The 57,041-nt window shown below is 64.4% G+C and carries 49 protein-coding genes and 2 pseudogenes (2 of these 51 only partly in view); 21 read left to right on the forward strand and 30 right to left on the reverse strand.

The features are described 5' to 3' along the window. The 4 genes from UN84_RS17010 to feaR all read left to right on the forward strand — a co-directional run. Window positions 1-745: the 3' portion of an NAD(P)/FAD-dependent oxidoreductase gene (locus UN84_RS17010; RefSeq protein ID WP_052719335.1), read on the forward strand. The gene continues 692 nt to the left of window position 1, outside the view; the window shows 745 of its 1,437 coding nt (coding positions 693-1,437); its start codon lies off the left edge, out of view; the stop codon is at window positions 743-745. A gap of 7 nt (window positions 746-752) precedes the next feature. Then, window positions 753-1,559, forward strand: a complete 807-nt coding sequence (locus UN84_RS17015; RefSeq protein ID WP_046078992.1) for an aldo/keto reductase — start codon at window positions 753-755, stop codon at window positions 1,557-1,559. Window positions 1,560-1,627: 68 nt separating this feature from the next. After that, window positions 1,628-2,149 carry a cytochrome b gene (locus tag UN84_RS17020; RefSeq protein WP_173835033.1) on the forward strand — a complete coding sequence of 174 codons (522 nt, stop codon included), beginning with the start codon at window positions 1,628-1,630 and terminating at the stop codon, window positions 2,147-2,149. Window positions 2,150-2,309: 160 nt separating this feature from the next. Beyond that, on the forward strand, window positions 2,310-3,254 hold the full coding sequence (feaR, locus tag UN84_RS17025) for a transcriptional regulator FeaR (RefSeq protein ID WP_046078993.1): 945 nt from the start codon (window positions 2,310-2,312) through the stop codon (window positions 3,252-3,254). Between the two features lie 124 nt (window positions 3,255-3,378). Here feaR and UN84_RS17030 read toward each other — a convergent pair whose 3' ends face one another. After that, a complete protein-coding gene (locus tag UN84_RS17030) occupies window positions 3,379-4,875 on the reverse strand; it encodes an aldehyde dehydrogenase family protein (RefSeq protein ID WP_046078994.1) in 1,497 nt (498 codons plus the stop codon). A 449-nt stretch (window positions 4,876-5,324) separates the two neighbouring features. Between UN84_RS17030 and UN84_RS17035 the strand changes: the two genes are divergently transcribed. After that, window positions 5,325-6,122 (forward strand): IclR family transcriptional regulator domain-containing protein, encoded by a 798-nt coding sequence (locus UN84_RS17035; RefSeq protein WP_082090868.1) that lies wholly within the window; start codon window positions 5,325-5,327, stop codon window positions 6,120-6,122. Window positions 6,123-6,296: 174 nt separating this feature from the next. On the opposite strand, the gene UN84_RS17040 is transcribed toward UN84_RS17035, so the two are convergent. After that, window positions 6,297-7,985, reverse strand: coding sequence for an arylsulfatase (locus UN84_RS17040; RefSeq protein WP_052719336.1), 1,689 nt, complete (start codon window positions 7,983-7,985; stop codon window positions 6,297-6,299). Between the two features lie 285 nt (window positions 7,986-8,270). On the opposite strand from UN84_RS17040, the gene UN84_RS17045 reads away from it, so the two are divergent. Further along, window positions 8,271-9,476, forward strand: coding sequence for an OprD family outer membrane porin (locus UN84_RS17045; protein ID WP_082090869.1), 1,206 nt, complete (start codon window positions 8,271-8,273; stop codon window positions 9,474-9,476). Between the two features lie 368 nt (window positions 9,477-9,844). Here UN84_RS17045 and UN84_RS17050 read toward each other — a convergent pair whose 3' ends face one another. The 11 genes from UN84_RS17050 to UN84_RS17100 form a co-directional block, all read right to left on the reverse strand. Further along, on the reverse strand, window positions 9,845-11,200 hold the full coding sequence (locus UN84_RS17050; protein WP_046078997.1) for a pyridoxal phosphate-dependent decarboxylase family protein: 1,356 nt from the start codon (window positions 11,198-11,200) through the stop codon (window positions 9,845-9,847). 22 nt (window positions 11,201-11,222) lie between these two features. After that, window positions 11,223-12,668, reverse strand: coding sequence for a sodium-dependent transporter (locus UN84_RS17055; RefSeq protein WP_202020704.1), 1,446 nt, complete (start codon window positions 12,666-12,668; stop codon window positions 11,223-11,225). 153 nt (window positions 12,669-12,821) lie between these two features. Continuing rightward, the gene (locus UN84_RS17060) at window positions 12,822-13,745 is read right to left on the reverse strand and encodes a LysR family transcriptional regulator (RefSeq protein WP_152662853.1); all 924 of its coding nucleotides are present in this window, start codon (window positions 13,743-13,745) and stop codon (window positions 12,822-12,824) included. A gap of 361 nt (window positions 13,746-14,106) precedes the next feature. Next, window positions 14,107-14,541 (reverse strand): homoprotocatechuate degradation operon regulator HpaR, encoded by a 435-nt coding sequence (gene hpaR, locus UN84_RS17065; protein WP_046078998.1) that lies wholly within the window; start codon window positions 14,539-14,541, stop codon window positions 14,107-14,109. 68 nt (window positions 14,542-14,609) lie between these two features. Beyond that, entirely contained in the window at window positions 14,610-16,061 is a 1,452-nt protein-coding gene (gabD, locus tag UN84_RS17070; RefSeq protein WP_046078999.1) for an NADP-dependent succinate-semialdehyde dehydrogenase, read from the reverse strand. 13 nt (window positions 16,062-16,074) lie between these two features. Further along, on the reverse strand, window positions 16,075-16,881 hold the full coding sequence (gene hpaI / locus UN84_RS17075; RefSeq protein ID WP_046079000.1) for a 4-hydroxy-2-oxoheptanedioate aldolase: 807 nt from the start codon (window positions 16,879-16,881) through the stop codon (window positions 16,075-16,077). A 66-nt stretch (window positions 16,882-16,947) separates the two neighbouring features. Beyond that, window positions 16,948-17,811, reverse strand: coding sequence for a 3,4-dihydroxyphenylacetate 2,3-dioxygenase (gene hpaD, locus UN84_RS17080; protein WP_046079001.1), 864 nt, complete (start codon window positions 17,809-17,811; stop codon window positions 16,948-16,950). Window positions 17,812-17,847: 36 nt separating this feature from the next. Further along, window positions 17,848-18,654, reverse strand: a complete 807-nt coding sequence (gene hpaH, locus UN84_RS17085) for a 2-oxo-hept-4-ene-1,7-dioate hydratase (protein ID WP_237022338.1) — start codon at window positions 18,652-18,654, stop codon at window positions 17,848-17,850. Further along, window positions 18,651-19,526, reverse strand: a complete 876-nt coding sequence (locus tag UN84_RS17090; protein ID WP_046079002.1) for a fumarylacetoacetate hydrolase family protein — start codon at window positions 19,524-19,526, stop codon at window positions 18,651-18,653. Before UN84_RS17090 ends, hpaH begins: the two co-directional genes overlap by 4 nt. A gap of 130 nt (window positions 19,527-19,656) precedes the next feature. After that, the gene (gene hpaE / locus UN84_RS17095; protein WP_046079003.1) at window positions 19,657-21,165 is read right to left on the reverse strand and encodes a 5-carboxymethyl-2-hydroxymuconate semialdehyde dehydrogenase; all 1,509 of its coding nucleotides are present in this window, start codon (window positions 21,163-21,165) and stop codon (window positions 19,657-19,659) included. 13 nt (window positions 21,166-21,178) lie between these two features. Then, complete coding sequence (locus UN84_RS17100) at window positions 21,179-21,568, reverse strand: 5-carboxymethyl-2-hydroxymuconate Delta-isomerase (RefSeq protein ID WP_046079004.1); 390 nt, start codon at window positions 21,566-21,568, stop codon at window positions 21,179-21,181. Window positions 21,569-21,733: 165 nt separating this feature from the next. On the opposite strand from UN84_RS17100, the gene hpaA reads away from it, so the two are divergent. From hpaA to UN84_RS17115, 3 genes are all read left to right on the forward strand, one after another. Further along, window positions 21,734-22,630, forward strand: coding sequence for a 4-hydroxyphenylacetate catabolism regulatory protein HpaA (gene hpaA, locus UN84_RS17105; RefSeq protein ID WP_046079005.1), 897 nt, complete (start codon window positions 21,734-21,736; stop codon window positions 22,628-22,630). An 84-nt stretch (window positions 22,631-22,714) separates the two neighbouring features. Further along, window positions 22,715-23,944 carry a Bcr/CflA family multidrug efflux MFS transporter gene (locus UN84_RS17110; RefSeq protein WP_046079006.1) on the forward strand — a complete coding sequence of 410 codons (1,230 nt, stop codon included), beginning with the start codon at window positions 22,715-22,717 and terminating at the stop codon, window positions 23,942-23,944. Window positions 23,945-24,152: 208 nt separating this feature from the next. Further along, window positions 24,153-24,938 (forward strand): helix-turn-helix transcriptional regulator, encoded by a 786-nt coding sequence (locus tag UN84_RS17115; protein ID WP_046079007.1) that lies wholly within the window; start codon window positions 24,153-24,155, stop codon window positions 24,936-24,938. 142 nt (window positions 24,939-25,080) lie between these two features. Here the strand turns inward: UN84_RS17115 and UN84_RS17120 are convergent, their stop codons facing one another. The 5 genes and pseudogenes from UN84_RS17120 to UN84_RS17135 all read right to left on the reverse strand — a co-directional run bounded on the left by UN84_RS17120 (window position 25,081) and on the right by UN84_RS17135 (window position 30,772). Further along, window positions 25,081-26,301: a DcaP family trimeric outer membrane transporter gene (locus tag UN84_RS17120; RefSeq protein WP_046079008.1), complete on the reverse strand. Its 1,221-nt coding sequence runs from the start codon at window positions 26,299-26,301 to the stop codon at window positions 25,081-25,083. Between the two features lie 100 nt (window positions 26,302-26,401). Next, a pseudogene (locus UN84_RS17555) lies at window positions 26,402-26,995 on the reverse strand (aromatic ring-hydroxylating dioxygenase subunit alpha); the annotation flags it as partial. A 189-nt stretch (window positions 26,996-27,184) separates the two neighbouring features. Beyond that, a pseudogene (locus UN84_RS17560) lies at window positions 27,185-27,505 on the reverse strand (Rieske 2Fe-2S domain-containing protein); the annotation flags it as partial. Window positions 27,506-27,530: 25 nt separating this feature from the next. Beyond that, window positions 27,531-28,520 (reverse strand): PDR/VanB family oxidoreductase, encoded by a 990-nt coding sequence (locus tag UN84_RS17130; protein ID WP_046080354.1) that lies wholly within the window; start codon window positions 28,518-28,520, stop codon window positions 27,531-27,533. A gap of 356 nt (window positions 28,521-28,876) precedes the next feature. After that, window positions 28,877-30,772 carry an FAD-binding monooxygenase gene (locus tag UN84_RS17135; RefSeq protein WP_046079010.1) on the reverse strand — a complete coding sequence of 632 codons (1,896 nt, stop codon included), beginning with the start codon at window positions 30,770-30,772 and terminating at the stop codon, window positions 28,877-28,879. Between the two features lie 491 nt (window positions 30,773-31,263). On the opposite strand from UN84_RS17135, the gene UN84_RS17140 reads away from it, so the two are divergent. The 4 genes from UN84_RS17140 to UN84_RS17155 all read left to right on the forward strand — a co-directional run bounded on the left by UN84_RS17140 (window position 31,264) and on the right by UN84_RS17155 (window position 34,988). Next, entirely contained in the window at window positions 31,264-32,340 is a 1,077-nt protein-coding gene (locus tag UN84_RS17140; RefSeq protein ID WP_237022339.1) for a TRAP transporter substrate-binding protein, read from the forward strand. 44 nt (window positions 32,341-32,384) lie between these two features. Continuing rightward, on the forward strand, window positions 32,385-32,885 hold the full coding sequence (locus UN84_RS17145; RefSeq protein ID WP_082090872.1) for a TRAP transporter small permease: 501 nt from the start codon (window positions 32,385-32,387) through the stop codon (window positions 32,883-32,885). Continuing rightward, a complete protein-coding gene (locus UN84_RS17150) occupies window positions 32,882-34,198 on the forward strand; it encodes a TRAP transporter large permease (protein WP_046079012.1) in 1,317 nt (438 codons plus the stop codon). Before UN84_RS17145 ends, UN84_RS17150 begins: the two co-directional genes overlap by 4 nt. 76 nt (window positions 34,199-34,274) lie before the next feature. Beyond that, window positions 34,275-34,988: a helix-turn-helix transcriptional regulator gene (locus UN84_RS17155; protein WP_046079013.1), complete on the forward strand. Its 714-nt coding sequence runs from the start codon at window positions 34,275-34,277 to the stop codon at window positions 34,986-34,988. A 54-nt stretch (window positions 34,989-35,042) separates the two neighbouring features. Here the strand turns inward: UN84_RS17155 and UN84_RS17160 are convergent, their stop codons facing one another. The 6 genes from UN84_RS17160 to hmgA form a co-directional block, all read right to left on the reverse strand. Then, entirely contained in the window at window positions 35,043-35,402 is a 360-nt protein-coding gene (locus tag UN84_RS17160; RefSeq protein WP_046079014.1) for a cupin domain-containing protein, read from the reverse strand. Between the two features lie 73 nt (window positions 35,403-35,475). After that, on the reverse strand, window positions 35,476-36,825 hold the full coding sequence (locus UN84_RS17165) for an NAD(P)/FAD-dependent oxidoreductase (RefSeq protein ID WP_161796807.1): 1,350 nt from the start codon (window positions 36,823-36,825) through the stop codon (window positions 35,476-35,478). A 180-nt stretch (window positions 36,826-37,005) separates the two neighbouring features. Then, a complete protein-coding gene (locus tag UN84_RS17170; RefSeq protein WP_046079016.1) occupies window positions 37,006-38,652 on the reverse strand; it encodes a GMC family oxidoreductase in 1,647 nt (548 codons plus the stop codon). Between the two features lie 318 nt (window positions 38,653-38,970). Further along, the gene (gene maiA / locus UN84_RS17175; RefSeq protein ID WP_046079017.1) at window positions 38,971-39,615 is read right to left on the reverse strand and encodes a maleylacetoacetate isomerase; all 645 of its coding nucleotides are present in this window, start codon (window positions 39,613-39,615) and stop codon (window positions 38,971-38,973) included. Window positions 39,616-39,626: 11 nt separating this feature from the next. Further along, on the reverse strand, window positions 39,627-40,646 hold the full coding sequence (locus UN84_RS17180; RefSeq protein WP_046079018.1) for a fumarylacetoacetate hydrolase family protein: 1,020 nt from the start codon (window positions 40,644-40,646) through the stop codon (window positions 39,627-39,629). A gap of 62 nt (window positions 40,647-40,708) precedes the next feature. Then, on the reverse strand, window positions 40,709-42,016 hold the full coding sequence (gene hmgA / locus UN84_RS17185) for a homogentisate 1,2-dioxygenase (protein ID WP_046079019.1): 1,308 nt from the start codon (window positions 42,014-42,016) through the stop codon (window positions 40,709-40,711). 124 nt (window positions 42,017-42,140) lie between these two features. On the opposite strand from hmgA, the gene UN84_RS17190 reads away from it, so the two are divergent. Beyond that, complete coding sequence (locus UN84_RS17190; protein WP_046079020.1) at window positions 42,141-42,605, forward strand: MarR family winged helix-turn-helix transcriptional regulator; 465 nt, start codon at window positions 42,141-42,143, stop codon at window positions 42,603-42,605. 173 nt (window positions 42,606-42,778) lie between these two features. Here UN84_RS17190 and UN84_RS17195 read toward each other — a convergent pair whose 3' ends face one another. From UN84_RS17195 to serA, 5 genes are all read right to left on the reverse strand, one after another. Beyond that, window positions 42,779-43,615, reverse strand: coding sequence for an IclR family transcriptional regulator (locus tag UN84_RS17195; protein ID WP_046079021.1), 837 nt, complete (start codon window positions 43,613-43,615; stop codon window positions 42,779-42,781). 188 nt (window positions 43,616-43,803) lie between these two features. Continuing rightward, on the reverse strand, window positions 43,804-45,150 hold the full coding sequence (locus UN84_RS17200; RefSeq protein ID WP_052719338.1) for a uracil-xanthine permease family protein: 1,347 nt from the start codon (window positions 45,148-45,150) through the stop codon (window positions 43,804-43,806). Between the two features lie 74 nt (window positions 45,151-45,224). Beyond that, entirely contained in the window at window positions 45,225-46,574 is a 1,350-nt protein-coding gene (locus UN84_RS17205) for an 8-oxoguanine deaminase (protein ID WP_046079022.1), read from the reverse strand. 286 nt (window positions 46,575-46,860) lie between these two features. Further along, window positions 46,861-47,841: an oxygen-dependent tRNA uridine(34) hydroxylase TrhO gene (gene trhO, locus UN84_RS17210; RefSeq protein ID WP_046079023.1), complete on the reverse strand. Its 981-nt coding sequence runs from the start codon at window positions 47,839-47,841 to the stop codon at window positions 46,861-46,863. A gap of 154 nt (window positions 47,842-47,995) precedes the next feature. After that, complete coding sequence (gene serA, locus UN84_RS17215; RefSeq protein ID WP_046079024.1) at window positions 47,996-49,246, reverse strand: phosphoglycerate dehydrogenase; 1,251 nt, start codon at window positions 49,244-49,246, stop codon at window positions 47,996-47,998. Window positions 49,247-49,528: 282 nt separating this feature from the next. Between serA and UN84_RS17220 the strand changes: the two genes are divergently transcribed. The 5 genes from UN84_RS17220 to UN84_RS17240 all read left to right on the forward strand — a co-directional run bounded on the left by UN84_RS17220 (window position 49,529) and on the right by UN84_RS17240 (window position 55,198). Then, window positions 49,529-49,831: an exodeoxyribonuclease VII small subunit gene (locus UN84_RS17220; RefSeq protein ID WP_035599268.1), complete on the forward strand. Its 303-nt coding sequence runs from the start codon at window positions 49,529-49,531 to the stop codon at window positions 49,829-49,831. Further along, complete coding sequence (gene ispA, locus UN84_RS17225; RefSeq protein WP_046079025.1) at window positions 49,818-50,705, forward strand: (2E,6E)-farnesyl diphosphate synthase; 888 nt, start codon at window positions 49,818-49,820, stop codon at window positions 50,703-50,705. Before UN84_RS17220 ends, ispA begins: the two co-directional genes overlap by 14 nt. 35 nt (window positions 50,706-50,740) lie before the next feature. Further along, window positions 50,741-52,717: a 1-deoxy-D-xylulose-5-phosphate synthase gene (gene dxs, locus UN84_RS17230; RefSeq protein ID WP_046079026.1), complete on the forward strand. Its 1,977-nt coding sequence runs from the start codon at window positions 50,741-50,743 to the stop codon at window positions 52,715-52,717. Further along, window positions 52,714-53,481 (forward strand): co-chaperone DjlA, encoded by a 768-nt coding sequence (gene djlA / locus UN84_RS17235; RefSeq protein WP_046079027.1) that lies wholly within the window; start codon window positions 52,714-52,716, stop codon window positions 53,479-53,481. The genes dxs and djlA overlap by 4 nt, the downstream gene beginning before the upstream one ends. A gap of 172 nt (window positions 53,482-53,653) precedes the next feature. Beyond that, window positions 53,654-55,198 carry a Na+/H+ antiporter NhaC family protein gene (locus tag UN84_RS17240; protein WP_046079028.1) on the forward strand — a complete coding sequence of 515 codons (1,545 nt, stop codon included), beginning with the start codon at window positions 53,654-53,656 and terminating at the stop codon, window positions 55,196-55,198. Window positions 55,199-55,280: 82 nt separating this feature from the next. Here the strand turns inward: UN84_RS17240 and uraH are convergent, their stop codons facing one another. Then, window positions 55,281-55,688 carry a hydroxyisourate hydrolase gene (gene uraH, locus UN84_RS17245; protein ID WP_046079029.1) on the reverse strand — a complete coding sequence of 136 codons (408 nt, stop codon included), beginning with the start codon at window positions 55,686-55,688 and terminating at the stop codon, window positions 55,281-55,283. A gap of 141 nt (window positions 55,689-55,829) precedes the next feature. Here uraH and UN84_RS17250 point away from each other — a divergent pair, with 141 nt between their 5' ends. Both UN84_RS17250 and UN84_RS17255 read left to right on the forward strand, forming a co-directional pair. Beyond that, window positions 55,830-56,501, forward strand: a complete 672-nt coding sequence (locus UN84_RS17250; RefSeq protein WP_046079030.1) for a heavy metal response regulator transcription factor — start codon at window positions 55,830-55,832, stop codon at window positions 56,499-56,501. Beyond that, a protein-coding gene (locus UN84_RS17255; RefSeq protein WP_046079031.1) for a heavy metal sensor histidine kinase crosses the window boundary here: on the forward strand, window positions 56,501-57,041 show its 5' end (the start). 839 nt of this gene lie beyond the right edge of the window; 541 of the gene's 1,380 nt are visible here — the first part of the coding sequence; it begins with the start codon at window positions 56,501-56,503; the stop codon falls past the right edge of the window. Before UN84_RS17250 ends, UN84_RS17255 begins: the two co-directional genes overlap by 1 nt.

Consider the following 57,041-nt stretch of genomic DNA (forward strand, 5'->3'; position numbering starts at 1 on the left):
GGGCGGCGCGATCCGTCATGTGGTCACCGAGCAGGGCGTGGTGCGGACCTCGAACGTGGTCGTGGCCGGCGGCGCCTGGAGCCGGCTGTTCCTGGGCAACCTGGGCGTGCCCTTCCCCCAGCTGGGCATCGCCTCGCCGCTGATGCGCGTCACCGGGGCGCAGGGCCCCGACGGTGCGGGCTATGCGCCCGATTTCACCTGGCGGCGCCAGATCGATGGCAATTACGTGGTGGGCGCGCTGCGCAACGTGGCGCCGGTGACGCGGGCCAGCTTCACCGAGCTGCTGAGCTTCCTGCCCACGCTGCGTCATGCGTCGGGCCTGGTCACCATGCGCTTCGGGCAGGACTTCTTCGAGTCGCTGCGGATGCCGACCCACTGGTCGAGCGACGAGGTCACGCCCTTCGAGCGCAACCGCTTTCTCTCGGCCAAGCCGTACCAGGACGAGCTGGATCGCCGCTTCGAGGCCCTGCGCGAGGCCTTCCCGGATTTCCGGGCGTCCGCGCCCATCGAGTCCTGGGGTGGCGTCATCGATGCCACGCCGGATTCGACGCCGATCATCTCCGCCGTCGACCGCCTGCCGGGACTGTCGCTGATCAGCGGCTTCTCGGGCAACGGCCTGACCGTCGGCCCTGCGGCGGGCGAGATGATGGCCCAGATCATCGCCGGCGAAACACCCACCGTCGATCCGGCGATCTACCGCTACGACCGCTTCTTCGACGGCTCCGACCTGACCTTCCGACACTGAGGTGCTGATGGATTCCTTGCTTCCCCCGATCGGCTTCGGCCTCGACGAGCTGGACGACCGGCAGGTCGCCCGGCTGATCCCCGCCGCCTGGCAGGCGGGTTTTCGCGCCTTCGACACGGCCCAGCTGTACGGCAACGAGGCGGCACTGGGCCGTGCCCTGAGCGACATCGGCATGGCGCGCGACGCGGTCTTCGTCACCACCAAGGTGATGAACCGCTATTTTTCGGAGACGCACTTCCTGGCCTCGGTCGAGCAAAGCCTCGACCGGCTGGCGCTGGATCACGTCGATCTGCTGCTGGTGCACTGGCCCGGCCACGGCATGCCCATCGAGCGCCAGATCGAGCTGCTGAACGAGGCGCGCGCACGGGGCTGGACGCGTCATATCGGCGTCAGCAACTACAATGCGACCCAGCTGGCCCGCGCGGTCGAGGTCAGCGAGGCGCCGATCGCGACCAACCAGGTCGAGATCCATCCCTATCTGGATCAGTCGACGCTGCGCCAGCGGGCGCACGCGCTCGGCGTGCCGCTGACCGGTTTCTTCGTGATGGCCATGGGCGCGGTGCCCCGCGACCCGCTGCTGGCCCGCATCGGCGCGGCCCACGGCAAGAACGCGGCCCAGGTGGTCCTGCGCTGGGTGCATCAGAAGGGGGACGTGCCCCTGACCCGCACCACCCGCCCCGAGCGGGTCGCGGAGAATGCCGCCATCTTCGATTTCGCCCTGTCGGACGAGGAAATGGCCATGATCGACGGCCTGGCGCGCCCGCAGGGGCGCATCCTCAGCCCGGCCAATCTGGCCCCGACCTGGGATCGATAAGGGCCTTCTCCAGGGCCGCCCGATGGCATCGGCGGCCACGATGACCCAACCGACCCTTAGAGGTACCCATGATTCACGATTCCAAGCAACGCTATGGCAGCGTCAGCAAGACGTTTCACTGGTCGATGACGGCGCTGATCGCCTGGCAGCTGCTCAAGTTCGGCGACCGCATCGCCGAGGGAGAGCACTGGATCGGCCAGACGCTGGTGCCCTGGCACGTCTCCATCGGGACCCTGCTGCTCGGCCTGATCGTGCTGCGTCTTTTCTGGGTCATCGGCCAGCGCCGCCATCGCCCGCGCCAGCATCCGGCTACCGCCCGGCTGGTGAAGGCCGGGCATGGCCTGCTCTTCGCGGGCATGCTGCTGATGCCGCTGTCCGGCGTGCTGATCATGCTGGGCGGTGGCTACGGTCTGAGCGCCTTCGGCTGGGAGATCGTGCCGGAGGGTGAAGAGATCGCCTGGGCGGCCGGCCTCGGCAGCCTCCATTCGCCGCTGGCCTGGATGCTGTCCGTGCTGATCCTCGGGCATGTCGGCATCGCCCTGTTCCACCATTTCGGCCGGCGTGACGACACCCTCGAGCGGATGCTGTAGGGCGAGCGCCGGCCGTGCCTGTTCTGCTGTCTCTCCGCCGGGGCCGGTGTGCCCCGGGGCTCGACGAAAGGGGCGATTGACCCCCGAGTCCGGTGGCGCTATGTTTTAATAACATGTTAATAAAAAATGATACCGACGCGGCCACCTGACAGGAGGTCCTGTGATCTCTGCCCATCCCCATCAAGATTCGTTTTCCGCCTGGCTCGCCGAGCTGCAACGTACCTGCGGCCAGTTCGAGTCATGCCCTCTGCCCGATGACATGCCCTTCCACGGCTCGGTCGGCACACGGCTCGCCGGCAGCCTCGAGGTTGCCGAGATCACCACCAACGCGCAGCGCATCGTTCGCGAGCGGCCGTGCAGTGACCGTGAGGAGGACCGCTACTGCTTCCTGATCGTGCAGCGTCAGGGGCGTGCCCGCCTCATCCAGCAGGGGCGCACCATCGACATGCTGCCGGGCGAGATGGCCCTGCTGGACTCGGCGCGTGACTGCGAGATCCTGCCCCAAGGCTTCATCGAGCACAGCTCCTTCCACCTGCCTCGCGATGCCGTCATCGAGCGTTTCGCCGATCGCCGGGTGCCGTTCGGCAAGCTCAACACCGGCAATGCCAGCGGTCAGATCCTGCAGCTGATCGTCAATCGCGTGGTATCCCGGCAGCTGAGCGAGCCGTTGACCGAAGAAGATGGCATCGGCCTGCGTGATTCGCTGCTGTCCCTGCTGGCGCCGACCTGTCGGGACGACGCCGACGCGGTCACCGAGGCGCCGGCGGAGGGGGAGGAGCTCTATCGCTGTGCCCAGCAGCTGATCGAGCAGCGCCTGCAGGACGAGCGTCTCACGCCGTCCTTCCTGGCCGAGCAGCTGCACATCTCCGTTCGTCGGCTGTATCGGCTGTTCGAGCACCACGGCGACAGCGTCTGCCGCTACGTCCAGCGGCAGCGCCTGGCGCGCTGTGCCGAGGCGCTGTCGGACCCGAGCCGAGCGCGGCACTCGATCACCGAGATCGCCTACCACTGGGGCTTCACCGATTCGGCCCACTTCAGCCGCGCCTTCAAGAAGTCTCACGGCATGTCGCCGCGGGACTACCGCCGTCACCATAGCCTGCATTGACGCGCGGATCGCCCGGCGTGCCCGGGAGGATGCGTCGATGCCGGCCGGCGACAAAAAAGCGCCCGATGCCACAGGGCACATCGGGCGCAAGGTGACGCGAAGCCGAGTCACGTCCAATCGATGATCAGTAGGCGATACACACCGACTTGAGTTCGGTGAAGGATTCGACCGCCTCGCGGCCGAACTCGCGGCCCATGCCGGACTGCTTGACACCGCCGAAGGGCATGTTCGGGTCCAGGGTGACGTGGGTGTTGACCCATACCGTGCCGGCCTCGATCTCCGGGGTCAGGCGCATGGCCTGCGACAGGTCGTTGGTCCACAGGCTGGCGGCCAGGCCAAGGTCGCTGTCGTTGACCATGGCCAGCGCCTCGTCGACGTCGTCGAAGGGGATCACCGACAGCACCGGGCCGAAGACCTCCTCGCGGGCCAGGGTCATCTGCTGGGTGACGTCGGCCAGCACCACGGGCGAGACGTAGTAGCCGGTGTCATCCGGCGCTGCGGCGCCGCGCAGCACGCGGGCGCCCTCGCGCTCGGCGATCTCGAGATAGCTCAGGATGCTCTGCTGGTGGCGCTGGGAGACCACCGGGTTGAGCTGTGCCGTGGGATCCAGGCCCGGCCCCAGCGACATGCCGCTGATCGCCTGGTGCAGGCGTTCGCAGAAGGCCTCGTACTGGCGGCGATGCACGTAGAAGCGCGAGGCCGCGGCGCATACCTGGCCCTGGTTGAGCAGCCCGGCCATCAGGGCCCCTTCCACCGCCTTGTCCAGATCGGCGTCCTCGAGCACCAGCATGGGGTTCTTGCCGCCCAGTTCGAGCGAGAAGTGGGCCATGTGGTCGACGGCGGCGTGACCGATGCGTTTGCCGATATCGGTGCTGCCGGTGAAGGTCACCTTGCGCACGTCGGGGTGCTCCGCCAGGCGCTGACCGGCGGTGGAGCCGCCACCCACGACGACGTTGACGACCCCGCTGGGAATGCCGGCTTCCAGCGCCAGTTCGGCCAGGCGCAGGGCGCTCAGCGGCGTTTCCGTGGACGGCTTGACGACGATCGTGCAGCCCGCCGCCAGCGCCGGGATGATCTTCCACAGCGCGATCATCAGCGGGAAGTTCCAGGGCACGATGCCGGCGACCACGCCGATCGGCTGGCGCAGGGTGTAGGCGTGGAACTCGGCGCCTTCCGGCATGCCGATGGAGACGTCGGTGGTCTTGCCTTCGAGCTTGGTGGCCCAGCCGGCCATGTAGCGGATGAAATCCACCGAGAAGCCGACGTCGACCGCGCGGGTCAGATTGATCGACTTGCCCTGGTTGAGGGTCTCGAGCTGTGCCAGCTCCTCGGTGTGCTGCTCGACCAGATCGGCGAAGCGCAGCAGGATGCGCTCCCGCTCGGCCGGCTTCTTGCCGCGCCAGGTCTTGTCGTCGAAGCGGGCCTTGGCGACCGCCACGGCACGGTCGACGTCGGCGGTCGACGCCAGGGCCAGGCTGGCCAGTGGTTCACCGGTGGCGGGGTTGACCGGTTGAGCCTGACGTTCGCCCTCGGTCAGGTAATCTCCGTCGATGAAGGAGCCGGTGGCCCGGGAGAGGAAAGCATCGACCTCGGGGAGCGGTGCGATCGGGAAGTCGGTCATGGTGGATGCCTCTTGCAGAGAACGACGGCTCGGAGCCGTGGGTCGGTCATGTCCGAGCCAACGCTAGCACTGGCCGGCGCCACGGGCTTGTACTTGACTGCCAGGCACATGTCCCTGTCTGCCAGGCAGCAGGCGCGATGCCGGGGAGGTGGCTCCCACGGCCGGAGGCACTCTGGGTCAAGCATGATGGCAGCAGCGTTCAATGCCATATCTTGATGACCATTATCATTATGGGGTGAAGGGATTTTTCGAGAGCCGCTGCGATAAAACCGCCGTCAGGGAATGGGGGCGCGGCCAGTCATTGTTGGCTGGCTTATTGGTTATAAATGGCGATGAACATGCTGGGTGTCATGGATGGCGATTGGATGCTGTTGCGCCAGTGACATCAGGATGGCGGCGGCCTCCCCAGGTTGCATCCCGCTGTCGCCATACTTTAGAGCGCTTTTTCAATGCCAAAAAAAATTCGTTCCATATCTCGGGCCATCAGGGTCATCGAAGCATTCAACCAGCATGGCGGTGCACTGAGTCTCAATCAGTTGCACTGCATGACGCAGCTGGATCGCGCGACCATTTTACGTATTCTGGTGACGCTGATGGAGGAGGGATGGGTATATCGTGGATTAGGAGATCAACGATATCGCCTCACCTATCAGATGCATGAGCTAGGGGGGCATGTCCAACCCCAGAATGAGCTGGCGTACGTGACTTCCCCCATCCTGGACGCCTTTCAAAAGGAGGTGATATGGCCTTCGGATCTGGCGATTTACAATGGCAAGAGCATGGAGATCATCGAAACCACACGGCGTCAGTCCCCCCTGTTTATCAACAAGGGGTTCATGGGATATCGGCCCAACATGCTGCAGTCCGCCGTGGGGCGTGCTTACCTGGCCTGGAGCCATCCTGCCGATCAGGCCGCTATTCTCAAGCGTTTGCGCCAGAGTGAAAGCCCCGAGGATAGGCTGGCAATCGATGAGCCATGGGTGCAGAGGATACTGCAGGAAACGCGCGAGAGAGGCTATGGCGTTCGCGACGAGCGGTATCGGGGAGGTCCTGACGACAGCAAGACCTATCAGGTAAGGGCCGCCGCCGTTCCGGTCATGGTCATGGAAGAGGTGCAGGCCTGTATCAGCCTGATCTGGTTTGAAGCCCTTGTCGCCCCCGAACATCTGGAAAAGGAGCTTCTACCCAAACTCAGAGCCGTTGCCGATCAGGTTGCTGATAAGATCCTGCAGCATGAACTTTACTGAGAATGTGCAGGCCATGACATCATGAGGTCGCCTGAAGTGCCCGAGTGTGTCTGAATCCCATCAGGCTGCGGGTGGCAGGAAGAACAGAAAACAGCCCTGGCCAAGGGTGGTCAGGGCTGAGGTGGGTGGTATCAGCGTCAAGAACGCGGAGATGGTGTGGCTCGGCCTGATGGATCAGTAGCCGCTGACCCAGTTCGGGATGATGACGTCGTTCTCCTCGGCATATTGCTCCCACAGAGCGCGCATCTCGGCCAGCTTTTCCGGATGTTCCTGGCTCAGGTCATGCCGTTCACCAAGGTCCTCGCCGAGATTGAACAGCTGGACCTCGTCGTCACCATACGGCTTGGGCATCATGACCAGCTTCCAGTCTCCCTGGCGAATATAATATTTGCCGAAGAGCTCGCCGCCCAGCACGCGATCCTCGACCTCGGCATTGCCCGACAGCACCGGCAGCAACGAGGTGCCGGTGATCGGCGCGATCTCGCGGCCCTTGTATTCGGTGCCGGGATGCTCGATACCTGCCAGCTCCAGCAGTGTCGGTGCTATGTCCTTGACCGAGGTGAGGCTGTCGTTGATTTCTCCGCCTTCCAGACCGGGCGTTTTGAGGATGGCGATGGAGCGGGTGCCGCCTTCGGTCGGAAAGCCCTTGTGCAGGTTGAATACCGGTGAGCCGGCCCAGGCCCAGTTCGGGCCGTAAAAGGTGTAGGAACCGACACGACCCATCTGCTCATAGCTGAAATCGTTGGTTTCGTCGATCACCCTGCGAATTTCCGGGAACAGGTCGGCCGGCCAGGTCTCGTCCAGGTCGTGCCCTTCGGCACCATTGTCAGACATGAAAATGACGATGGTATTGTCGTATAGATCGTTCTGTTTCAGGTAATCGAAAACGCGCCCGGTATGCGCGTCAAGCTCATCCACCATGGCCGCGTATATTTCCATCGCCCGAGATTCGACTTTCTGCTCTTCGCTGCTCAGGCTTTCCCATGGGCGTCCCTTGGGAGGACGCGGGGCCCCTTCGGCATCGGCCGGTATCAGCCCCATCGATTTCTGTGCTTCCAGCCGTTCGTTGAATATTTGATCGTAACCGGCATCGTATCGGCCACGATATTTTTCCATGGCATCTTCCGGTGCCTGAAGTGGCCAGTGGGGGGCCGTATAACTGAGCATGCCGAAGAAGGGCGCATTGCTGTCTTTATCGGCGTCGATGTACTCGATCATTCTGTCGGCGTAGAACTGTGACGAGTATTCGAAGTCGTCGGGAAGCTCATCCAATAGCACCCCGTCTTCGGCATAGGGTGCCTTGATGTCAGGAGACGGTGCATAAGACGGCTTCATGTCAGAGAAGTGGCTGGCACCGCCCACCAGAAGTGAAAACGAGTGATCGAAGCCACGATCAGTCGGTCGGCTTCCCTCTTCCTTGCCCAGATGCCATTTGCCGGTTAGATAGGTGTTGTAGCCGGCATCCCTGAACAGGGCTGGAAGAGCGGCGACCCGGTCGTTCAGGTGCCCTTCGTAACCGGGCTGGCCTTCCTGGTTGGGGGCAAGCTCTTCGGCCATGTTACCAAGCCCTGCCTTGTGCGGATCAACGCCGGTCAGCAGCGAGGCCCGGGTCGGCGAGCAGGCTGGTGTGGTGTGAAAGTTGGTCATGCGTATGCCGGAACTGGCCAGAGAATCGAGATTGGGTGTCTCGATTTCACTGCCATAGCTTCCAAGGTCAGCAAACCCCATGTCATCGGCTACCACGAGCAGGATATTGGGGTGGTCAGGGTCAGTTGAAGCGGCGAAAGACTGACTGAACATCATCGTGGCGGACAGGGCAAAAGAGGTGGTCAGCGCAAGTTTGGAACGTGTTGTCTTTCTCATTTAGCAACTCCTGCCAGAACCAATATTGTTGGATTTGTCACGTGCAAACAGGCTCGTGAGAAGGGGGTAGTGGAATATATAGCAGCAGGAATGGCGTTGTAAAACAGGACTTTTCACAATGTGCAAGATGCTCTCGAGGAGCGGCATGAGGGGCGTGAGAAGATGTTTTTCACAATGTGCAATCGGTGTTTGCCGGTTTCGGGTTTTGTCATCATGATGCTCGCGATGGGCGCATTTTCAATTGAATGCGTCATTTAATTACAATAAACCTGTCGGAGCTTTTTGATGAAACGGCCTGGTTCTTTTGGTTGTTCCGTTCTTTTTGCCTTTGGAAGCCTTGCCGGTTCTCCGGCATATTCCGAGAGTGGCGATCTCGCATTGACCTTCCGGACCCACTATGGACAAGTGGACAGGCATTTTGGTCCGGAAGATAGCGAGGAGGCGAGTTTCACGACAAAAGTCGATTATACGTCGGCTTATTATGGAGGCTTTCTCGGCTTTGATGCGTCCGTGTATTCCGTTTCAAAACTCTACGCCGACAAGAATACGGCCGGACTGCCTTTGCTGGACGATGACGGAAACGGTTTCAGCAAGATAGGGCAGGCCAATATCAAGATAAGGCCGGTAGACGATCTCGAATTTCGTCTGGGGCGTATGCGCGTGATATCGCCCTTGTTGATCGATACCGCCGGCCGCTCCGAGCCCAGCACTCGTGAAGCCTTCAAGATGGATGCTCAGCTCGGCAGTGCCAGCCTGTACGGGATCTACAGCACGGCTGTGTCCAGGGCCGGGAATGATAGCTTTGAAAGCTATACCGAGGATGATGATGGCGTTGCCATTGTGGGCGGGACGTATCGCTTCGATGATGCACTGAGCGTTCACCTGGCGCATGGTCAGTTGAAGGATGCCAAGCGCCAGACGTACTTCAATGCATCCTATGGTATTCCTCTCGGAGAAGACCGCCTGTCATTCGATCTGCATCACTACATGGCCAAGGGAATCGGCGATCAGTCGAACCTGGCAGACGCGACCGGCCCTGATGGGCAGCTGGATACCTATTTGAGCAGCCTGGCGGTCAGCTATGCGCATGAGGATGTGACCTACTCGGTGTCTTATCAGGGGGTCGGGGATGATCTCTACGAGCCTAGCTGGGATGGGTTCGAGAATGACAGGTCGGTTCTTTGGACTAATAATTCCGTGCAGATCCTCGACTTTTACAACCCGCAGCAGGAGTCGTTGCAGTTTCGAGTGGATTATGCGCCTTCTCGGGTCCCGGGCCTGAGCCTGATGACGCGCTACACCGAAGGTGACTACTCCTCCGCGGGGGAGACGCTGGAGGACAAGGAGTTCAACCTCGAAGCGATGTATGAGGTACAGCAAGGATGGGCGAAAGGGCTGTCGTTTCAGCTGAGGTATGCCGATGTGACCATTGGCGGGGTGGGCGAGCTGGAGGATGTTCGTTTGATTGCCCAGTATGCACTGGATTTCTGACGCACCACGAAGCTGAGCCTGCTCGGTGGCTCAGCTGTTGTCGTTGCCAGTGCTTGTCACTCGAGCATCCCTGGTGCGAGGCGAGCGGCAAGTGCCAGGTTGGCCGCTGCCCCTCCGGGACTAAACACCTAGCTGATAGGGATTTCCGACGCACGAAGCTAACCGGGCAGGACGTCTAGCTTTTTTGTCTGCCGAGTAGTTGTGTCTGTTTAACTATGAGGATAGCGCGCCGGGGACCAGGTACGGGTGAGATAATGAGGAGGGCGAACAACGATTCTTCAGACGGGCCCGTTCTCTATGATTTGGTACACTTTTCCGGCGGGATTTTGTGCAGGGGAGCTGACAGCTCCCCTGTCGTTCCCGATAACTTAGGTGATGGAGATTTCGTTCTGGACCTGGTCCAGTATGCTCCAGATAGGCTCAACCCATTCCAAGTGATCGGGTTTCATGAGACAGGACCGCATACAGATGGTATGCTCCGTATCGGCCTCCACCTCAGGAAATGCTTTCTTGATCAGATGGGATGGATAGCTGAAAGTCGCCAAGTGCAGCTCTTTTTCTTCTGCCCGCTCGAACGCAAGTTTAGACAAGCGCGACATTTCGCTTGTTGTCACTGCTTTCGGTGCCCAGATGACGATGTCTAGATCTGGTACGAGGGGGGTGACGAAGCGATCATCATTTGCCAGGCGATCGTATAGTACTAACGCAGCCTGTCGACACTTCTCTAAGCCTGTGGCGAACTCACCTCCCCTCTCCAAAGGATACATCTCTAGCGTCGCCCAAAGGGCGACTGCCGCGGCACCTGCCCTGGAGCACTCCAGGCTGATTTCGCCCAAGTGTAACTCATTTGAGCTGAAATAAGTATATGGCGAGTCGTGTTTGTAGAACTTGCCAACCTCCGTATCCTGAAAGAGTACACAGCCGCACCCATAAGGCTGTAGGCCATGCTTGTGAGGGTCAATGACGATGGAGTCTACCTTGTGAAGGAGTGAATATGCCTCCGTCGCTGATTCGCCAAGGTTGTTGGCTAAACAGTAGTAGCCCCCGTAAGCAGCATCAATATGGATTCGGAATCCATATTTCTCTTGCAGGGTCAGTATCTCGGGTAGGGGGTCCACGGATCCCACGCCAGTGGTGCCGAGTGTCACGACGACGGTGCCGATGTCGCCTTGTTGCAACATCTCTTCGAGCGCTTGCTTATCCATGCGGGCATCGTCATCGACAGGCACGGACTTGAACGGTATTTGTAGCACACCGCAGATCCGATTGTGCGTGTAATGTGCCTGTGACGATGCAACGATGGTTTTTCCGGGGTGGATGTTGTTTGCAACCCAGAGAGCTTCCAGGTTGGCAAGAGTGCCACCTCCTGTCAGGTGGCCGAGATGCTGCCTCCAACCAAACATTCCGGCTATTTTGGCTACCGACTCCTTTTCCATCGCAGAACTGGCCTTTCCGCCATCCAGGGCATGGTTATTCGGATTTATCCAAGTGGCCAGCATGTACGCCATGCGCGCAACGGGATGAGGCGGTTTCAGCATTTGACCGGCATATTGCGGGTGGGGATATGGATAGTTGTCCCACATTTTCTCAGCCACCTTCAGAAGCGTTTCTTCTGCACGCTTCTTGTCATACTCCATCTGGTAGGGTGGTAAGCCTTGAAAACCATCGCTCAGTTTTGTGACGGCTTTTTCAAGTATGTTGATGCTGTGCTTTTCAATAGGCATTTTTTTCTCCTGTCTGACGAGGTTAAATAGAGGCTAGTGTTAGTGTGGCGACAAATAGCGGGGCCAGATACCGCATGGTAAATTTGAATGAGGGTATGGCAAGGCTACCTTTTCCAAACATGACTTCCAGTTGCTCTTGTTTTAGGCAAAAACCACAGAAAATGGCGGTGGCCAGGGCTCCTGCCGTCATGAAGACGTTAGCCGTAAGATAATCAAGCGCATCGAAAAGTGTTTTGCCGAAAAATATCGGCGAATCCCATTCGTTCAATGAGAGAACCGTGCCAAGGCTGACAACCCATAGGCTTAAGGTGGTCAATGCTGCAGACTTGTTTCGTGTCCAATTAAAACGTTGTTCCAGCCATGCCACTGTTGGCTCCATCAGTGAAATAGCTGAGGTGAGTGCAGCAATGAACATCATGAAGAAGAAGGCGGAGCCAAATAGTTGGCCGTATGGCATGTCGTTGAAAATCAGCGGGAGAGAAATGAACATCAATCCAGGACCTGCGCCCGGCTCAAGTCCATATTTGAAAACCAGAGGGAAGATTGCGAGCCCAGCTGTCAATGCTACAAGAATATCGACACCTGCAACTGCGAAGGCTGTTTTTGGTATAGAGTTATCGGTCGGCATATAGGATCCATACGTAATCATGGCAGCCGAAGCGAGACTCAAGGTGAAGAAGGAATGGCCTAAAGCTATGATAATTGAATCGAGTGTTAGCTTGCTGAAATCAGGCATAAAAAGAAATTCGACTGCCGCGTCAAAATCTCCTACCGCCGCAGAGTAGCCGATCAGTACCGTTAGCATCAGCATCATAGAAGGCATCAGCCAGTTTATGGTTTTCTCGATGCCCTTTACAACGCCTGAGGTAACGATGGCGTAGGTCATGCCAAGAAAGATGGTGCTGAAGATGATCAAGGAAATCGGGGACGCTAATAATGCTTCGAAGATGCCGCTCGTGAAGCTTTTGTCAAAGGATTGAGCTGGGTCGTTGAAGCGTCCCGTTGCGCTAATGTAGAAGTAGTAGAGGCACCATCCTGCAACAACGGTGTAGAATGAAAGAATCAGATAGCTGGTAGATATGGCCAAGCCGCCAACTTTCTTCCAGTGCTTGTTAGCGCCTGTTTTCTCCGCTAGTGAGTCAAAGGCGGAATAGGCATTCTTTCGCGTAGAGCGACCGATACCTATTTCCGCAGCCAGAAGTGGTATCCCAAAGCATAGTATGAATGCCAGGTAGACCAGTACGAAGGCACCACCTCCGTTCTCTCCGGCGATGTAGGGAAATTTCCATAAGTTCCCCAGTCCGACTGCTGAGCCGGCCGCCGCCATGATGAAAGTCAGTTTTCCTTTCCAGATTTTTGGAGATCGGTCTCCAGCTTTCCACCCTGAAGTGGTCGCGTTTTTTGTACTCATAGACGAACTCATGCCCTTGTTATTAAATATGAAGGCGGTGGCATCTTGAAACACCACGTTGCCTCCAAGTCACAGGCAGCTTTATCAGATGTTTGAGGTTTGTATCTTTTAAAGCCGCATCAGGAAGCAAGAGGGCTTTCTGACGCTAGAGCTAGTATGAGAAGGGTGATGCAGCAGCGGAAATGAAAAAAAATTCTGATTGGTATGCAGTCACTGCATGCCCTGTGGGGAGAAGATGGAATCTTCCATGATCTCGGCGATGAGCTCGCGCAGCCATCGGTGAGCTTGGTCGTGGTGATGAATGCTGTGCCACAAAAGGTAATATTCGTGTTGGGGTAAATCATCCATGCCCAACTCTCGCCAAGATACAGCATGTATTTTTCTTGCGTTCTCTGCGATATGCCTCGGGACAATAACTAACATTTCTGAGCTTTCGCAAATATTGAAGGCGGATGTGAAGAAGGGGGTCTCAACAGCCACTCTTCGCTTCAAGCCCTTTTTCTCCAGGTGTGTATCAAAAAAACCATCCTTGTCTCCGCCTGCGGTAATTCGTATAAATGGGAACTCTAGGGGCTTGGGTAATGAAATATCGCTCATCGAAGAAAGTGGATGGCTCTTTTTCATCAGCACGACTGGATGATCCTGTCCAAGGTGGATGCCATAGAGGTTTTCTGGTGGCGCGGATGTCATGGTCGAAGCGAAGTCGATAGGCAATGATCCTAGTTGGTTGATCCAGTCTGGTTGCCATTGACGGTAATGGATGTCAATCCCTGGTGCTTTCGCTTGTATTGCCTTGATGACGTCTGGAAATATGAAGTTTGCAACATAGTCTGTGCTTGAGAAGGTAAAGCTTCTTTGATATTTTTCTGGCTCTTTTTGAGTTTCATTGCGAAGGTTGTCGACTTGGCTAACGATTGATTGGATGCTGGGTTTTAGTTCTTGTGCGAGCGCGCTAAGAAGATAATCTCCCCCTTCTCTTATCAGGATTTCATCATCGAAATAGGTCCGTAATTGCCCTAGCTGTCGGCTCATGGCCGATTGTGAAATGTTCAACTTTTCTGCAGCACGTGTAACGTTGCGATGCTCAAGAAGTGCATTCAGTGCACGCAACAAGTTTAGATTAATACGCTCCACGATGAACTCCTTTCGAATCGGTTTTGTTATGGCTCTCAATAGGTGGTAGTTCAGTGTGATTATGCATGCATTCAGCTTTTGGGGCCCGCTGCTCTTCTCGTGTAGGGAAAAGGTATTGTTATCACTGGGTGCTCAGCCTCAGCCAGGCGTTTGCCGATGCTGTCGCCGAAACCGTTGGCCACGTTCCTAGCCCTATGGGGAGCGCTTCATCGCGATTTAGGCCGGGTGATGGATATGTCTTCGATAGAAACTTTTTGGGCCCTTGGTAGATAACGGCTCCCGTTGCGCGTCTGAACACACGGCGCTAGCCCTGCCGCGGCGACTCGAGTCCGCGGCGGGGTGAGCGCTAAGAATAGGTCGGCTATTCCTCGGGATGCAGGTCCTGCACCTTGCGCAGCAGCTGCATCAGCGTCTTGTAGTTGTCGGCGCCCAGCTCCTGCTGGATGCGCTTGTACTGACGCACCATCTCGTCACTCATCTCGTCGAACAGGGCTTCGCCCTGGTCGGTGAGCGTGACGCACAGCCGGCGCTGGTCGGTTTCCGGCTTCCAGCGCCGGACCAGGCCGTTTCTTTCCAGGCGTACCAGCACCCCGGTCAGGCTCGGGCGCAGGATGCAGGCCAGATCGGCCAGTTCACGGCTCTCCAGGGTGCTCTCCGGCGATTGCTTGAGCATGCGGATGACGCGCCACTGCTGCTCGGTCAGGCCGTAGTGGTTGAGCAGGGGGCGAAAGAACCCCATGGCGGATTCCCGGGCCTGGAGCAGGGCGAGGGTCAGCGAGGGAGCGGGTCTGGGCATGGGTGTTGCGGAATCCTTGCGATGAGAGCGGAGCCGGCGATCGCGCCGGCTCCGATGAGCCAAGGGGGTCAGTGGATACCCAGGCACATGTACTTCACTTCGAGATAGTCCTCGATGCCGTAGTGGGAGCCCTCGCGGCCGAGGCCTGACTCCTTGATCCCCCCGAAGGGCGCGACTTCCGTCGAGATGATGCCCTCGTTGATGCCGACCATACCATATTCGAGGGCCTCGCCGACGCGCCAGGCGCGGCCGAGGTTCTGGGTATAGACGTAGGAGGCCAGCCCGAACGGGGTGTCGTTGGCCAGGCGGACGGCCTCTTCCTCGGTGGAGAAGCGGAAGACCGGCGCCAGCGGGCCGAAGGTTTCCTCGTCGGCGACCAGCATCTCGGGGGTGACCTCGCCCAGCACGGTGGGCTCGAAGAAGCCGCCGCCCAGGGCGTGCGAGTCGCCACCGCACAGCAGGCGGGCGCCCTTGTTCATGGCGTCGTCGATGTGCTGACGCACCTTGTCGACCGCCTTGGCGTTGATCAGCGGTCCCTGCTGGGCCGACTCGTCCTCGGCAGCGGCGACCTTGAGGCGCTTCACGGCCGAGACCAGCCGCTCGCAGAAGGCCTCGTAGACGCCGTCCTGGACCAGGAGACGGTTGGTGCAGACGCAGGTCTGGCCGCTGTTGCGGAACTTGGAGGCCAGCGCTCCCTCGACGGCGGCGTCGAGATCGGCGTCGTCGAAGACGACGAAGGGCGCGTTGCCGCCGAGCTCCATGCTCAGCTTCTTGATGTCGCCGGCGCACTCGGCCATGAGCCGCTTGCCGATATCGGTCGAGCCGGTGAACGACAGCTTGCGCACGGTGGTGTTACCGGTCAGCTCGCCGCCGATCTCGCTGGCGCGGCCGGTGACCACGTTGAACACGCCGGCGGGCAGGCCGGCGCGCTCGCCCAGTTCGGCCAGCGCCAGTGCCGACAGCGGGGTCTCGGAGGCGGGCTTGAGCACCATGGTGCAGCCGGCGGCCAGTGCCGGGCCCGCCTTGCGGGTGATCATGGCGACCGGGAAGTTCCACGGGGTGATGGCCGCGACCACGCCGATGGGCTGCTTGATCACCACCAGCCGGCGGCCGGCCTTGTCGTGGGGGATCACGTCGCCGTAGACCCGCTTGGCCTCCTCGGCGTACCACTCGATGAAGCTGGCACCGTAGGCGATCTCGCCGCGGCTCTCGGTGAGGGGCTTGCCCTGTTCCCAGCTGAGCAGGCGGGCGAGGTCCTCCTGGTGCTCCATGATCAGCTCGAACCAGCGGCGCAGCACGGCCGCGCGCGTCTTGGCGGTCTGGTCGCGCCAGGCCGGCAGGGCGGCGTTGGCCGCGTCGATGGCCTGGCGGGTCTCGGTGGCGCCCAGCCGGGCGACCTCGGTGATGGTGGCGCCATCGGCGGGATTGGTCACCGCGAAGCGCTCGCCGTTCTCGGCGTCGACCCAGCGGCCGTCGACGTAGGCCTGGTGACGCAGCAGAGAGGAATCGTTGAGTTGCACGGTCGGGGTTCCTTCAGTAAACGCTATCGCGAGAGGGGGTGTCGGGCGCCGCGGTGTCCTTGAAGGCGCCGGCGAGTTCCTTGAGCGCGCCCATGAGCAGGCTGGTATCCACGCCCACGGCGACGAACAGGCAGCCCAGATCCAGATAGCGCTGCGCAAGCTCGCGGTTGGCGGAGAGGATGCCGGCGGCCTTGCCGGCCCGCTGGATGCGGACGATGCCGTCCTCGATGGCGGCCTGTACGTCCGGGTGGCCCGGGTTGCCGCGATGGCCGAGAGAGGCGCTCAGGTCGGCCGGGCCGATGAACACGCCGTCGACGCCGTCCACGGCGGCGATCTCATCCAGGTTCTCAAGTCCTTCGCGGCTCTCGATCTGTACCAGCAGGCACATCTGTTCGTCGGCCTGGTCCAGGTAGCCGGGGATGCTGTTCCAGCGCGAGGCCCGGGCCAGGGCGCTGCCCACGCCGCGCACGCCCTCGGGCGGATAGCGCATGGCGCGCACCAGCTCCCGGGCCTGGTCGGCGCTGTCGACCATCGGCACCAGCAGGGTCTGGACGCCGAGATCGAGGTACTGCTTGATCAGGGCGGTGTCGCCCACCGGCGGGCGCACGATGGGCTGGACCGGGTAGGCGGCCACGGCCTGGAGCTGGGCGAGCAGGCTGTTCAGGTCGTTGGGGGCGTGTTCGCCATCGAGCAGCAGCCAGTCGAAGCCGGCGTTGGCGGCCAGCTCGGCGCAGTAGCCGTTGGCCAGGCCCAGCCACAGGCCGATCTGGGGATGCTGTTCGGCGATCGCCTGCTTGAAGCGATTGGCGGGAATCTGCATCACGAACTCCTGGTGGCGCCTGACGGGCCTAGAGACCGTCAGGCGCGGTGTCGAGGGGTGAGAGGGTTACCGGGGCAGCGGGAAGATGGCATTGATCTGGCCGGTACCGGAGCTGCCGAACGGTTCGGTGAGCACCTCCACCGGCTGGTCGTAGTCCTCGCCGCCGAGCAGGCCGAGCAGCATGGCGGTGTCGTGCATGCCGCCTTCGCCGTAACAGTGCTGGGCGTATTCCGGCAGCATGGCGCAGAACTCCTTGAAGCGCCCCTGCTTCCACAGCTCGACGACATGCATGTCGACCTGGCGGTCGAACTCGCGCGTCCAGTTGTGGAGGTTATCGCTGGCATCGCGATCGTCGGAGAAGCGATGCGACAGCGAGCCGGAGGCCAGCACCAGCACCTTGCGGTCGCTCTTCTCGATGGCGCGGCGCACCGCGGCGCCGAAGGTGAAGCTGTCCTCCAGGCGGTGCCAGGCGTTCCAGGCCGCCACGGAGACCACCTTGAAGCGCTGATCCTCGGGCACGTCCATGTGCATGTAGCGCATCGGGACCAGGGTGCCGTACTCCAGCTCGAGGCTGGGGATGTTGTGCGACAGGGTGCGCACGTCGGCGGCGTTGGCCTCGGCGGCGATCGCCTCGCCCAGCTCCGGGCAGCCCGGATACTGGTATTCCATGTCCTTGATGAAATGCGGCAGCTCGTTGCTGGTGTAGATGCCCTCGAAGCTTTCGCCGGCGTTGACATGGAATCCGCTGTTGACCAGCCAGTGGACGTCGAACACGACGGCGGTATCCGCCCCCAGCTCGCGGGCGCGGCGGCCGATCTCCTTGTGCCCGTCGATGGCGGCCTGACGGCAGCCCTGGTGCTTCCCGGGCAGCTCCGAGAGATACATCGACGGCACGTGTGTGATTTTTGCTGCCAGAACGACTTCACCCATGGTGTGTCTCCAAGGTTGTGGCTTGAGCGGCCGCGGTCACGCGAAGTGCAGGCGCACCGATCCGAAGGGGCCGTAGTCGGCATGAATGTCCGTGCCCGGGGGGCACTCGATGGGGCCGATGAAGGAGCCCGACAGCACCACCTGGCCGGCCTCGATCCGCTGGCCATAGGTGGCCATGCGCCGGGCCAGCCAGATCAGACCGGTGACCGGGTCGTCCAGCACGCCGGCGCCCAGGCCGGTCGCCGCCACCGCCTCGTTCTGCTTGACGATGGTGCCGACCCAGCGCAGGTCGAAGGCATCAGGGGCGTGGCGCTCCCGGCCCATGACGATGCCGGCGTTGGCGGCGTTGTCCGATACCGTGTCGAAGATGGCGCGGGGCCGGCCGGTGTCGGGATCCTTGCGCAGGACCCGGGTATCGAGGATCTCGATCGCCGGCGCCACGTAGTCGGTGGCGGCGAGCACGTCCTCGCGGGTGACCTCGCCTTCCAGCGGCGCCTTCATGACGAAGGCGATCTCGGCCTCGATGCGCGGCTGGATGAAGCGCGTCTCGGGGATGGTGGCGCCGTCGTCGAAACGCATGTCGTCGTAGAGCACCCCGCTGTCGGGGGTGTCGATGCCGAGCGCATCCTGCATCACCTTGGAGGTCAGGCCGATCTTCCAGCCGATGATCTCCCGCCCCTGGGCGAGCTTCTGCTCCATCTGGGCGGCCTGGATGGCATAGGCGTCATCCAGGGTCATGCCCGGGTGGGCGAGCGACAGCAGGCCGATCTGTTCGCGCGTCGCCTCGGCGGCGAGCAGCGCCTCGGCGGCCGAGGCGACCTGATCGGGCGTCAGGGTCATCATTCGTCCTCCACGCCGTTGACCAGCTTGCCGATGCCTTCGGCCTCGACCTCGACCATGTCGCCGGGCTTCAGCCAGATCGGCGGCTCGAAACGGGCGCCGGCGCCGGTGGGCGTGCCGCAGACGATGACGTCACCCGGCACCAGGGTGGTGAAGGTGGAGACGTAGCTGACGATGTAGCGGAAGTCGAACATCATCCGCGAGGTGCGGTCCTGCTGGCGCACTTCGCCGTTGACCCGGGTGGTCAGTTCGATGTCGTCCAGCTGGTCGGCCGAGCGGAAGGGCACCAGCCACGGACCGATGGCGCCGGTGGCATCGAAGTTCTTGCCCTGGGTGACGTTGAACTTGGCATGACGCACCCAGTCGCGAATCGTGCCTTCGTTGCACAGCGTCAGGGCGGCGATGTGCTCGTAGGCCTTCTCGCGGGCGATGCGGCGGCCGCCCTTGCCGATCACGATGGTCACCTCGCCTTCATAGTCGAGCTGTTCGCTCTCGGGCGGGCGCACGATGTTCTCGTTGTGGCCGACGAAGCTGCGCGGGAAACGGATGAACAGCGACGGCTTGCTCGGGGCGGCCTGGCCGTCCTTGTATTCCTCGTTGCGCGAGGGGAAGTTGACGCCGACGCAGAGCAGCTTCTCCGGGTTGGCGATCGGGATCAGGAAGGTCACGTCCTCCTCGCGATAGGAGGGGGCGCGGCCTTCGGCGGCGTGGAGCAGTTCGTCCAGGGCGCCGGCCTCGATGACGTCCTTGAGGCCCGGGAAGCGCTGGCCGAATTCCGGCGTAAGGTCGATGATGCCGTCATCGGTGACCACGCCGTAGCGGTCGGCGCCGTTGGCGTGGAAGGCCGCGAGACGGGCGGGGATGGAGCGGGTCATGAGCATTCTCCTGGCGATCCGTCGAAGCCGGAGTCGCCGCTGTCAGTATTGCCGAGATCGCTGCCTTCGGGCAGCGGCCTGTCGGATCGGGGCGCTGTGCCCCGGGCGTCTGCCCGGGGCTCGCGGGGCATCAGCCGAGCTTCGGCACCTGGTGGACCTGGCGCGGGAAGGCGACGTTGACGGTTTCCATGTAGAAGTCGAAGGACCAGTCACCGCCGTCGCGGCCGATACCGGAGGCCTTGACGCCGCCGAACGGGGCCGGCAGGTGGCGGACGTTCTCCGAGTTCACCCACATCATTCCGGCTTCCAGCTCGTCGGTCATGCGCATGGCCCGGTTCAGGTCGTTGGTCCACAGGTAGGCGGACAGGCCGTACTGGGTGTCGTTGGCCAGGCGCAGGGCCTCGTCCTCGTCCTTGAACGGGATGGCGGTCAGCACCGGCCCGAAGATCTCTTCCTGGGCGACGGTCATGTCGTTGGTGGCATCGGTGAACAGGGTCGGGCGCACGAAGCAGCCTTCCTCGCCGACCTTCTCGCCGCCGGCGGCGATGGTGGCGCCTTCTTCACGCGCCTTGGCGAAGTACGACAGCACCTTTTCCTCGTGCTCGGGGTGGATCAGCGGGCCGACCACGGTCTCGGGGTCGAGCGGGTGGCCGACCTTGATGTTGTTGGCCACCTCGGCGACGCGACGGGTAAAGTCCTCGTAGATCGAGTCCTGAACCAGCAGCCGGGAAGAAGAGGTGCAGCGCTCGCCGTTGAGCGAGTAGATCATGAAGCTGGCGGCGTCGACGGCGCGCTCCAGGTCGGCGTCGTCGAACACGATGACCGGGTTCTTGCCGCCCAGCTCGAAGTGGAAGCGCTTCAGGGTGGGCGCGGCCTGGGCCATGATCATCTGACCGGTGCGGCTCTCGCCGACGAAGGCGATCGCCTTGATGTCCGGATGCTCGGTCAGCGCCTTGCCGGCGTCCTCGCCGAAGCCGTTGACCAGGTTGAGCACGCCCTTGGGCAGGCCGGCTTCCTCGGCGATCTCGACCAGCAGCTTGGCGGTCATCGGCGAGAACTCGGCGGGCTTGTGGACCACGGTGCAGCCGGAGGCCAGCGCCGGGGCGATCTTCCAGGTCGACAGCATGAACGGGGTGTTCCAGGGCGTGATGACGCCCACCGGCCCCAGCGGACGACGCGAGGTCACGTTCATCTGGTTGGCGTTGCGCAGCGCCTGACCGTCCTCGGCCTCCGGCGCCTTGTCGGCGAAGAAGCGGAAGTTGGCGGCACCGCGAATCGCGGCCTTCTCCATGAAGCGCAGGGCCTGGCCGGTGTCCAGGCACTCGGTGAAGGCGATCTCCTCGGCGCGCGCCTCGATCGCCTCGGCGACCCGGATCAGGATGGCGCGACGCTCCTTGCCTGGCATCTTGCTCCAGGTCTTGAAGGCCTTGTTGGCGGCCGCGACGGCGCGGTCGATGTCGCCGGCATCGCCGCGGGTGACCGTGGCCAGGGGCTTGAGGTCGACCGGAGACAGCGTCTCGAAGGTCTTGCCGGAGGCGGACGGCACGGACTCGCCGTCGATGTGGTTCAACACGCCCTCTTCGCGGAAACGTGTCAGGTAGGCTTCGGCGCGTGACAGATTGTCGTTCAGCGTACTCATGGTGTTCCTTCCTTTATTGATGGTTCGAGAGTCGGGCGTGAATCGGGGTGTCCTTCCAGCTCAGGTCCGGGTCGATGACGCGGATCTCCAGCGACAGGGCGAAGTGAGGCGTCGCCAGCGGCGTCGCCAGGGTGGCCTGGACGGCCGTGAAGATGCGATCGCCGGCGGCCTGCAGGGCCGGCTTGTCGCGTCCGGCGCCCACCGACAGGGTCAGGGCGGCGAAGTCGTTGTCGGCCAGATCGTCGGCGACGATGCAGTGGTCGGCGGCGAAGGCGCGCACGCGGATGCCGGCCAGCGGAAAGATGCCCGCCTCCTTCATCGCCGTGTAGGCGGCCCGGCAGACGGCATCGATATCGGCGCGTTCGGCCAGCCCGGGCGAGTATTCGATTCTCAGATGCGGCAAGACCTGGCTCCTCCTGACAGTTGGGGACGGCGACTTAGACGAAAGCAGGAGACGCGGCGATCGCTAAGTCGTTAACATATTCACGTTATAGGTTAACATATTCATGAAGTCAACGGCGCTTTTCACCTCGCGCCAGACGGCTTCGGACGCGAAGGAGGGAGTGCCATGCCGGGTTCGTCGATACCCAACATCGATATCGGTGAGGTCTATGACCAGCGCTACGCCGATGCGGAGGTGCACTACGATGCGCTGGGGCGCATGGCGGAGTTTTTCGGCCACAATTCGCCGGCGCATCGCCACGACCGCTTCTTCCAGGTGCACTACGTCAAGAGTGGCATGGTGCGGGGGTATCTGGACGAGCGGCAGTTCCATCTGCAGGCGCCGATGTTCTTCCTCACCCCGCCGACGGTGACCCACGCCTTCGTCATCGAGGAGGGCTGCGATGGCCATGTGCTGACCGTTCGCCAGCAGCTGGTCTGGGACCTGCTGGAAGAGAGCGGCGAGCTTGGCGACGTGCACGCGGTGACACCGCTGTGCGTGGCCACGGGCCGGCTCGGCGGGCGCCATGCCGCCGAGGTGGCACGCGTGGAGATGCTGTTCGACGAGCTGCGCCGCGAGTTCGACGAGGCGCGGCCCGGTCGCGCCCTGGCCATGCAGACGCTGACCCGGCTGATCTTCATCGGCCTGTTCCGGCTGGCGAGCAGTGCCTTGCCCGCACAGCCGGTGCGTCATGAGGACCTCGCCGTGTTCCAGCGCTTCCAGAGGTTGATAGAAGAGCACTTTGCGCAGCACTGGGTGCTGGCCCGCTATGCCGATGCCCTGGGGGTCACCGAGAGCCGGCTGAACGAGATCTGTCGGCGTACCGCCGGCAAGCCCAGCAAATGGCTGGTCCACGATCGCCTGATGCAGGAGGCGCGGCGGCTGCTGATCTTCACCACGGCCTCAGTCAACGAGATCGGCTACCGGTTAGGTTTCAACGACCCCGGCTATTTCAGCCGGTTCTTTGCCCGCCATGCCGGAGTGACGCCGTCCCGCTACCGGCAAGGCAGCTCGACGCATTGAACGAGTGCCTGCGCCGACGTCACGGGGGCTGGCCACGGGTGCCGAGCCCCGTCTTTCCCGACCCGCAAGGAGCCGAAGGCCCTCATGACCACCTCGAGATATCAAGCTTCTCCCCCGCGTTTTCTCATCGTGCTGCTGGCCGGGCTCGTGGCCTTCGGCCCGCTGTCGATCGACATGTACCTGCCCAGCCTGCCGGTGATCGCCGAGGCCCTGGCAGATAGCGAGGCCCGGGTCCAGAGAACCATCAGCTTTTTCCTGATCGGCTTCAGCGTCGGCATGCTGCTTTACGGCCCCTTGTCCGATCGCCTGGGGCGTCGCCGGCCGCTGCTCTTCGGCATCGGGCTGTATGTGCTGGCGACTCTGGGCTGCTTCCTGAGCCAGTCCGTGGATCAGCTCTTATTCTGGCGGGCCTTCCAGGCCCTGGGAGGTGCGGCGGCGTCGGTGCTGGCGCGGGCGATAGTCCGTGACCTGTTTCCCGTCGAAGCCGCTGCGGGGACGCTGTCACTGATGCACCTGGTCACGATGCTGGCGACCCTGGTGGCACCCCTGCTCGGCAGCCTGCTGATGGAAGTGGGCGACTGGCGAAGCATCTTTGCCTTCCTGGCGGTATACGCGATACTCAGCGGTCTGGCGGTGATGCTCTGGTTGCCCGAGAGCCATGACGGCCGCTCGCAGGCCTCTCGTCCGGGCGGCTTCCTCAACGGGTATCTGGCCGTGCTGGGCAGCCGCCGCGCCGTCGGTTACATGCTGTGCATGGGACTGTCCTTCGCCGGCATGTTCGCTTACCTGACGGCCTCTCCCTTCGTTTACATCGATTTCTTCGGCGTCAGCCCGCGGCAGTATGCCGGGCTGTTCGGGCTCAACATCGTATCGGTCATCCTCTTCACGTCGCTCAACGCCAGGCTGGTGACACGCATCGGTGCCCAGCGATTGCTGGCCTTGGGCGTCGGCGTTGCGGCCGTGTCGGGAGGGGCGCTGGGAGTGATCACCTTCCACGATTGGGGAGGGCTGCCCGCCATCGTGGTCGGGTTGTTCTTCTTCATCGGCGTGACCGGCCTGCTGGGTGCCAACAGCATCGCCAGCCTGATGGGGCTCTACCCTTCGCTGGCCGGTACCGCCGCCGGGCTGGCCGTCGCCGGCCAGTTTGGTCTGGGGGCACTGATGAGTGCGCTGACCAGTGTGCTGCATGACGGCACGCCACTGGCCATGGGCGTGGTCGTGGCCGGCTGCGGGCTGGGTAGCCTGGTGGGGTTGCTGTTGACCCTGCCTGGCGGAGCCGCGCGACAAGGTGCCATTATCAGTGGTGACGGATGAGTTCGCCGAAGCCCCATCCCGGCGCTGCCGCAGCCGCGTACATGAGGTATCAAGAGAAAGCGATTGGCCGGGCACGCCATGGCAGCCACTGCGTTTGATGGAGGGCAGGGCCGGTGAAGCCCTTGCGCTGACGAGCGGCTGCTTTCAGCCGGTCAAGTCGAAAAGACCGACATAAAAGAATAAAGACACGACGACCCTGAGGCTAGCGATGAGTGATCTGTGGAACAGCGACCCTGGCAGGGCGCAAGATCTGCAACCCTTGACAAGATTGATTGCGAACATGGGGGACGAGTTCTTTTCGTCGTCATTGCTGGAGTGCCTGGAGCATTGGGTTCAGTCCCAGCATTTCTCCATGATCCGGCTGGACAGGCCCCACCCCACGCTGCTGATGGCTGGCACACGGCATCATGATGCCGACCTGGTCTGGCGATGCTGGCAAGCCTATCACCATTACGACTATCAGAATCATGACCCTCTGCTCTTGCGAATGCATGAGGATCACTTGAGAGTGAACCAGCTCCAGGTGGGACACATGCTGGCGGAAGACATTGACTTTCTGCCTTATCGGAAAGCCATTTACCACGACAATGGCATGAACGCGAGGCTGTCGGCACTGAGCCTGGATGCTCAAGGCACCCCCGTGTTGTTCAACCTCTATCGGCATGCCGAAAGCGGATTCTTCAGGGATCAGGAGGTCGAGGCCTTCGAGGGCCTGGCGCCGGCCCTGCTCCAGCTTGTGAAGGGGCACATCGCCATACGCGGTGAAGCGTCCCAGAGTGAACACAATGCGGCAGCGATGCTGCGACAACGGTGTCCGGACCTGACCGACAAGGAGCTGGAAGTCTGTCTGTTGATGCTGAAAGGGATGACGTATGCGGGTATTGCTGCGGAGAGGGGCGTCAAGGAATCGACGGTCAAGACACTACGCAATCGCGCCTTCTCCAAGTTGGGAATCAACTACAGGAATCAGCTGTTTGCCATGATGAGCCATTGACATCCCGGGAACACCCGCTCAGCAGGGAGCGCCCCTCTCGAGGAGAGGGGCTCAGCATGACACGGCATGTCCAGGAAAGCTCCGGAAGGGCTCGCTAGCCCCTTCCTCGGACCCTTCCTTGTCGGGTGGCTATGGCTAGCGGCTACAGTCCAAAGCTGTATTTTGCCGAGAACTGCAAGCGAGACTGGCTGCCGCTTTCCCCATTAACCAGCGTCCTCTCGCCATGCTTGATTTCGGCTCCCAGGGTCAGATCCCGTACCGGCGAGTAAAGGAGGTTGGCCGTTCCACTCCATGAGCTATCCGACAGCTTCTCACCGCTGAGGTCGGCGTGCTCCATGCCAAAACCAACATTCGTTCTCCATTGGCTGTTGAGACGATGTGCGAGGCCGATGTTGAAGCCGACATGATCGACGGCATTCATGCTCGATCCATCATCCGAGATCTCCACATCCGGAGTAAACGCGAGCCCCGTGTACCGGCCGACGCCACTGCCGCCCAGCACCATGAATTTCAGGTTTGTCTCATCTCCAAGGCCGATGTTGCCGGCGGCGCCGAGACCGTAACCCAACTCAGTGTCATCGACCGTTGCCGGGCCAGCAGAAAAGGCATTGTTTACGCTTCCATCGACCTGAAGTTGACGCAAGATGCCAACGAAGGCGAGCTGATAACTTGGATCCATGATGGAGTATCGTGCAACGACATCCGGAAGCAGGCTGTCTGTCGCGTCATCCTTTAGGCTCGCCACCGAGGTGTCCGTTCCTGTCAGCTGGGCTGTTGTAGTAGGGCTTTCCAGGCCAATGGCCCAGGACGCATTTTCATAGCGGACTTGGGGCGTGCGTTGAGAAGGAGTCCCTTCTGATAGAGCGAAGAAGTTCAGCGTCTCCATCATCGCGGGGCCGAACAAGGCCGTGCTCCATGTCTGCCCAAATCCCCAGTTGCCATATTGGAAAAAGGCATGGCGAAGGTTGACGGAAGAACGGTTGGTTGTTGCGGTGCCGTTCAGAACTTCTCTGCCGGGGCCAAAGTCCATTTCCAGAAGTCCGGTAATGGGCGTCCCGGTTCCCACATCTGTTTTGGTGCGAAAAGAAAAGCGCGACTCCTTCGCATGCATGTTCAGGCTTTCGCTGGAATCATCGCCACCGACGGGGGTCGTGGACGGGACATAGAGATCCCGCAGTTCGTCGGCCGCGAACTCGCCGCTACCCGTACGAGTGGCAATGGCATCCAGCTTGACAAAACCTTGCATGGAGATAGTCGTGTTTCCTACCTGGAATCCGTCTTCTTGCTCCATAGCTTGAGCAGGAAGACAGATTCCGAGCCCGGAAATGGCGGCTAACAGTCCGCTGGTCAGTTTCTTGTGCATTGTTCTATTCATGCCTGTCTTGTTGTTGAATTTTAGCTCGAGGCTGTAGCTTGTCGGTTCAGTGATGTCGATGGGGTATCTCGGCACCAAGGTTTACGCTTTATGAAGTTGCCTCGAAATCATTCTCTTCCATGGCGCGCTTCTTGAGGTACGTCCTGGTGGCGATGGCAGGGGCGTCACTGGCGACCGATACCTCGTATACGGATTCGTCGTGCTCTACCAGCCTCTCTTCCAGAATCCCCAGTCCGACGACATCTTCGTGGAAGGCCGCGAAGAGCTGTTCATGCATGAACTCCGTGACCTCCTCATCCTGGGTCGCGAAATCCCGGCCATGAACCAGGAAGTAATGCATGGTGCCGTGGGTTTCGGGTGTCAGGATGTGGGCCGTGCAAATCTGGAATTCCTCCCGCTCCTCCTCCGGGAGCGCCGAGTCATAGAACTTCCCGCTGACACGGTGCAGTGCAGGAGAGATGAACTCGGAGGTGATGATCCGGGCGGCGGTATCGCGATCATCGAGTCCGGTGCTCTTTCCCCAGACAGGTGACAGCGTGGTGGGCACCACATTCCGTGTCAGCTTGTAATTGCCCTCGTCAAGCTGGACTTCATACGGTGCACGCGCATAGTCCGGCGTGCCAATGGTGTCGGCATGCAAATAGGACAGGTGCGTCAGGTCCATGAGGTTCTCATGCATGCTGACATAGTTGCCTTTGTGATAGAGGTAGCCGGACGAGCATTCCCAGTTCTCATCTTCCATCCAGGCCTGTCGCGGGATGCGAGACTCGTCGGCCAGCTCCGGATCGCCCATCCAGATCCACACCACCTGACCCTTTTCCACGACAGGATAGCGATGGATGCCCACGCCCCGGGGGCATTCTTTCTGCGAGGGGACTTCGATCAGATCCCCCTGGCTGTCATAGCGGAAGCCATGATAGCCACAGACGATCGTGTCGCCTTCGAGGTGGCTTTCCGACAGCGGGAAGGAGCGGTGCGGGCAGCGGTCTTCCAGGGCGACCGGGCTGCCGCCCTCCGTCCGGTAGAAGACGACGCGTTTTCCCAGGAGCGTGCGTGCCAGGAGCTCGCGCTGTATCTCGCTGGAGAAGGCGCCGACGTACCACTCGTTGTAAATGAACGGCGTGTCGCGATCCGCCATCCGGCTGCTTGCCTTGCGGGTGCTGGCGATCATTTTCGGTGAAGGACGGGTCATGATGACTCCTCTCGACTTTCGCTAGTTAAAGATCGATTTCCAGTGAGGCGCTTTTGGCACGAGATACGCAGATCAGCATGGTATCTCCGCTGGCCTTTTCTTCTTCCGAGAGGACGAAGTCCCGATGATCCGGTGTGCCGGAGATAACGGTCGTCTCACAGGTGCGGCAGATGCCGGCACGACACGAACAAGGCACTTCGACGCCCTGGTCCTCCAGTGCCTCGAGGATGCTCTCGTCCTGCTGGACACGAATGGTACGTCCACTTTCGCGAAGTATGACGTCGAATCCGTCTTGCGGGGCGTCGTCGCTGCTTTCCTGAACCGGTACTTCGGGGGCACTGAACCACTCGAAATGCACCTGTTCACCGGGGTGATCGGTCATGACCCTCTTGACGTTCTGCATCAGCGGGTCCGGGCCGCAGCAGTATACGTGCTCGTCGGGAGCCATCTGGCTGGCGATGTCGTCCAGCTCAAGGAAGGCACCTGAATGCTCGTCATTGAAGTGGAAGTTGAGCTGTTCCGCGGAGGCTCCCAGCGATTGGAGTTCTTCGTAGAATGCCGCGCGCTGCCGACAGCGGGTCGTGTAAAACAGGCGCCATTCCTTTCCGTTGTTGATGCACCATCTCACCATGCTCAGGATCGGAGTGATGCCAATGCCGCCGGCGATGAAGCAATAGCGCTCGGCAGACGTATCCAGCGGGAAATTGTTGCGAGGCGAGGATACCGTCAGGGTATCGCCCTCACGCACATGGCCATGAATGTAGCTTGAGCCACCGGCGCTCTCCGCACTCAAGCCCACGCCGATCACATAGCGGTGGTTTTCCCGGCTGTCGTTGAGAAGGGAGTAATGGCGGACAAGAGAACCGTTCAACTTGACCTCCAGGTGTGCCCCCGGAGAAAAGCTGGGTAACGGGCGTCCATTCGGGTCGCATAGCTCCAGTACCGTGACATCCTTCGCTTCCGCGATGCGCCGGGTCACCTTCAACTCGAAATGGTCTTTTCTAGACAAGCTCATACTTCCCCCCTGATGCATTCTCGGGCTTCGCCTTTGTTGTGTTTCCCACGATACCGGCTCATGCGAGAAGCCCTGATGGAGCACAAGATGACAAGAAGGCGACGGACTGTCTGTCCCCTGCGGGATGTACGACGAAGGTCGAAGCGGGGCTCTGTCGCCGTACGCATGGGCAAGGGGCCGCATGGGGAAGGAGACCGCATTACGGGGGGCGAGGCGTCAGGCCGTTGTCGTAGGGCCTGACTAACTCGCGGGGAGGGGAGCGGTGCGACGACGGGTGGCGCCCGAGAGGGCGCCACCCAAGGCAGGCACGATACCTGGCCGTCAGGGCCGGATGCGGCCTGCGTGAAGCTCGAGCGTCATGCCATGCCCATGGCCTTGTCGAAGAACGCGGCCAGTTCTTCCATGGCGTCCAGGGGCAGCACCAGCGAGACGTATTGATCGGGTCGAACCACGATGACGGCACCCTGACGGTCGATGCCGCGGGCCTCGAAGATGTCCGCCTCGGGATTGATGGCGTAGACCTTCTCGTAGTCGGTCAGCTGGAAGGGGCCGACCTTCGGCATGAAGATGTCGGGGATCGTCGGCCCGTGTTCGACCTCGCCATGGGGCTGCTGGTAGATCGCCTTGACGTCGAACAGGCTGTCAAGGTCGCCGCTCGCCGGGGTGTACTTCACCACCGGCGAGTCCGGGGAGTTCAGCAGCCACCCGGCCCAGGCGGCCAGGCGGGAATCCTCGCCCGGGCGGGCGCTGTCGGCGAAGGCATAGACGCGCCAGCGGCCGTCGGCCGTGGCGTGATGCCCCAGGTGCACGGGGTTGCCGTCGCAGACTCGCATGACCGGCGCCGACTTGAATCGCTTGCCCACCGGGAAGCCGGTCGCCAGAGACTGATGTGCCGTGTTGCCGGTGATCATCGACTCCCGGTACTCGGTCATGAAGCCGGCCGGGAATTCGGCGGTCTTGACGTAAAAGTCCGCCAGCTCCTGGGGATCCTCGAACTCCTCGGCGGGCTTGGCCATCAGGCTGGACCACTCCCGGTCGAAATCGATCAGGTTCTGGGCGACCTCCTGGCGCTCGCTGGAGTAGGTGGCCAGCAGGGCTTCCGGGGCGATGCCGGTGAGCACATGCCCCAGCTTCCAGGCGATGTTGAAGCCGTCCTGCATGGAGACGTTCATGCCCTGGCCGGCCTTGGCGCTGTGGGTATGGCAGGCGTCGCCGGCGATGAAGACGCGCGGCATGCGCGTCCCCTCTTCCTCGGTGGGCACGTCGTCGAACTTGTCGGTGACGCGGTGGCCCACCTCATAGACGGTGTACCAGGCGCAGTCCTTCACCTCCAGGGTGTAGGGATGCAGGATCTGGTTGGCCTTGGCGACGGTGGCTTCCAGGGTGGTTTTTCGAATCTGGCGGTTGTCGTCCTCGGCCACCTCGCCGAGATCGACGTACATCCGGAACAGGTGACCGCCTTCACGCGGAATGAGCAGGATGCTGCCGCCGCTGGCGGACTGGATGGCGCACTTGGTGCGGATGTCCGGGAAGTTGGTCTCCGCGAGCACGTCCATCACGCCCCAGGCGTGGTTGGCCACCTTGCCCAGGTGCTTGCGCCCGATCGCCTTGCGCACGCCGCTGTGCGCTCCGTCGCAGCCCACCACGTACCTGGCCTTGACCGTGCGTTGCTGTCCTTCCTGCTCGCCCGCGACATGCTGCAGCGTCACGGTGATCGGGTATTCCTTGCCATGATCGATGTCGAGCCCCAGGAACTGCAGGCCGTAGTCGGGCTCCAGCCGGGCCGGCGAGTTTTTGGCGAACTCGGCGAAGTAGTCCAGCACGCGGGCCTGGTTGACGATCAGGTGCGGGAACTCGCTGATCCTTCCGCCGTCATCGTCGAGGGCCACGGAGGAGCGAGCGATGTTCGCCGGCCGCTCCGGGTCCGGTGCCCAGAAGGCCATCTCGCTGATCCGGTAGGCCTCCTCGGTGATCCGCCCGGCGAAGCCGAATGCCTGGAAGGTCTCGACGCTGCGGGCCTGGATGCCGTCGGCCTGGCCGATTTCCAGCCGGCCGGGACGGCGGTCGACGATCCGCGTGGTGATGTTCGGGAACTGCGCCAGCTGGGCGGCGGCGATCATGCCCGCCGGGCCGCCCCCGACGATCAGCACGTCGACGTGTTCCGGCAGGGTGTCGGGGCGATCGATGCCGCTGCCGGCGGCAGCCTCGATGCGGGGGTCGCCGGAGACGTAACCGTGATGATGGAACTGCATCTTCTCTCTCCTCGTTTGTTCTTCGGGCCGGCCGTCGGGTCGCAGGAGCACACCACCGAGGCTGACCGTGGTGGCCGCTCGAGCGCTTCCGGCTCGAGACAGGCCGGTGTCAGGACATCTGCCATCCTCACTCACCGCTCACGGAGCGCACAGGTGTTTTCCGGAGGAGAAATTGTACTTTTCACGGGGGAGTCTTAGACCTTGGTCGCTCATGGGGGCTTGGCTGGCCTCATCTCGAAGCGACGGTTTTCGGCCAGGTCCGCGATTGTGCCTATAGACATTGGTCTACGGCGGCAGGGGCGCTCACCGGGTATGACTGTTCTTTTCTTTAACATAAGTTGTTGTTTTTATTCGAGTAAATGGCGGCGGCCGGATGGGGGGCAAGGCGTCGGGAGAGCGTTTGACCGGCAGCCCCGGGGCTGCTAAAAAACGTTAAGTTATTAACGTTAAAATATTAATGAAGCCGAGAGCGACGACGCAGGTCGTCATCGATGATCGATGAGAGGCGAGACATCATGAATACAACAAGCAAACGACTGTTCGCGTCACTGACGATGGGCGCCGCCCTGGCATCACCGGCGGTCCTGGCCGCCGATACGGTGACCTTGCGCATCATGCACCCCCTGCCCGCCATGTCCAATGCCCAGCAGGACGTCATCGAGCCCTGGTGCGATGACCTGGAAAGCCGGTCCGAAGAGCGGATCCAGTGTCAGATCTATCCCTCGATGCAGCTGGGGGGCGCGCCTGCGCAGCTGCCCGACATGGTGCGCAATGGCGTGATCGATATCACCTGGACCGCGCTCGGCTATTCGGCCGGGCGTTTCCCGCGCAGCGAGGCGCTGGAGCTGCCCTTCATGCTTCCTGACGGCGGCGTCGATGGCAGCGAGATCGCCTGGGATTTCTACCAGCAACATGCCCAGGAGGATTTCTCGGATTACAAGGTGCTGGCGCTCCACAGCGATGGCGGCGGCAGCATTCATACCGCCGACACCGGCGTCAGCGACATGGCCGACATGGAGGGGCTGCGGATCAGGGCGTCGACACGGATGGCCTCGGAGCTGATCGACGCCCTGGGCGGAACGCCGGTCAGCATGCCGCCGGCACAGATCGCCGACACCCTGGCCAAGGGCGTCATCGACGGTGCCATGGCGGTCTGGGAGGTCGTGCCGCCGACCAAGCTGGACGAAGTGACCCACTATCACACCCAGACGGCCGACGATCAGGCGACGCCTACCGTCACTACCCTGGCGATGCTGATGAATCAGCGCAGCTACGAGCGGATGCCTGACGATCTGCGCCAGATCCTGGACGACCTCAGCGGACGTGAGCTGTCTGTTCGCTTCGGCGAGTCCTGGGATCGGGCTATCGAGTCGGTGCGCAGCGATATCGTCGCCAATGACGATCACACGGTGATCACGCTAGGGGAGGAAGAATACGCCGCCATGCGCGAGGCCTCGCGTTCGATCATCGATGACTGGGCGGCGTCGAACGACGGCGGTATCGACCGGCAGTCGCTGGTCGAGGGGCTGCGGAAGATCGTCGAAGAGAAGGCGCCGGACCTGCAATGAGCAGGGCGCTTCCTGGTGGAACTCGGGTCACGAGGGTAGTGAAGATGGAAAGAGTGTTGCGGCGCCTCTCGATCGGTTTCGCGCTGGCGGGAGGTGCCATCGTCCTGGCGCTGATCGCGATGTCACTCGTCTCGCTGGTCGGCCGCAAGCTGTTCGCCGCCCCGATTCCCGGTGATATCGAGCTGCTGCAGATGCTGATCGCCGTCGCCGTGACGGCCTTCCTGCCCCTCTGCGAGATGAATGACCACCATATCCGGGTGGACCTGGTCGCCGGCCTCTTCAGGCCGGTGGTCAATCGCTGGCTGCTCGCCGTGAGCCATGTGGCACTGGCGGGGATCGCCGCCCTGCTGGCCTGGCGCACGGCGCTGATGGCCGCAGACAGCTACAGCTACGGCTCCACCAGCACCATGCTGGGCGTGCCGCTGTGGATACCGCAGTTCGCCATGGTGCCGGGCCTGGTGCTGCTGGTCCTGAATGCGCTGTATCGAGGCGCGACGAGTGTCCGCGCCCGGCGGTCCGACGACGGTCATGAGGTGAATCCATGAGTGGACTGGAAATCGGGGCAATCGTCCTGGCGGCCCTGATGGTCATGCTGGGGCTGCGCATTCATGTCGGCGTGGGGATGCTCCTGGCGGGGGTGGGCTGCTACCTGATCGTCAACGAGGGCGATACCAATGCGCTGCTCTTCACCCTCAACAACCTGGTCTATGCTCGCTTCTCGAGCTATGACCTTGCGGTCATCCCGCTGTTCGTGCTGATGGGGCAGTTCGCGATCCATGGGGGGCTGTCGCGGGCCCTGTTCCGGGCCGCGGCGGCCTTCATCGGCCACTGGCGAGGCGGGCTGGCGATGTCGGCGGCCGGCGCCTGTGCCGGTTTCGGTGCCATCTGCGGGTCGTCGCTGGCGACGGCGACGACGATGAGCCAGGTCGCCCTGCCCGAGCTGGAACGCCACCATTACGACAAGCGCCTGGCCGCCGGTACCGTCGCCGCGGCGGGCACCCTGGGCATCCTCATTCCGCCGTCGGTGCCCTTGATCATCTACGCCGTGCTGACCCAGGAATCGATCGCCAAGCTGTTCATGGCCGCCGTGGTTCCCGGGCTGATCGCCATGCTGGGCTACATGGTGGTGATCCGGCTGGTCGCGACTCGCACCATGCGCGACGCCCCGCGGGCGCCGCGGCATGACTGGCGCGAGCGGCTGGACGCCCTCTGGGAAGTGGTGCCGGTCATGCTGATCTTCGTCGTGGTCATCTTCGGCATCTACGGCGGCTGGGCCAACCTCACCGAGGCGGCCTCGATCGGTGCCGCCGCCTGTGGTGGCTACGCCTTCGTGCGGGGCGGCATGCGCGGCGCGGGTTTCTATCGGAGCCTGATCGGCACCGCCGAGGCGACGGCGATGATCTATCTGGTGGTGCTGGGGGCCGACCTGCTCAACAGCGGGCTCGCGCTGAGCCAGCTGCCCGTCGAGCTGGCCGACTGGGTGATGGGCAGTGGCCTGGCACCGCTGAGCGTCCTGCTGTGCATCCTGGTGGTCTACCTGCTGCTCGGCTGCGTGATGGACTCCCTGTCGATGATCCTGCTGACGATCCCGATCTTCTACCCCATCGTCCTGGGGCTGGACCTGTTCGGCCTGGATGCCACGGGCAAGTCGATCTGGTTCGGCATCATCGCGCTGATGGTGGTGGAGATCGGCCTGATCACGCCGCCCATGGGCATGAACCTGTTCATCGTCCAGAAGTACGGGGCCGGGACGTCGCTGGGCACCGTCAGCCGCGGCATCGTGCCCTTCCTGGTCGCGGATGCGCTTCGTATCGGGCTGCTGGTGAGCATCCCGGCGCTTTCCTTGCTGTTTCTCTAGCGAGCGAGGCGGGCCCTCGATGGTGGTGTGTCGGGAAGCCGTGGCCAGGAACAAGAATGCGCGTTGCGAGGTGGAAATGAAGAACATGCTCTCTCAGCCGTCCAGCCTGTCCTCGCTCCAGGACGAATGCCTGAAAACCCTGGTCGATGTCTTCGATGTGCCGCGGGCGGCATCCTATATGGTGGATCGCCGCTCTCGGATGTTCGGCCTGAAGCATCACGGCGTTCAGGCGGGCATGCAGAGGGATTACATCGACCACTTCCAGCATCACGATCCTCTTCATCCTCACCATGTCAGGCGTCATGCCGACGGGGTCCTGCGTTCCAGCGAGGCGGTCTCGCTGAAGGAAAGGCAGGAGAACCCTTACTATGCCGACTTCTTCAAGCGTTGGGGGATTCTGGAGACGGTGGAAGTCTATCTGCATGTCGGCGGACGCATAGCGGCGGGGATGACGCTCTTCATGGGGCCCCATCGAGGATCGCTGTCGAGCGCGGACATGAAGAAGGTGGAACGTCTGCAGGGCTTCATGCAGTTCTCGCTGGTGGCCTGCCTCGAGGCGCCCCGTCAGCGTGATCTTGGCGACATCTGTGACGAGTTTCACCTGACGCCCAGGGAGCGGCTGGTCGTGGAGCTGGTGCTGCAGGGGCTGCCCAACAAGCGCATGGCGACGGATCTCTGCTGCAGCCTTTCCACGATCAAGACGCATCTTCAGCACATCTCCGAGAAGATGCAGGTCAACGGCAAGGCGGAGATCGCTTCCTTGCTCTATTCACAGCAACGGTGCCACTGACATCGTTCGGCCGCCCGGCGTTCAGGCATCGAAGGCCGGGCGGTCTCTGATCGATCAGAAGATCGCCAGATAGTGCTTGATCATCTCATCGGACTCGATGATCCACTCCAGATTCTCTCCCTTTGCGATGTACCAGGCCTCTCCAGGTTCGAAGGTTCTGCGTTCACCGCTGACGTTATCCATCAGCGTGACGCGGCCCTTGACCAGGGTGGCATGTTCGGCAAAGTCGTGATCCACCTGGAACCGACCCCGGGTGCAGGCGAAGATGCCAAGGATCTGGGGGTCGCCTTCCTGTCCCACCAGGGCGGCACCGCTGGCTTGAGGGTCTCCTTCCAGTACCTTGGCCCCCAGGTTCGCGACGCTGCCGAAGGTGGCAAGCGCGGTATTGTTGGCCGTTTCGTTGAGCACCAGCATGTTGTCTCTCCTCGTGTCGTGCTGAGTTGGTGGATCGTCCATGCCGAGACATGGCATCCGCGTCCGGGTCGGGTCAGTGAAGCTTGGCCTCGATCTGGTGCCAGCACTTTCCACCAGTGACCCAGAGTGCATTGAGGGGGCGAGCGGCGAGTATCCTCGAATGCTTGACTCTGGAAAGGATGTCGAAATGGCCCGCTTCACCGCTGATGGCCTTGGCCAGTGACTTGGCGATCAGGTGGGAGGGCGCCACGCCGAAGCCGGCGTATCCCTGGGCGAAGAAGATGTTCGGGTGGCCGGGCAGCTGGCCGACCTGTGGAAAGAGGTTGGCGCCCAGTGCCATGCGACCGCTCCAGGCGTGATCCACCCCGATATCGGCAAGTTGCGGGAACACCTTGCGCAGGTTCTTGCGAAGGTGCCCTTCCAGGTCTCTCGGCAGGTATTCGAGGAAATGCGTGGCGCCGCCGAACAGCAGCCGGTTGTCCGCGCTAAGACGGTAATAGTCGATGACGGGGCGGTTGTCGCATATCGCGGCGCGTGCCGGCATGAAGGCCCGTATCTGGTCATCGGTCAGGGGTTCCGTCGCGATGCTGAAGGCATTCGTGGTGACGAAGCGCTCGTCCAGGTGCGACTCGAGACCGTCCAGATAGGCATTGCAGGCATAGACCAGCGTATTCGCGGTGACCTTGCCGCCGGACGTATGCACGACGACCTTGTTGCCTTTCTCGACCCGCTCTACGGCCGTGTTCTGATAGAGGCGGACGCCGAGCGCCTGGGCTGCCATGGCCTCGCCCTGAACGAGATTGAGGGGGTGCAGATAGCCTGATCCTCGATCCAGCAGCCCGCCGACGTAGGGTTCGCCGCGGACCACCTGATGCAGTGCGTCGCCCTCCAGCAGTCGCGTCTCGAAGGGATAGTCCTGCTGCTTCAGGAAGTCCTGCATTTCCTTCAAGGCGGAAAGCCGCTTCTGATCGTAGGCGACCGTACAGTATCCCCAGTTGAAGTCGCACTGGATATCGTACTTGTCGATACGCCCCTTTAGCGTCTGGACGGCCTCCAGCCCCATGCCGAAGAGCTGCGAGAACTCATCGGAGGAGAGGTGTTGCTTGATGAGCTCCGGTTCATGCCCGACGCCGCAGATCACCTGCCCGCCGTTGCGTCCGGAACCACCCCAGCCGATCTCATTGGCTTCCAGAAGCACCACGTCGATCCCGCGCTCTGCCAGCTCGATGGCGGTATTGACCCCGGTGTAGCCGCCGCCGATGACACAGACGTCCGCCGTTTGATCCGAGGTCAGGGAGGCGGCATCCAAATCATAGTTGGTCGTTGTCTTGTAGTAGTTTCCTGAATCTTTCATCGTGATACCTGTGAAGCCGGATGTGACGCGGTTGAACCTCTCAAGCTCGTCATGATTCTGAAACGGCACATCCACCTCGAGGTATCGGCCATATGGCTGATGTCCCGCAAGGCACCCCCTGTCGACGCCGCCCCTGCATTGGCATCGACCGGCACCGAGTCCCTCGACGCCTGGAGCACGTTCCATGGGGGCGACATGCGTTCATCTGGCCGCAGCGGCATGTCGCGATTCCCCTGGCCCCGGGGCGGCTTACGCGCTCAGGGGATGGTCGGCCTGACGGGCGTCATCGATGACGATGGCGGCCGCCTTCTCGGCGACAGCGATCGTCGGCGCATTGGTATTGCCACGAGGCAAGGCGGGGAAGACGGAGCAGTCGATCACGCGAAGCCCCTCGATGCCATGTACCTTGAGCCGGGTATCGACGACGGAAGAGGCGGGAGATGGCCCCATGCGGCAGGTGCCGGACGGGTGATACGTGGTCTTGCAGTACTGGCGGACGAATGCCTCGACCTGCGCCGAGGTGGTGCTCGGGGAATCGATGATGGCCTCCGCTCCGGGTGGAGAGAAGATGTCGTCGACGAGACCGGCGAGCGAGGTGTCCTTGAGGAAGGCGAGGCCGGCCTTGAGCGCGCGGGCCTGAGCCTCGAGGTCTTCCGGGTCTTCCAGGAAACGGGCGTCGATCTCCAGAGGGGCGTCCGGGGATGGCGCCGTCAGGCGAACCTGGCCGCGCGAGCTTGGCTGAAGGTGCCCCACCTTGAGCGTTATGCCATGGGTCTTGCCTTCACCAATGCCGTTGGGGTCGTCCCAGGTATCGAGAGCCGGCAGGAAGTGGATCTGCGTATCGAACCGCCCCTCTCCCTGCGTATCGAGAAAGGCGCCGGCCTCCAGGATGTTGGACGTCATCAGTCCCCGCCGGAACATCAGCCATTCGCCGCCGTGTCGCAGCGCCTTCAGGCCGCGATCTTCTCCATACAGCGAGAGGGGGTCCTTGAGGGTGGCGTTGATGGAGAGGTGAAGGTGATCCTGCAGGTTGTCACCAACGGGCAGGGAGGCCCGGCAGTCGACGCCGAGGTCGTCCAGGTGCGAGGCATCGCCGATGCCCGATAGCATCAGGATGCGTGGACTACCGATGGCGCCCGCGGACAGAATCACTTCACGGTCTGCGTGGTAGTGAACCTCTTCTCCCCCCTTGATGCTCGCCACCAGTCCTGTCGCCCGATTGCCCTCGAAGAGGAGCCGTTGTACCTGCGCGGAGGTGATGACCGTGAGGCGCGCGCTATGCTTGACCGGCTCGAGATAGGCCTTGGCGGAACTGCAGCGCTCTCCCTTGAAGGTGGTGGTCTGGTAGTAGCCGACGCCCTGGCGAAGGTTGTCGTTGAAGTCGTTGACATAGGGAAGGCCGATTTCCTGCCCCGACCGAATGAAGGCCTGGGTGAGGGGATGACGATAGCGGTTCTCGCTGACCTTCAGCGGCCCCTGTGTGCCGTGCAGCTCGGAAGAGAGGGACTCGTTCCCTTCCGACTCGATGAACCAGGGAAGAAGGTCATCGTAGCCCCAGCCTTCGCAGCCGTATTCACTGACCCAGCGGTCATAGTCTTCCCGGTGCCCGCGAATGTAGACCATGCCATTGACGGAGCTGCTGCCACCCAGCAGCTTGCCTTGCGCGATGGACATGCTGCGGTTGCCCGTCGCGGGGTGAGGGGCCGTCATGTACTCCCATGTCTTGATCGGAATCGCCTTGCCGACGGCGGCGGGCATTCTCACCAGCAGAGAGCTGTCTTGTCCGCCGGCTTCCAGCAGCAGCACACGGGCATCGGTTTGCTCTATCAGCCGGTGAGCCAGGACGCATCCTGCCGACCCGGCACCCACGACGATATAGTCGAAATGCTTGCTCATCTTGTCTCTCCCTGAGTTCGGGCATCGTGGAGATGCCTCCCGGATTCCCAGGGAGACGCTAAGGGATGTATGGGGATTTTATTGACCCTACCTGCCAGCGCCTTGACTCAGCGTGCCATCGGGAAAATTATCCTTTTCTTATAATCGGTTAGGCGAATGAGACTTTGGTGGTGCGGCGATCACTCCTGCCAAGGGGCTGTCACGCACGCTGGGATGCCGCCGATGCATGGCGGATGGTGGGGGAGGCGTGTGGAGAAGATGGAGAAGAGCGTCGCCTGAACGACGCCCTTCATCCTTCATCCCTGGCGCATTTCGAGCTCAGCGCGCGTCCGGCTGCTCGCCCGGGGCGGCGCGCCGGAAGGCATCCAGGGCACGGGCATTGTCGGCGATGCGTCGGATGCGCGGGTAGGCCGAGAGGTCACACTCGAAGCGCTCGGCGTTGAACACCTGGGGCACCAGGCAGGCGTCGGCCAGGGTCGGGGCGTCGCCGTGGCAGAACTCGCCGCTGCCGGCCTCGCGGCTGAGCATGGCTTCCAGTGCCGTGAAGCCCTCATGGACCCAGTGGTGATACCAGGCCAGCCTGGCCGCGTCGTCGACGCCGAGCTCACCGGTCAGGTACTTGAGCACCCGCAGGTTGTTCGGCGGGTGCATCTCGCAGGCCACCAGCTGGGCCAAGGCGCGCACCCGGGCGCGCTCGGCGGGATCCCCGGGCAGCAGGGCCGGCTCGGGGTGAACCTCTTCCAGGTACTCGCAGATGGCCAGCGACTGGGTCAGCCGCAGGCCGTCGTCGGTGACCAGCGTCGGCACCAGGCCCTGGGGATTGTCGGCCAGATAGCCTTCGCCGCGCTGCTCGCCGGCCACCAGGTCGACCGGGTCCTGGTCATAGGCCAGCCCCTTGAGGTTCAGTGCGATGCGCACCCGGTAGGCGGCGGACGAGCGGAAATAGCCGTAGAGCGTGGTCATGGCCGGTCTCCTCAGTTCGCCTCGTGCTTCACGACCCGCTGGTCGATGGCGCCGAAGATGCTCTGGCCCTCGCGGTCGAACATCTCGATGCGCACCCGGTCGCCGAAGTGCATGAAGGGGGTGCGGCTCTCGCCGTGGAGGATCTTCTCGACCATGCGCACCTCGGCCAGGCAGCTGTAGCCCACGCCGCCGTCGGCCACCGGCTTGCCGGGGCCGCCGTCGGCATCGGGATTGGACACGGTGCCTGAGCCGACCACGGCGCCGGCGCCCAGGTGGCGGGTGCGGGCGGCGTGGGCGACCAGCTCGGGGAAGCCGAAGATCATGTCCGGGCCGGCCTCGGGTTCGCCGAACTTCTCGCCGTTCAGGTGCACGGTCAGCGGCAGGTGGACGCGGCCGTCCTGCCAAGCGTCGCCCAGCTCGTCCGGGGTCACGCAGATCGGCGAGAAGCTGGAGGCCGGCTTGGCCTGGAAGAAGCCGAAGCCCTTGGCCAGCTCGCCGGGGATCAGGCCGCGCAGGCTGACGTCATTGACCAGCATGATCAGCTTGATGTGGCCGGCGGCCTGCTCCGGCGTCACCGCCATCGGCACGTCGTCGGTGATCACCGCGAGCTCGCCCTCGAAGTCGATGCCGTGGTCCTCGCTGACGGCCTCGATGTCCTCGGTGGGCGCCAGGAAGCTGTCGCCGCCGCCCTGGTACATCAGCGGGTCGGTCCAGAAGGTCTCGGGCATCTCGGCGTCGCGGGCACGGCGCACCAACTGCACGTGGTTGAGATAGGCGGAGCCATCGGCCCAGTGGTAAGTGCGCGGCAGCGGCGAGTGCAGGGCGGCCATGTCGAGGTCGAAGGCGCCCTCGGCGCGACTGGTGTTGAGCGCGGCGTAGCGCTCCTCGAGGCGCGGGGCGAGCTCGTCCCAGCGCTCGATCGCCTGCTGCAGGGTGGCGGCGATATCGGTGGCGCGCACGGCGCGGGTCAGGTCACGGGAGACGACGATCAGTTCGCCGTCGCGGCCGACGTTCAGGGTGGCGAGTTTCATGGGGCGTTCCTGTTATTGAGATCGTGTGAGTGCGTTGTCAGGGGGATTGGCGACGGCGGAACTCAGCGCTTGTCCGGATCGAAGTGCGAGCCCAGCCCCTGCCATACGTCGACGTAGTCGCGCTGGCGGAAGTCCGCCGCCAGCGCCGTCTCGGTGGGCTGGAAGACGTAGCGGCTCTCGAACATGAAGGCCAGGGTGTCGCCCTGATACCGGGGCTCGAGCTCGGCGTGGGTGGCCTTGTCGAAGGTCTCGGCGTCCGGGCCGTGGGGCGACATGGCGTTGTGCAGGCTGGCGCCGCCGGGCAAGAAGCCCTCCGCCTTGGCGTCGTATTCGCCGTGGATCAGGCCCATGAACTCGCTCATCAGGTTGCGATGGAAGTAGGGCGGGCGGAAGGTGTCCTCGGCGACCATCCAGCGCGGCGGGAAGATCACGAAGTCGATGTTGGCGGTGCCGGCGGTGTCCGACGGCGAGGTCAGCACGGTGAAGATCGACGGGTCGGGATGGTCGAAGCTCACCGTGTTGACGGTGTTGAAGTTGGCCAGGTCGTACTTGTAGGGCGCGTAGTTGCCGTGCCAGGCCACCACGTCCAGCGGCGAATGATCGAGCCGGGTGCGCCAGAAGCGCCCGGAGAACTTGGCCACCAGCTCGATGTCGCCCTCGACCTCTTCAAAGGCGGCCACCGGGGCCAGGAAGTCGCGCGGGTTGGCCAGGCCGTTGGCGCCGATCGGCCCCAGGCCTGGCAGCTCGAAGGGGCTGCCGTAGTTCTCGCAGACGTAGCCGCGGGCCTGCTCGCAATCACTGGCCAGGCGCACCTGGAACTTGACCCCGCGCGGGATCACCGCGATCTCGCCGCCGCCGATCTCGAGCTCGCCGAACTCGGTGCGCAGCCGCAGGGCGCCGAGCTGGGGCACGATCAGCAGCTCGCCGTCGGCGTCATAGAAGAAGCGCTCGGTCATGTCGCGGTTGCAGGCGTAGAGATGCACGCCGCAGCCGGTCTGGGTGGCGGCATCGCCGTTGACGGCGACGGTCAGCAGGCCGTCGAGGAAGTCGGTGGGCGCCTCGGGCAGCGGCAGCGGGTCCCAGCGCATCTGGTTGGGGTCGGCGGCGGGTCGCGCCGGCGGCGCGGTGGCCACGCGGCCGGCGTCGAGCGGCTCGTAGGCGCTCTGCGCCACCGAAGGGCGGATGCGATACAGCCAGCTGCGCAGGTTGTGGGAGCGCGGCGCGGTGAAGGCCGAGCCGGAGAGCTGCTCGGCGTAGAGGCCGTAAGGGCAGCGCTGGGGCGAGTTCTGGCCCTCGGGCAGCGCGCCCGGCAGCGCCTCGCTGGCGAAGTGGTTGCGAAAGCCCGGCTGATGGTCGAGCGGTGTTGTCATTGTGTTGCCCTCGCGGGATATGGTTTCAAATGAAACTATATGGGCAGGCTAGCCCCCATTGGTTTCATATGCAACCATCACGCGACCTTGGTAGTACGCCCGACACCGCCCCGACGAGATGCCCATGACGCCTGATGATGCCCCCGCGGAACGCTTCGACCTCGACCACTTCCTGCCCTATCGCCTCAACCACCTGGCCGACCGCATCAGCCAGGCGCTGGCGCGCCTCTACGAGACCCGCCACGACCTGACCGTGGCCCAGTGGCGGGTGCTGGCCTGGCTGCATCATCGCGAGGAGCTGACCGCCAAGCAGATTCGCGAGGCCACACGCATGGACAAGGCGCGGGTCTCGCGGGCGGTGCAGGGGCTGGAGGCGCGGGAGTTGATCCGCCGGCGGCCCTCGCCGGAGGATCAGCGCCGCCACGAGCTCAGGCTGACCGCGGCGGGCGAGGCGCTGCTGGCGCAGCTGATTCCCGAGGCGCGGGCCTGGGAGGCGGCGCTGGTGGCGCCGCTGTCGATCGACGAGTATCGCCAGCTGTTCGAGCTGATGAGCCGGCTGGAGAGCCAGCTGACGAAGCTGGAGTCGTAGGCGATGCCTGAAAAGTGGCTGCGCTCGGCTATACGGCGTTAAAAATCAGCTCGTGCGCGAGCCCGGTCAAAGTCCTCATTTACACCCCGTAAACTCTGGCTTCTCGCTGATTTTTGCCTTGTCTATCCTTCGCTCGCTGACTTTTCAAACACCGCCTGGGGAAAGCGGTTGGATCAGGCCGGCAGTTCGTCGGCGGCGGGAATGCGGCCGCCCAGCCGGGCGGTGATCTCCTCGGCGGCTTCGCGGATCTGCGCGCCGAGCTCGTCCAGGCGCTCCTCGGGGATCCGCGCCTTGGGGCCGGAGACCGAGATGGCGGCCAGCGGAGTGCCCTGCTCGTCGTGGATGCAGGCGGCCACGCACTGCAGGCCGATGGCGTGCTCCTCGCGGTCGCAGGCGTAGCCCTGGCGGCGGATCTCGGCCAGGCTCTCGCGCAGCGTCACCGGGTCGTGGAGGGTGTTGACGGTCACCCGTGCCAGGCCGCGTTCGTCGAGCACCCGCTCCAGCTCGTCGTCGGGCAGCCAGGCCATCAGCGCCTTGCCCACGCCGGAGGCGTGCAGCGGCGCCCGGGAGCCCAGGCGGGTGATCATGCGCATCATCTGCGGCGATTCGCTCTGGGCCAGGAACACCGCGGTGCTGCCGTCGCGCACGCCGAGGTTGGCGGTCTCGCCCGTCTGGGCGGTCAGCCGGCGCAGGAAGGGCCGGCTGGCGGCGACGAAGTCGCGGGCCTCGAGGAAGCTGTTGCCGATGCGGAAGGTCTTGACGTCGATCTTCCACAGCCCGAGCTCGTTGTCCTGGGTGATGAAGCCCTGGCTCTGCAGGGCCTGGAGCAGCCGATGGGTGGTGGAGGGGGCGAGGTCGGCCTGCTCGGCGATCTCGGACAGCGCCAGGCCGCCGGGATTGCCCGCCAGGCGCTCCAGCAGGTTGAGTCCGCGCACCAGAGACTGGCTGTGACCGCCGCTGCCCTTGCCGCTTGCCGGGCGTCCCGCCGTTCTGCGCTTGCCTTCACTCACTGCCTGATCTCCTGCTGCGACTGCTCGAGTAGTCTTGCAGCATACCGCGTCATGCTTGGCCTGTCTCGCCAGCGGAAATGGTTTCCAACTTGCCGGCCTGAGCGGAAGGAACAAACGAGACGGCCGCCTCGGGCGAGGCGGCCGGGAGTGCGCCGTGGAATGGCGGGGAAAGTGAAACGGCCCGCGCGTCAGACGTCGTTGCGGAACACGCGGTCGCTGCCGGGCAGCACCAGGTTGAGCACGATGGCGCACAGCGCGCCGGGGATCAGCCCGGACTCGATGATCGCCTGGACGTTGTCGGAGAGGCCGGCGTAGAGCCCTTCCTGGGCCGGCAGGCCGATGGCCGCCGACAGCGAGACGCCGATGATCACCATGTTGCGGCGGTTGAAGGGGATGTGGGACAGCATCTTGATGCCGGCGCTGGCGATCATGCCGAACATGATCAGCACCGCCCCGCCGAGCACGGCGTTGGGGATGCTCGAGATCAGCCCGCCGAGCTTGGGCAGCAGCCCCGCCAGCACCAGGAAGACGCCGCCGATGGCCACCACGAAGCGGCTGACCACGCCGGTCAGCGCCACCATGCCGACGTTCTGGCTGAAGCTGATCTGCGGGAAGGCGTTGAACAGGGCGGCGAACACGCTGGCCAGGCCGTCGGCCATTACCCCGCCGGAGAGCTCCTTGGCCGTGGGTTCGCGGTCGAGGCCCCCGGCGGTGGTGCCGACGATGTCGCCGATCGACTCGGCGCAGGTCACCACCGCCAGCAGCACCACCGGCAGGATGGCGGCCAGGTGGAACTCGAGGCCGATGGTCAGCGGCATGGGCAGCGAGACCCAGTCCGCCGAGGCGATCTGGCCGAAGTCGACCAGGCCGAAGGCGGTGGCCGTCGCGTAGCCCGCGACCAGGCCGATCAGCGGCGCGGCCTCGGACCAGATGCCGCGGCCGAACTGGTGCAGGCCCAGGGTGACCAGCAGCACCAGCGCCGCCAGCAGCAGGTTGTGCAGGGCTCCGAAGTCCTCGGCGCCGAAGCCGCCGCCGGCGTAGGCGAAGCCCACCGGCATCAGCAGGGTGCCGAGCATGATCACGAAGGTGCCGGTGACCACCGGCGGGAACAGGAAGCGGAACCAGGGCAGGAAGAGCCCCACCAGCGCCATGGCGATGCCGCCGCACAGCGCCGCGCCGAGCGCGGCCGGCAGGCCCATGCCCACGGCGATGGGAATCAGCACCGGCACGAAGCCGAAGCTGGTGCCCATGACGATCGGCAGGCGGGCGCCGATCGGCCCCAGCCCCAGCGACTGCACCAGGGTCGCGATGCCGGCGACGAACATCGCCGCCTGGATCATGAAGGCGGTCTGGTCCTCGGGCAGGTCGGCGGCGCCGGCGATGATGATCGGCACGGTGACGTTGCCGACGAACATCGCCAGCACGTGCTGCAGCCCCAGCGGAATGGCCCGGCGCAGGGGCGGCATGGTATTGACGTCGTGGGTGCTGCGCACCCGTGGTGTAGCCGCCTCGCCGGCGGTTTCGGGGGTCGACATGGTGGTGGCTCCTGTTGTCGTTGTTGAAGCGGAAACCCTGTGATGTGTCCTGTCGCTTTACGGTTTACCGTTCGCTACGCCCTCAGCGCCCGGGCCGCGCGGTCGTGGCGGGCTATCAGGTCGTCGAGGTTGACGCCCAGTGGCCGGCCCTCGGCCACCCGCCACTGTCCGGCGACCATCACCCGGTCGGCGCGGTGGGCGCCGCACAGCAGCAGGGCGGCGACGGGATTCTCGGCGCCGGAGAAGCGGGCCTCGTCGAGCCGGAACAGCGCCAGGTCGGCCTGCTGGCCGGGCGCCAGGCCGCCGATGTCGTCGCGGCCCAGGCAGCCGGCCGAGCCGCGGGTCGCCCAGCGGATCACGTCGTCGTGGCTGACCTCGCTCGGCGCGTAGCGCAGCCGGCCGAGCAGCAGCGCCTGGCGCATCTCCTCGGCGAGGTTGGAATGGTCGTTGGAGGCCGAGCCGTCCACCGCCAGGCCCACCGGGCAGCCGGCGGCCTCCAGCTCCAGGGTGCGGCACAGCCCCGAGCCCAGCACCATGTTCGACGACGGGCAGTGGGCGATGCCGGTGCCGGCGGCGCCGAGCCGGGCGATTTCGCCGTCGTCGAAGTGGATGCCGTGGGCCAGCCAGGTGCGCGACGAGAGCCAGCCGGTGGCCTCCAGATAGTCCAGCGGGCGCATGCCGAACAGCCGCTCGCAGTAGGCGGTCTCGTCCTCGGTCTCGGCCAGATGGGTGTGCAGGCGTACGTCCCTGGCCTCGGCCAGCCGCGCGCTCTCCTGCATCAGCTCGCGACTCACCGAGAACGGCGAGCAGGGCGCCAGGGCGATGGTGGTCATGGCGCCGTCGCCGCGCTGGTGATAGGCGTCGATCAGTCGCGCGCTCTCGTCGAGGATGGTGCGCTCGTCCTGCACCACCGACTGCGGCGGCAGGCCGCCGTCGTCGCGGCCCACGCTCATCGAGCCGCGGGTCAGGGCGGCGCGCACGCCGAGCCGGCGGGCGGTCGCCACCTGGACGTCGATGGCGTTCGTCAGCGCGCCGGAGAACACGTAGTGATGGTCGGCCACGGTGGTGCAGCCGCTCATCAGCAGCTCGACCATGGCCAGCTCGCTGGCGACTTCCAGCTGCTCCTCGGTGAGGTTGGCCCAGACGTCGTAGAGCGTCGTCAGCCAGGGGAACAGCTCCTTGTTCAGCGCCGGCGAATAGGCGCGAGTCAGGGTCTGATAGAAGTGATGGTGGGTGTTCACCAGGCCCGGCAGCAGCACGTGCTGCGAGGCGTCGAAGCTGGCATCGATCGGCGTGGCGGGCGTGGCACCCGCCGGCACGGCCTCGACGATGCGCTCGTTGCGGATCACCACTCCGCCGGCGGCGGCGGGATCGCTGCAGGCACGCGGGTGGCGAATCCACAGGGTCTGGGCATTGGCGGTCATGTTGTCCTCCCGAGGGTGCGGTGGACAACAAAGGGTTACCCAAGCCCCGTCAGGCATCGGAGCGGAGTCTTGGTTCAGGTGCCTTTGTTGTGTTGTGTACGGCGTCTGTGTCGCATGCCAGAACAGTATTGTGTACAACCCGGGGCGCTGTCGAGCCCGTCTCACGACGAAAGTCTTAGAGAGTCTAACGGAGCCGGGCGTTTTCGCCCGGCCAAAAAAACCGCCGCGTCGAGGACGCGGCGGTGGCGAGAGGCAAGGCCGGCGGCGTACGGGGCGCCGTGACGGCTCAGTGGGTGTCGTCGTCGGTCTGCCGGGCCGTGGCTTTCATCTGCCTCGGATCGCGGCCCAGCGGATGCGGCTCGCCGCGTTCCTTGGCCAGGCGGATCTGCTTCTGGCGCTCGCGGGCGGCGGCGCGGGTCTTCTCCGGCAGCGAGTCGAAGCAGTGCGGGCAGCTGACGCCGGGCTCGTAGGTCTCGGCCTGCTGGTCCTCGGCGGAGATCGGCATGCGGCAGGCGTGGCACTGGTCGTACTCGCCCTCGCTGAGGTCGTGGCGCACGGTCACGCGGTTGTCGAACACGAAGCAGTCGCCGCGCCACATCGATTCGTCCTCGGGCACCTTCTCGAGGTAGTTGAGGATGCCGCCCTTGAGGTGGAAGACCTCCTCGAAGCCCTCGTTGAGCATGAAGCTGGAGGCCTTCTCGCAGCGGATGCCGCCGGTGCAGAACATCGCCACCTTCTTGTGGCGGCTCGGGTCGTAGTGCGCCTTCACGTACTCCGGAAACTCGCGGAACGACTTGGTCTGCGGGTCGACGGCGCCCTCGAAGGAGCCGATGGCGACCTCGTAGTCGTTGCGGGTGTCGATCACCAGCACCTCGGGGTCGTTGATCACCGCGTTCCACTGCTCGGGATCGACGTAGGTGCCGACGGTGTCGTTGGGATCGACGCCGTCCACGCCCATGGTCACGATCTCGCGCTTGAGCTTGACCTTGGTGCGATAGAAGGGGTGCTCGTCGCAGAAGGATTCCTTGTGATCGACGTCGGCCAGGCGCGGGTCGCGGGCCAGCCAGGCGAGCAGGGCGTCGATGCCCTCGCGGGTGCCGGACACGGTGCCGTTGATGCCCTCGCGGGCCAGCAGCAGGGTGCCTTTCACGTCGTGCTCGAGCATGGCCTGGCGCAGGGGCTCGCGCAGGTCTTCGAAATCGTCGAGGGTGACGAACTTGTACAGGGCGGCAACGACGATGCCCCCCGCGGTCTGAGGTGCGGTCATGGTGATCTCCTGGTTGTCGTCCTCGCAAAGGACGGACCGGGTTGGGGTGGCGGCATTCTACCCCTCCGCCGACGCGTGCGCATCCCGGGCCCGGACGCGACGACCCCGGCGCGGGGCCGGGGTCGTCAGCGGGGCGAGACGCGCTTGCGGGCGATCAGCCCTCGAAGCTGGTCTCGGAGTAGAGCACCCGCACGCGCTTGGTGTGGGCGACCTGGCTCAGGGCATCCAGCGCCTTCTGGCCGTAGTCCTTGTTGACGTCGATCACCACGTAACCGATGCGATCGTTGGTCTGCAGGTACTGGCCGAGGATGTTGATGTCGTTCTCGGACAGCACCTTGTTGATCTCGGACATCACGCCCGGCACGTTGTCGTGGATGTGCAGCAGGCGATGCTTGCCCGGATGCGACGGCAGCGCCACCTCGGGGAAGTTGACCGAGGTGATGGTGGTGCCGTTGTCGGAGTAGGTCACCAGCTTCTCGGCGACCTCGATGCCGATGTTCTCCTGGGCCTCCAGGGTGGAGCCACCGATGTGCGGGGTGAGGATGACGTTGGCCAGGCCGCGCAGCGGGCTGACGAACTCCTCGTTGTTGCCCTTGGGCTCGACCGGGAAGACGTCCACGGCGGCGCCGTTGAGGCGGCCGGCCTTGAGCGCCTCGGCCAGGGCCTCGATCACCACCACGCTGCCGCGGGAGGCGTTGATCAGGATGCTGCCCGGCTTCATCAGCGCGATCTGCTCCTCGCCGATCATCCAGCGGGTGGAGGGCAGGTCCGGCACGTGCAGGCTGACGATGTCGGCGCGGGCCAGCAGCTCTTCGAGGCTACCCACCTGGCGGGCGTTGCCCATGCCCAGCTTGGTCACCACGTCGTAGTAGATGACGTCGAAGCCGAGCGATTCGGCCAGCACCGAGAGCTGGGCGCCGATGCTGCCGTAGCCGACGATGCCGAGCACCTTGCCGCGAGCCTCGTGGGAATTCCTGGCCGACTTCAGCCAGCCGCCCTCGTGGGCACGGGTGCTCTTCTCGGGGATGCCGCGCAGCAGCATGATCGATTCGGCCAGTACCAGCTCGGCCACCGAGCGGGTGTTGGAGTAGGGCGCATTGAAGACCGGGATGCCACGCACCAGGGCCGCGTCCAGGTCGACCTGGTTGGTGCCGATGCAGAAGCAGCCCACGGCCACCAGTTTCTCGGCGGCGCTGAACACGCGCTCGTTGAGCTGGGTACGGGAGCGGAGGCCGATGAAATGGACGTCGCGGATCTTCTCGATCAGCGTTTCCTCGTCCAGCGAGGTCGGCAGGTGCTCGATGTTGGTGTACCCGGCGTTGAGGAAGTGGTCCACCGCGCTCTGGTGGATGCCCTCGAGCAGCAGGATCTTGATCTTGCTCTTGTCCAGGGACGTCTTGGCCATGGTCGAATCAACCCTTCTACGGTGCGCGCCGCATACCGCTCAGGCCGGTGCTGGAGCCCTCCGGAAGGGCGGAAGCCTGAACCGCTGTCGGCTCGAAATGAGGTGGCTCATGCTACCACAGAGCGGAAATCCCAGGATGAAAATGCTGCGTCGCCGACTTGAGCTACGTGCATGATGAGGCGCGCAGCGGGACCGTCGGCCGGGATGCTCGGGGCAGACGACCCCCGGGGGGGAGCGTGTATACTGTCGCCCTCATGGTGGGAGCGACCGACGAGGAAAGCCATGGCGGAACAGCAAAGCCGTCCCCCGGACGAGGCCGATGGCCGGACCAGTGACGAGTCCGCGCCGGCGGACTTCGCCGCGACCGTCGAGCGCCTGGAGGCGCTGGTGGAGCGGCTGGAGTCCGGCGAACTGACGCTGGAGGGTTCGCTGGACGCCTTCGAGCAAGGCGTGCGCCTGACCCGTGACGCCCAGCGCCGCCTCGACGAGGCCGAACTCAAGGTCCGTACCCTGACCGAAGGCGAGGGCGGCGGCATCGACCTGCAGCCCTTCGCCCCGCCCGCGGAGGACGATGGTGAACGCTGACACTCTGGTGGCGCGACTGGCCGCCGATCGCGCACGGGCCGATGCCCGCCTGGAGACGCTCTTCGCCCGCCCGGCGGTCGCCGATGCCCGCCTCGAGGCGGCGATGCGCCACGGCGTGCTGGTCGGCGGCAAACGGCTGCGGCCGGTGCTGGTCTACGCCGCCGGCCGCGCCCTGGGCGCCGCCGATACCGAGCTGGACGCCCCGGCCGCGGCCATGGAGCTGGTCCACGCCTACTCGCTGGTCCACGACGACCTGCCGGCGATGGACGACGACGATCTGCGCCGTGGCCAGCCCACGGTGCATCGCGCCTATGACGAGGCCACGGCGATCCTCGCCGGCGACGCCCTCCAGGCGCTGGCCTTCGAGGTGCTGGCCGAGACCGCCCATCCGCGGCTGCCGGCGATGATCGCCACCCTGGCCCACGCCGCCGGCCGTGACGGCATGGTCGCCGGCCAGGCGCTGGACCTCGCCGCGGTGGGCGGCCACCCTGACGTCACCGCGCTGGCCACCATGCATCGCCACAAGACCGGCGCGCTGATCCGCGCCGCGGTGCGCCTGGGGGGACTGGTCGCGGTGACCGAGGACGATCCCCGGCTGGCTGCCATGGAACGCTACGCCGAGGCCATCGGCCTGGCCTTCCAGGTCCACGACGACGTGCTCGACGTCACCGGCGATACCGCTACCCTGGGCAAGGCCTCCGGCGCCGATGCCGCCCGCGCCAAGCCCACCTACCCGAGCCTGCTGGGCCTCGAGGGCGCCCGCGCCCGGGCCGATGAGCTGGTCGAGGAAGGCGTGGCGGCGCTGGCGCCGCTGGGCGAAGCCGCCGCGCCCCTGGCCGAGCTGGCCCGATACATGATCGAGCGTGACCACTGAGGCGGCCTCCGGCCGCCCTGACAGATAGAGTCTTCATGAAGCTGTTCGATGACATTCCGCGCGAGCGTCCGGCCACGCCGCTGCTCGACACCCTGGAAACGCCGGCCGCCCTGCGTGCCATGGACGACGCCCAGCTCGCCCGGGTGGCCGACGAACTGCGCGCCTACCTGCTCTACAGCGTGGGCGTCTCGGGCGGCCACTTCGGCGCCGGCCTCGGCGTCGTGGAGCTCACCGTGGCGCTGCATCATGCCCTGGAAACGCCCCACGACCGTCTGGTGTGGGACGTCGGCCACCAGGCCTATCCGCACAAGATTCTCACCGGGCGCCGCGAGGCCATGACCGGCATCCGCCAGTACGGCGGGCTGGCCGCCTTCCCGCGGCGCGCCGAGTCCGAGTACGACACCTTCGGCGTCGGCCACTCCAGCACCTCGATCTCCGCGGCGCTGGGCATGGCGCTGGCGTCCCGGGCCCGCGGCGAGAACCGCCGCGCCTGCGCGGTGATTGGCGACGGCGCCCTGACCGCCGGCATGGCCTTCGAGGCCCTGGCTCACGCCGGCCACGTCGACGCCAATCTGCTGGTGGTGCTCAACGACAACGAGATGTCGATCTCCGAGAACGTCGGCGGCCTGGCCAGCTATCTGGCGCGCATCCTCGCCAGCAAGCCCTACACCAGCATGCGCGAGGGCGGCAAGAAGGTGCTCTCGCACCTGCCCGGCGCCCTGGAGCTGGCGCGGCGCACCGAGGAGCACATGAAAGGCATGGTCAGCCCGGCCACGCTGTTCGAGGAGATGGGCTTCAACTATATCGGCCCCATCGACGGCCACGACCTGCCGACGCTGGTCCACACCCTGCGCAACATGCGCGACATGGACGGCCCGCAGTTCCTGCACGTGAAGACCCGCAAGGGCCGCGGCTTCCTGCCCGCCGAGGCCGACCCCATCGGCTACCACGCCATCACCAAACTGGAAAAGGGTGAGCCGGAGAAGAAGGACACCCCGCCGCCGCTCAAGCCGGCGCCCGCGCCTGCGCCCGAGCCGGAACCCAAGCCCAAACCCAAACCTAAAAAGTACTGCAACGTCTTCGGCGACTGGCTGTGCGACATGGCGGCGGCGGACGAGCGGCTGATCGGCATCACCCCGGCGATGCGCGAGGGCTCTGACCTGATTCGCTTCTCCCAGGAATACCCGGAGCGCTACTTCGACGTGGCGATCGCCGAGCAGCACGCGGTGACGCTGGCCGCCGGCATGGCCTGCGAGGCCATGAAGCCGGTGGTGGCGATCTACTCCACCTTCCTGCAGCGCGGCTATGACCAGCTGATCCACGACGTGGCGGTGCAGGAACTGGACGTGACCTTCGCCATCGACCGCGCCGGCCTGGTCGGCGAGGACGGCCCGACTCACCACGGCGCCATGGACCTGTCCTTCCTGCGCTGCGTGCCGGGCCTGGTGGTGCTGGCGCCGGCCGACGAGGCCGAGTGCCGGGCCATGCTCAGTGCCGCCTACCATCACGACGGCCCCGCGGCGGTGCGCTATCCGCGCGGCACCGGCCCGGGCAGCGAGATGCCCGAGCACCTGGAACCGCTCGCCATCGGCGAGGCGCAGACCCGCCGGCGCGCCGGCGGCGAGGGCCCGAAGGTCGCCCTGCTGGCCTTCGGCAGCCTCAACGGCCCCGCCGCCGAGGTGGCCGAGCGACTCGACGCCAGCCACCTGAACATGCGCTCGGTGAAGCCGCTGGACCGCGCGGCGGTGCTGGCCGCCGCCGCCGAGCACGACCTGCTGGTGACCCTGGAAGAGAACGTGGTCGCCGGTGGCGCCGGCAGTGGCGTCAATGAGCTGCTGATGGCGGAGAGCCAGCGTGTGCCGGTGCTCAACCTGGGGCTGCCCGACGCCTTCGTCGAACACGGCAAGCCCGCCGAGCTGCTGGCCGAGTGCGGCCTCGACGCCGACGGCATCGAGGCGGCGATCCGCCGCCGGCTGGCGGGCGATGCGACCGAATCGGGAGAAGCCCCATGAGAATGATGATCTTCATCGGCGCCCTGCTGGGCTTCCTGGTCGGCGGCCCCATCGGGCTGCTGGTCGGCGGCGGCCTGGGCTACTGGCTGGCGCGCCGCCTGCGCAAGAGCATGCTCGGCAAGCTGGCCGGCATCCAGGCGCAGTTCCTCGAGTCGACCTTCGCGGTCATGGGCTGCCTGTGCAAGGCCGACGGCCGGGTCTCCGAGGACGAGCTCGAGGCCTCGCGCACCCTGTGGGACCGCCTGCGCCTCAACGAGCAGCAGCGCGCCAAGGCCCGGGCCGACTTCACCCGCGGCAAGGCGGCGGACTTCGATCTGGACGCGGAGCTGGCCAAGGTGCGCCAGATCGTCGGCGCCCAGCCGGCGCTGCGTCAGGTGTTCCTGCAGGTGCAGCTGGCGGCGGTCGCCGCCGACGGCCAGATGCACCCCGCCGAGCACGAGATGCTGATGCGGGTGATGCGCGGCCTGGGCTGCTCCGAGGAGGAGATCGCCCGCATCGAGGCGATGCTCCGCGGCGGCGGTGGCGCCGGCGCCGCGGCCGAGTCCGGGCCGACCCTCGAGGAGGCCTACCAGGTGCTGGGCGTGTCGTCCGAGGCCAGCGACGCCGAGATCAAGAAGGCCTATCGCCGTCTGATGAGCGAGAACCACCCCGACAAGCTCGCCGCCAAGGGCATGCCGGAGAGCATGCGCGAGGTGGCCAAGGAGCGCACCAGCGAGATCGGCAACGCCTACGAGCGCATCCGCAAGGCCCGCGCCGCTGCCTGACCGCACGCACCTCACCAGGCACCATCACCACAAGCCCTCGGCCTCGGTCGGGGGCTTCGTGCATCGGCCGGGAGGCGAGATCGTGCTTGCCGGATCGTCCCGCGCCCCCTAGGATGCGCGGCGCCTCGCCGTGACCGCGGCGAGCGACACGACGATCCCGGAGATTCCCCTGATGTCATTCGGAGCCTTTTCCCTCCTGCCGCCCGTGCTGGCTATCCTGCTGGCGCTGGTGACGCGCAACGTCATTCCGGCGTTGTTCTGTGGTGTCTGGCTGGGCGCCACCATGCTGGCGGGCGGCAACCCCGCGGCCGGCCTCTACAACAGCTTCGGCGACTTCATCATTCCCAGCGTCGGCGACGAATGGAGCGTCACGGTGCTGATCTACTGCGGCCTGTTCGGCGTGCTGATCGGCGTGCTGCAGCGCACCGGCGGCGCCCAGGCGATCGCCCGCGCGATCTCCGCCCGGGTCGCCTCCCGGCGCGGCGCCCAGGGCGCCACCCTCGGGCTTGGCGTGCTGATCTTCTTCGAGGACTACTTCAACGCCCTGACCGTGGGCAGCGTGATGCGGCCGATCACCGACCGGCTGCGGGTGTCCCGCGAGAAGCTGGCCTATATCGTGGACTCCACCTCGGCGCCGATGTGCCTGCTGGGGCCGGTCTCCACCTGGGTGGTGTTCGTGATGGGCCTGATCGGCACCCAGCTGACGACCATGGGGCTCGAGGGCTCCGAGTACCTGATCTACCTGTCGTCGATCCCGCTCAACTTCTACGCCTGGCTGGCGCTGGGGCTGATCGTCTTCCTGGTCGTCACCCAGGGCGATTACGGCCCGATGGCCCGGGCCGAGCAGCGCGCCCGTACCACCGGCGAGGTGATGGCCGAGGGCGCCAACCCGCCTTCCGGCCACGATGTCGAGGAGATGGTCTCGGTGCCGGAACACCAGGCCCGCAAGCGCAACATGCTGGTGCCGATCGGCGTGCTGGTGGGGATGATTCCCCCGCTGTTCCTGTGGACCGGTGGCTACCCCGAGAACGATCTGGTCACTGCCGTGGGCGAGGCCGATGGCGGCCAGTCGATCCTGATCGCCACCTTCGTGGCGGTGGCCGTGGGGCTCGTCATGGGCATGGCCCAGAAGCTGTTCGACTTCCGCGAGGCCATGGAGATCGTGGTCGACGGCATCAAGAGCATGACCCTGGTCTACATCATCCTCACCCTGGCCTGGTCGATCGGCAGCGTGACCACCGAGCTCGGCACCGCCGACTACCTGGTGACCCTGGCCGAGGCCAGCATCGCGCCGAGCCTGGTGCCGGTGCTGCTGTTCCTGATCGGCGCCCTGGTGGCCTTCACCACCGGCACCTCCTACGGCACCTTCGCCATCCTGATCCCCATCGCCATGCCGGTGGCCATGGCCATGGACCTGCCGCTGGCGCTGGCCATCGCGGCGGTGCTCAGCGGCGGCATCTTCGGCGATCACTGCTCGCCGATCTCGGACACCACCATCCTGTCCTCGGCGGGGTCGTCCTGCGACCACATCGATCACGTGCGCACGCAGCTGCCTTATGCGATCACCGCGGGCCTGGCCGGCATCCTGGCGTTCTTCGTCGCCGGCCTGTCCGGCAGCGCCCTGATCGGCGGGGCCACCGGTGCCGTCGCGATGGTGGCCACGGCCCTGGTGCTGCGTCGCTGCTGGGGCCTGTCGGCCGAGCGGGCCGGTGCCTGACCCCGCCGAGCGCTCGCACGTCCACATGCGAAGAAGCCCTCGACCTCGGTCGGGGGCTTCTTGCGTTCGGGGCCGGCCCCGCCTAGCTGCCGCGGTAGGTGGAATAGCCGTAGGGGCTCAGCAGCAGCGGAATGTGGTAGTGCTGGTCGGTGTCGGTCACCTCGAAGGGCACCGGGATCTCGGGGAAGAAGGTCCGGGTGTCGTGATCGGCGAACCAGTCGCCGGTCTCGAAGGTCACGCGGTAGACGCCCGGGGTGAAGGCCCGGCCGTCGGGATAGAGCGCCGAGATGCGGCCCGACTCGGCGGTGGTGCCGGTGGCCAGGGCCTCCCAGCCGCTCTCGGTGCGCTGCTCGAGCTGGACCTCGACGCCCGGGGACGGCTGGCCGGACTGGATGTCGAGCACGTGCACGCTGAGCGGATTGTCGGCGGCCAGGGCCGGGGCGGCGGCGCACAGGCCGAGGGCGGCGATCAGCGTTCGGGAAAGGCGCATGGGAGAATCTCCTGTGGGGATGGAGACGCCAGCCTGACAGCGCCTCGCCGTCGCCTCCCTGACGGCGAGATGACGACTTTGTAATGGGCAGCCCGCGCGCGACGGGCTAGCCTGTGGCGTCATTTCACGAGGGCCCGATCGATGCGCATCCTGATGGTGGAGGACGAGAGCAAGACCGCCGACTACCTGGCCCGGGGGCTGGGCGAGGCCGGCTATCGGGTCGAGGTGGCCCGGGACGGGCTGGACGGCCGCCACCTGATCGAGGAGGCCGACTTCGACCTGATCATCCTCGACGTCATGCTGCCGGGTCTCGACGGCTGGGAGCTGCTGCGCCTGATCCGGCGCCGCAGCCAGGTGCCGGTGCTGTTCCTGACCGCTCGGGACGCCGTGGAATATCGGGTCAAGGGGCTGGAGCTGGGTGCCGACGACTACCTGGTCAAGCCGTTCTCGTTCGTCGAGCTGCTGGCCCGGGTGCGGACCCTGCTGCGCCGTGGCCCACCCCGCGAGCGGGAGCGCTTCCAGGTGGCCGACCTGCACATGGACGTGCTGAAGCGGCGGGTGACCCGGGGCGAGTCGCGGCTGTCGCTGACCAACCAGGAGTTCGCCCTGCTGCAGCTGCTGCTCGAGCGCGAGGGCGAGGTGCTGTCGCGGACCCTGATCGCCGCCGAGGTATGGGGGATGAACTTCGACAGCGACACCAACGTGGTCGAGGTGGCCGTGCGGCGGCTGCGGGCCAAGGTGGACGATCCCTTCCCGCGCCGGCTGATCCACACCGAGCGCGGCATGGGCTACGTGCTGGAGGAACGCCCGTGATGCGCGTGCCCGCCTCCCTGTCGCTGCGGCTGTCGCTGCTCTTCGCCCTGGTGACCCTGCTGCTGCTCGGCGGCCTCGGGGCCTATCTCTATCACGCCCTGGGCCAGCAGATCGCCTGGCGCGACGACCGGATGCTGCAGGGCCGTCTCGAGCGCATGGAGGCGCTGCTGGACGACGGCGAGAGCATCGCGGCGCTGCGCCGCCGGCCGCTGCTCTACGCCAACATGCTGGGCAATCGCGAGAGCCTGCTGTGGATGCTCGACGCCCGAGGCGCGCCGCTGATCGAGGTCAACCCGCCGGGCCTGCCGGTGCCCGCGCTGCCGCCGGCCCCGGAGGGACGGCTCGGCGAGCATCCCGCCGTCGCATCGACGCGGCTGGCCTGGCGCAGCGTCGAGCACGACGGGCGCCGCCTGACCCTGGTGGCTGGCAAGACGCTCGACGAGCGCGAGCGCATGCTGGCCGCCTATCGGCTGCGACTGTGGCTCGCCATGGGCGCGGGCGCGGTGCTGGCCTGCGGGCTGGGCTGGGTTGTCGCCCGGC

The organism is Halomonas sp. HG01, from assembly GCF_000968715.2.
Taxonomy (GTDB): Bacteria; Pseudomonadota; Gammaproteobacteria; order Pseudomonadales; family Halomonadaceae; genus Halomonas; species Halomonas halophila.

Excerpts from the sequence above, each read along its gene's own strand:
- UN84_RS17015 (WP_046078992.1), top strand. The coding sequence starts at position 753 with ATGGATTCCTTGCTTCCCCCGATCGGCTTCGGCCTCGACGAGCTGGAC.
- UN84_RS17020 (WP_173835033.1), top strand. The coding sequence starts at position 1,628 with ATGATTCACGATTCCAAGCAACGCTATGGCAGCGTCAGCAAGACGTTT.
- UN84_RS17030 (WP_046078994.1), bottom strand. The coding sequence starts at position 4,875 with ATGACCGACTTCCCGATCGCACCGCTCCCCGAGGTCGATGCTTTCCTC.
- UN84_RS17035 (WP_082090868.1), top strand. The coding sequence starts at position 5,325 with ATGCCAAAAAAAATTCGTTCCATATCTCGGGCCATCAGGGTCATCGAA.
- UN84_RS17040 (WP_052719336.1), bottom strand. The coding sequence starts at position 7,985 with ATGAGAAAGACAACACGTTCCAAACTTGCGCTGACCACCTCTTTTGCC.
- UN84_RS17045 (WP_082090869.1), top strand. The coding sequence starts at position 8,271 with ATGAAACGGCCTGGTTCTTTTGGTTGTTCCGTTCTTTTTGCCTTTGGA.
- UN84_RS17050 (WP_046078997.1), bottom strand. The coding sequence starts at position 11,200 with ATGCCTATTGAAAAGCACAGCATCAACATACTTGAAAAAGCCGTCACA.
- hpaR (WP_046078998.1), bottom strand. The coding sequence starts at position 14,541 with ATGCCCAGACCCGCTCCCTCGCTGACCCTCGCCCTGCTCCAGGCCCGG.
- hpaI (WP_046079000.1), bottom strand. The coding sequence starts at position 16,881 with ATGCAGATTCCCGCCAATCGCTTCAAGCAGGCGATCGCCGAACAGCAT.
- hpaD (WP_046079001.1), bottom strand. The coding sequence starts at position 17,811 with ATGGGTGAAGTCGTTCTGGCAGCAAAAATCACACACGTGCCGTCGATG.
- hpaH (WP_237022338.1), bottom strand. The coding sequence starts at position 18,654 with ATGATGACCCTGACGCCCGATCAGGTCGCCTCGGCCGCCGAGGCGCTG.
- UN84_RS17090 (WP_046079002.1), bottom strand. The coding sequence starts at position 19,526 with ATGACCCGCTCCATCCCCGCCCGTCTCGCGGCCTTCCACGCCAACGGC.
- hpaE (WP_046079003.1), bottom strand. The coding sequence starts at position 21,165 with ATGAGTACGCTGAACGACAATCTGTCACGCGCCGAAGCCTACCTGACA.
- hpaA (WP_046079005.1), top strand. The coding sequence starts at position 21,734 with ATGCCGGGTTCGTCGATACCCAACATCGATATCGGTGAGGTCTATGAC.
- UN84_RS17110 (WP_046079006.1), top strand. The coding sequence starts at position 22,715 with ATGACCACCTCGAGATATCAAGCTTCTCCCCCGCGTTTTCTCATCGTG.
- UN84_RS17115 (WP_046079007.1), top strand. The coding sequence starts at position 24,153 with ATGAGTGATCTGTGGAACAGCGACCCTGGCAGGGCGCAAGATCTGCAA.
- UN84_RS17120 (WP_046079008.1), bottom strand. The coding sequence starts at position 26,301 with ATGCACAAGAAACTGACCAGCGGACTGTTAGCCGCCATTTCCGGGCTC.
- UN84_RS17130 (WP_046080354.1), bottom strand. The coding sequence starts at position 28,520 with ATGAGCTTGTCTAGAAAAGACCATTTCGAGTTGAAGGTGACCCGGCGC.
- UN84_RS17135 (WP_046079010.1), bottom strand. The coding sequence starts at position 30,772 with ATGCAGTTCCATCATCACGGTTACGTCTCCGGCGACCCCCGCATCGAG.
- UN84_RS17140 (WP_237022339.1), top strand. The coding sequence starts at position 31,264 with ATGATCGATGAGAGGCGAGACATCATGAATACAACAAGCAAACGACTG.
- UN84_RS17145 (WP_082090872.1), top strand. The coding sequence starts at position 32,385 with ATGGAAAGAGTGTTGCGGCGCCTCTCGATCGGTTTCGCGCTGGCGGGA.
- UN84_RS17150 (WP_046079012.1), top strand. The coding sequence starts at position 32,882 with ATGAGTGGACTGGAAATCGGGGCAATCGTCCTGGCGGCCCTGATGGTC.
- UN84_RS17155 (WP_046079013.1), top strand. The coding sequence starts at position 34,275 with ATGAAGAACATGCTCTCTCAGCCGTCCAGCCTGTCCTCGCTCCAGGAC.
- UN84_RS17160 (WP_046079014.1), bottom strand. The coding sequence starts at position 35,402 with ATGCTGGTGCTCAACGAAACGGCCAACAATACCGCGCTTGCCACCTTC.
- UN84_RS17170 (WP_046079016.1), bottom strand. The coding sequence starts at position 38,652 with ATGAGCAAGCATTTCGACTATATCGTCGTGGGTGCCGGGTCGGCAGGA.
- maiA (WP_046079017.1), bottom strand. The coding sequence starts at position 39,615 with ATGACCACGCTCTACGGCTATTTCCGCTCGTCCGCCGCCTACCGGGTG.
- UN84_RS17180 (WP_046079018.1), bottom strand. The coding sequence starts at position 40,646 with ATGAAACTCGCCACCCTGAACGTCGGCCGCGACGGCGAACTGATCGTC.
- hmgA (WP_046079019.1), bottom strand. The coding sequence starts at position 42,016 with ATGACAACACCGCTCGACCATCAGCCGGGCTTTCGCAACCACTTCGCC.
- UN84_RS17190 (WP_046079020.1), top strand. The coding sequence starts at position 42,141 with ATGACGCCTGATGATGCCCCCGCGGAACGCTTCGACCTCGACCACTTC.
- UN84_RS17200 (WP_052719338.1), bottom strand. The coding sequence starts at position 45,150 with ATGTCGACCCCCGAAACCGCCGGCGAGGCGGCTACACCACGGGTGCGC.
- UN84_RS17205 (WP_046079022.1), bottom strand. The coding sequence starts at position 46,574 with ATGACCGCCAATGCCCAGACCCTGTGGATTCGCCACCCGCGTGCCTGC.
- trhO (WP_046079023.1), bottom strand. The coding sequence starts at position 47,841 with ATGACCGCACCTCAGACCGCGGGGGGCATCGTCGTTGCCGCCCTGTAC.
- serA (WP_046079024.1), bottom strand. The coding sequence starts at position 49,246 with ATGGCCAAGACGTCCCTGGACAAGAGCAAGATCAAGATCCTGCTGCTC.
- UN84_RS17220 (WP_035599268.1), top strand. The coding sequence starts at position 49,529 with ATGGCGGAACAGCAAAGCCGTCCCCCGGACGAGGCCGATGGCCGGACC.
- ispA (WP_046079025.1), top strand. The coding sequence starts at position 49,818 with ATGGTGAACGCTGACACTCTGGTGGCGCGACTGGCCGCCGATCGCGCA.
- dxs (WP_046079026.1), top strand. The coding sequence starts at position 50,741 with ATGAAGCTGTTCGATGACATTCCGCGCGAGCGTCCGGCCACGCCGCTG.
- djlA (WP_046079027.1), top strand. The coding sequence starts at position 52,714 with ATGAGAATGATGATCTTCATCGGCGCCCTGCTGGGCTTCCTGGTCGGC.
- UN84_RS17240 (WP_046079028.1), top strand. The coding sequence starts at position 53,654 with ATGTCATTCGGAGCCTTTTCCCTCCTGCCGCCCGTGCTGGCTATCCTG.
- uraH (WP_046079029.1), bottom strand. The coding sequence starts at position 55,688 with ATGCGCCTTTCCCGAACGCTGATCGCCGCCCTCGGCCTGTGCGCCGCC.
- UN84_RS17250 (WP_046079030.1), top strand. The coding sequence starts at position 55,830 with ATGCGCATCCTGATGGTGGAGGACGAGAGCAAGACCGCCGACTACCTG.